60 protein-coding genes, 2 pseudogenes, 2 riboswitches and 1 other annotated feature (2 of these 65 only partly in view) are annotated in these 57,671 nt (G+C 27.7%); of the genes and pseudogenes, 44 read left to right on the top strand and 18 right to left on the bottom strand.

The features are described 5' to 3' along the window. From ACTG44_RS08945 to ACTG44_RS08970, 6 genes are all read left to right on the top strand, one after another. Positions 1–348 carry the 3' portion of a response regulator transcription factor gene (locus tag ACTG44_RS08945; RefSeq protein WP_479918643.1) on the top strand. Its footprint begins 324 nt before the window's first position, so the window shows 348 of its 672 coding nt (coding positions 325–672); its start codon lies beyond the left edge, outside the window; it ends in the stop codon at positions 346–348. After that, complete coding sequence (locus tag ACTG44_RS08950) at positions 338–1,570, top strand: sensor histidine kinase (protein WP_021384453.1); 1,233 nt, start codon at positions 338–340, stop codon at positions 1,568–1,570. Before ACTG44_RS08945 ends, ACTG44_RS08950 begins: the two co-directional genes overlap by 11 nt. A 154-nt stretch (positions 1,571–1,724) precedes the next feature. After that, positions 1,725–2,042: a thioredoxin gene (gene trxA, locus ACTG44_RS08955; protein ID WP_021384467.1), complete on the top strand. Its 318-nt coding sequence runs from the start codon at positions 1,725–1,727 to the stop codon at positions 2,040–2,042. 16 nt (positions 2,043–2,058) lie between these two features. Further along, positions 2,059–2,937 (top strand): NAD(P)/FAD-dependent oxidoreductase, encoded by an 879-nt coding sequence (locus ACTG44_RS08960; protein WP_021384469.1) that lies wholly within the window; start codon positions 2,059–2,061, stop codon positions 2,935–2,937. A gap of 274 nt (positions 2,938–3,211) precedes the next feature. Next, positions 3,212–3,580: an ArsR/SmtB family transcription factor gene (locus ACTG44_RS08965; RefSeq protein WP_021384477.1), complete on the top strand. Its 369-nt coding sequence runs from the start codon at positions 3,212–3,214 to the stop codon at positions 3,578–3,580. A 2-nt stretch (positions 3,581–3,582) separates the two neighbouring features. Then, positions 3,583–3,954 carry a NifB/NifX family molybdenum-iron cluster-binding protein gene (locus tag ACTG44_RS08970; RefSeq protein ID WP_021384449.1) on the top strand — a complete coding sequence of 124 codons (372 nt, stop codon included), beginning with the start codon at positions 3,583–3,585 and terminating at the stop codon, positions 3,952–3,954. A gap of 135 nt (positions 3,955–4,089) precedes the next feature. On the opposite strand, the gene ACTG44_RS08975 is transcribed toward ACTG44_RS08970, so the two are convergent. Both ACTG44_RS08975 and ACTG44_RS08980 read right to left on the bottom strand, forming a co-directional pair. Beyond that, the gene (locus tag ACTG44_RS08975; protein WP_021384474.1) at positions 4,090–4,545 is read right to left on the bottom strand and encodes a hypothetical protein; all 456 of its coding nucleotides are present in this window, start codon (positions 4,543–4,545) and stop codon (positions 4,090–4,092) included. Between the two features lie 38 nt (positions 4,546–4,583). Beyond that, entirely contained in the window at positions 4,584–5,849 is a 1,266-nt protein-coding gene (locus tag ACTG44_RS08980; RefSeq protein ID WP_021384458.1) for an ArsB/NhaD family transporter, read from the bottom strand. Positions 5,850–6,317: 468 nt separating this feature from the next. Between ACTG44_RS08980 and ACTG44_RS08985 the strand changes: the two genes are divergently transcribed. Next, positions 6,318–7,769 carry an alanine/glycine:cation symporter family protein gene (locus ACTG44_RS08985; protein WP_021384479.1) on the top strand — a complete coding sequence of 484 codons (1,452 nt, stop codon included), beginning with the start codon at positions 6,318–6,320 and terminating at the stop codon, positions 7,767–7,769. A gap of 196 nt (positions 7,770–7,965) precedes the next feature. On the opposite strand, the gene ACTG44_RS08990 is transcribed toward ACTG44_RS08985, so the two are convergent. Further along, positions 7,966–8,394, bottom strand: a complete 429-nt coding sequence (locus tag ACTG44_RS08990) for a hypothetical protein (RefSeq protein ID WP_021384496.1) — start codon at positions 8,392–8,394, stop codon at positions 7,966–7,968. Positions 8,395–8,673: 279 nt separating this feature from the next. Between ACTG44_RS08990 and ACTG44_RS08995 the strand changes: the two genes are divergently transcribed. Then, on the top strand, positions 8,674–9,303 hold the full coding sequence (locus ACTG44_RS08995) for a hypothetical protein (RefSeq protein ID WP_479921606.1): 630 nt from the start codon (positions 8,674–8,676) through the stop codon (positions 9,301–9,303). 154 nt (positions 9,304–9,457) lie between these two features. Here the strand turns inward: ACTG44_RS08995 and ribH are convergent, their stop codons facing one another. From ribH to ribD, 4 genes are all read right to left on the bottom strand, one after another. Next, on the bottom strand, positions 9,458–9,919 hold the full coding sequence (ribH, locus tag ACTG44_RS09000) for a 6,7-dimethyl-8-ribityllumazine synthase (protein ID WP_021384489.1): 462 nt from the start codon (positions 9,917–9,919) through the stop codon (positions 9,458–9,460). 106 nt (positions 9,920–10,025) lie between these two features. Then, on the bottom strand, positions 10,026–11,219 hold the full coding sequence (locus ACTG44_RS09005; protein WP_021384484.1) for a bifunctional 3,4-dihydroxy-2-butanone-4-phosphate synthase/GTP cyclohydrolase II: 1,194 nt from the start codon (positions 11,217–11,219) through the stop codon (positions 10,026–10,028). A gap of 22 nt (positions 11,220–11,241) precedes the next feature. Continuing rightward, positions 11,242–11,907 (bottom strand): riboflavin synthase, encoded by a 666-nt coding sequence (locus ACTG44_RS09010; RefSeq protein ID WP_479921607.1) that lies wholly within the window; start codon positions 11,905–11,907, stop codon positions 11,242–11,244. Between the two features lie 32 nt (positions 11,908–11,939). Further along, on the bottom strand, positions 11,940–13,052 hold the full coding sequence (gene ribD, locus ACTG44_RS09015) for a bifunctional diaminohydroxyphosphoribosylaminopyrimidine deaminase/5-amino-6-(5-phosphoribosylamino)uracil reductase RibD (protein ID WP_479921608.1): 1,113 nt from the start codon (positions 13,050–13,052) through the stop codon (positions 11,940–11,942). 133 nt (positions 13,053–13,185) lie between these two features. Then, positions 13,186–13,307: riboswitch (FMN riboswitch) on the bottom strand. A 187-nt stretch (positions 13,308–13,494) separates the two neighbouring features. On the opposite strand from ribD, the gene recQ reads away from it, so the two are divergent. The 23 genes and pseudogenes from recQ (at position 13,495) to ACTG44_RS09130 (ending at position 35,902) form a co-directional block, all read left to right on the top strand. Then, a complete protein-coding gene (gene recQ, locus ACTG44_RS09020) occupies positions 13,495–15,978 on the top strand; it encodes a DNA helicase RecQ (RefSeq protein ID WP_479921609.1) in 2,484 nt (827 codons plus the stop codon). Between the two features lie 88 nt (positions 15,979–16,066). Continuing rightward, positions 16,067–16,178: riboswitch (TPP riboswitch) on the top strand. A 140-nt stretch (positions 16,179–16,318) separates the two neighbouring features. Beyond that, positions 16,319–17,620, top strand: coding sequence for a phosphomethylpyrimidine synthase ThiC (gene thiC / locus ACTG44_RS09025; RefSeq protein WP_021384490.1), 1,302 nt, complete (start codon positions 16,319–16,321; stop codon positions 17,618–17,620). A gap of 44 nt (positions 17,621–17,664) precedes the next feature. Further along, positions 17,665–17,859 carry a sulfur carrier protein ThiS gene (thiS, locus tag ACTG44_RS09030; RefSeq protein ID WP_021384492.1) on the top strand — a complete coding sequence of 65 codons (195 nt, stop codon included), beginning with the start codon at positions 17,665–17,667 and terminating at the stop codon, positions 17,857–17,859. Beyond that, on the top strand, positions 17,852–18,655 hold the full coding sequence (gene thiF / locus ACTG44_RS09035; RefSeq protein WP_479921610.1) for a sulfur carrier protein ThiS adenylyltransferase ThiF: 804 nt from the start codon (positions 17,852–17,854) through the stop codon (positions 18,653–18,655). The genes thiS and thiF overlap by 8 nt, the downstream gene beginning before the upstream one ends. 62 nt (positions 18,656–18,717) lie before the next feature. Continuing rightward, positions 18,718–19,488 (top strand): thiazole synthase, encoded by a 771-nt coding sequence (locus tag ACTG44_RS09040; RefSeq protein WP_021384485.1) that lies wholly within the window; start codon positions 18,718–18,720, stop codon positions 19,486–19,488. Positions 19,489–19,504: 16 nt separating this feature from the next. Further along, positions 19,505–20,608, top strand: coding sequence for a 2-iminoacetate synthase ThiH (gene thiH / locus ACTG44_RS09045; RefSeq protein ID WP_479921611.1), 1,104 nt, complete (start codon positions 19,505–19,507; stop codon positions 20,606–20,608). Further along, positions 20,609–21,310 carry a thiamine phosphate synthase gene (locus ACTG44_RS09050; RefSeq protein ID WP_479921612.1) on the top strand — a complete coding sequence of 234 codons (702 nt, stop codon included), beginning with the start codon at positions 20,609–20,611 and terminating at the stop codon, positions 21,308–21,310. It begins immediately after the preceding gene. Between the two features lie 178 nt (positions 21,311–21,488). Continuing rightward, a complete protein-coding gene (locus ACTG44_RS09055) occupies positions 21,489–22,883 on the top strand; it encodes a YfcC family protein (protein WP_021384495.1) in 1,395 nt (464 codons plus the stop codon). A 384-nt stretch (positions 22,884–23,267) separates the two neighbouring features. Next, positions 23,268–24,635, top strand: coding sequence for a GTP pyrophosphokinase (locus tag ACTG44_RS09060; protein ID WP_021384483.1), 1,368 nt, complete (start codon positions 23,268–23,270; stop codon positions 24,633–24,635). A gap of 42 nt (positions 24,636–24,677) precedes the next feature. Beyond that, on the top strand, positions 24,678–25,268 hold the full coding sequence (locus ACTG44_RS09065; RefSeq protein ID WP_021384499.1) for a molybdenum cofactor guanylyltransferase: 591 nt from the start codon (positions 24,678–24,680) through the stop codon (positions 25,266–25,268). Between the two features lie 47 nt (positions 25,269–25,315). Continuing rightward, positions 25,316–25,687: a CoA-binding protein gene (locus tag ACTG44_RS09070; protein ID WP_021384501.1), complete on the top strand. Its 372-nt coding sequence runs from the start codon at positions 25,316–25,318 to the stop codon at positions 25,685–25,687. A gap of 141 nt (positions 25,688–25,828) precedes the next feature. Then, positions 25,829–26,167, top strand: a complete 339-nt coding sequence (locus tag ACTG44_RS09075; RefSeq protein WP_021384482.1) for a heavy metal-binding domain-containing protein — start codon at positions 25,829–25,831, stop codon at positions 26,165–26,167. A 469-nt stretch (positions 26,168–26,636) separates the two neighbouring features. After that, positions 26,637–27,137 carry a MogA/MoaB family molybdenum cofactor biosynthesis protein gene (locus ACTG44_RS09080; RefSeq protein WP_021384481.1) on the top strand — a complete coding sequence of 167 codons (501 nt, stop codon included), beginning with the start codon at positions 26,637–26,639 and terminating at the stop codon, positions 27,135–27,137. A 46-nt stretch (positions 27,138–27,183) separates the two neighbouring features. After that, positions 27,184–28,143, top strand: a complete 960-nt coding sequence (moaA, locus tag ACTG44_RS09085; protein WP_021384487.1) for a GTP 3',8-cyclase MoaA — start codon at positions 27,184–27,186, stop codon at positions 28,141–28,143. Positions 28,144–28,146: 3 nt separating this feature from the next. Continuing rightward, positions 28,147–28,617 carry a cyclic pyranopterin monophosphate synthase MoaC gene (gene moaC / locus ACTG44_RS09090; RefSeq protein WP_479921613.1) on the top strand — a complete coding sequence of 157 codons (471 nt, stop codon included), beginning with the start codon at positions 28,147–28,149 and terminating at the stop codon, positions 28,615–28,617. A 33-nt stretch (positions 28,618–28,650) separates the two neighbouring features. Next, complete coding sequence (locus ACTG44_RS09095) at positions 28,651–29,085, top strand: MOSC domain-containing protein (RefSeq protein ID WP_021384498.1); 435 nt, start codon at positions 28,651–28,653, stop codon at positions 29,083–29,085. Positions 29,086–29,546: 461 nt separating this feature from the next. Beyond that, positions 29,547–29,758: a binding site (T-box leader), on the top strand. Positions 29,759–29,920: 162 nt separating this feature from the next. Further along, positions 29,921–31,210, top strand: coding sequence for a cytosine permease (locus tag ACTG44_RS09100; protein ID WP_479921614.1), 1,290 nt, complete (start codon positions 29,921–29,923; stop codon positions 31,208–31,210). A gap of 53 nt (positions 31,211–31,263) precedes the next feature. Beyond that, positions 31,264–32,343, top strand: coding sequence for a DUF917 domain-containing protein (locus ACTG44_RS09105; RefSeq protein ID WP_021384507.1), 1,080 nt, complete (start codon positions 31,264–31,266; stop codon positions 32,341–32,343). 20 nt (positions 32,344–32,363) lie between these two features. Beyond that, entirely contained in the window at positions 32,364–32,732 is a 369-nt protein-coding gene (locus tag ACTG44_RS09110; protein ID WP_479918653.1) for an ROK family protein, read from the top strand. Positions 32,733–33,313: 581 nt separating this feature from the next. After that, positions 33,314–33,412: pseudogene (locus ACTG44_RS09115) on the top strand (transposase); the annotation flags it as partial. A gap of 75 nt (positions 33,413–33,487) precedes the next feature. Then, positions 33,488–34,597: an IS200/IS605 family element RNA-guided endonuclease TnpB gene (tnpB, locus tag ACTG44_RS09120; RefSeq protein WP_479921615.1), complete on the top strand. Its 1,110-nt coding sequence runs from the start codon at positions 33,488–33,490 to the stop codon at positions 34,595–34,597. Between the two features lie 132 nt (positions 34,598–34,729). Beyond that, positions 34,730–34,861 (top strand): annotated as a pseudogene (locus ACTG44_RS09125) (hydantoinase/oxoprolinase N-terminal domain-containing protein); the annotation flags it as partial. A 60-nt stretch (positions 34,862–34,921) separates the two neighbouring features. After that, positions 34,922–35,902: a hydantoinase/oxoprolinase family protein gene (locus ACTG44_RS09130; protein ID WP_479918785.1), complete on the top strand. Its 981-nt coding sequence runs from the start codon at positions 34,922–34,924 to the stop codon at positions 35,900–35,902. 75 nt (positions 35,903–35,977) lie between these two features. Here ACTG44_RS09130 and ACTG44_RS09135 read toward each other — a convergent pair whose 3' ends face one another. The 4 genes from ACTG44_RS09135 to ACTG44_RS09150 form a co-directional block, all read right to left on the bottom strand. Further along, complete coding sequence (locus tag ACTG44_RS09135) at positions 35,978–36,262, bottom strand: hypothetical protein (RefSeq protein ID WP_021384547.1); 285 nt, start codon at positions 36,260–36,262, stop codon at positions 35,978–35,980. 62 nt (positions 36,263–36,324) lie between these two features. Next, entirely contained in the window at positions 36,325–37,089 is a 765-nt protein-coding gene (locus tag ACTG44_RS09140; RefSeq protein WP_479918655.1) for a lysophospholipid acyltransferase family protein, read from the bottom strand. A 271-nt stretch (positions 37,090–37,360) separates the two neighbouring features. Beyond that, positions 37,361–37,633, bottom strand: a complete 273-nt coding sequence (locus ACTG44_RS09145; protein ID WP_021384536.1) for a DUF3795 domain-containing protein — start codon at positions 37,631–37,633, stop codon at positions 37,361–37,363. Between the two features lie 41 nt (positions 37,634–37,674). After that, positions 37,675–38,484 carry a helix-turn-helix domain-containing protein gene (locus ACTG44_RS09150; protein WP_479921616.1) on the bottom strand — a complete coding sequence of 270 codons (810 nt, stop codon included), beginning with the start codon at positions 38,482–38,484 and terminating at the stop codon, positions 37,675–37,677. Between the two features lie 316 nt (positions 38,485–38,800). Here ACTG44_RS09150 and ACTG44_RS09155 point away from each other — a divergent pair, with 316 nt between their 5' ends. After that, on the top strand, positions 38,801–39,082 hold the full coding sequence (locus tag ACTG44_RS09155; RefSeq protein ID WP_004454426.1) for a hypothetical protein: 282 nt from the start codon (positions 38,801–38,803) through the stop codon (positions 39,080–39,082). 517 nt (positions 39,083–39,599) lie between these two features. After that, on the top strand, positions 39,600–40,160 hold the full coding sequence (locus ACTG44_RS09160; RefSeq protein ID WP_479921617.1) for a YdeI/OmpD-associated family protein: 561 nt from the start codon (positions 39,600–39,602) through the stop codon (positions 40,158–40,160). Between the two features lie 212 nt (positions 40,161–40,372). Here the strand turns inward: ACTG44_RS09160 and ACTG44_RS09165 are convergent, their stop codons facing one another. From ACTG44_RS09165 to ACTG44_RS09175, 3 genes are all read right to left on the bottom strand, one after another. After that, the gene (locus ACTG44_RS09165; RefSeq protein WP_479921618.1) at positions 40,373–40,567 is read right to left on the bottom strand and encodes a peptide ABC transporter substrate-binding protein; all 195 of its coding nucleotides are present in this window, start codon (positions 40,565–40,567) and stop codon (positions 40,373–40,375) included. A gap of 274 nt (positions 40,568–40,841) precedes the next feature. Then, positions 40,842–42,461 (bottom strand): Na/Pi cotransporter family protein, encoded by a 1,620-nt coding sequence (locus tag ACTG44_RS09170; protein WP_479918658.1) that lies wholly within the window; start codon positions 42,459–42,461, stop codon positions 40,842–40,844. 308 nt (positions 42,462–42,769) lie between these two features. Beyond that, entirely contained in the window at positions 42,770–43,510 is a 741-nt protein-coding gene (locus tag ACTG44_RS09175; protein WP_479918659.1) for a helix-turn-helix transcriptional regulator, read from the bottom strand. A gap of 148 nt (positions 43,511–43,658) precedes the next feature. On the opposite strand from ACTG44_RS09175, the gene ACTG44_RS09180 reads away from it, so the two are divergent. The 7 genes from ACTG44_RS09180 to ACTG44_RS09210 all read left to right on the top strand — a co-directional run bounded on the left by ACTG44_RS09180 (position 43,659) and on the right by ACTG44_RS09210 (position 50,100). Next, complete coding sequence (locus tag ACTG44_RS09180) at positions 43,659–44,408, top strand: nucleotide-binding protein (protein WP_021384542.1); 750 nt, start codon at positions 43,659–43,661, stop codon at positions 44,406–44,408. A 42-nt stretch (positions 44,409–44,450) separates the two neighbouring features. Next, positions 44,451–45,341 (top strand): ABC transporter substrate-binding protein, encoded by an 891-nt coding sequence (locus tag ACTG44_RS09185; protein ID WP_479921619.1) that lies wholly within the window; start codon positions 44,451–44,453, stop codon positions 45,339–45,341. 16 nt (positions 45,342–45,357) lie between these two features. Beyond that, complete coding sequence (locus tag ACTG44_RS09190) at positions 45,358–46,338, top strand: FecCD family ABC transporter permease (protein WP_479921620.1); 981 nt, start codon at positions 45,358–45,360, stop codon at positions 46,336–46,338. Next, complete coding sequence (locus tag ACTG44_RS09195; RefSeq protein WP_021384554.1) at positions 46,338–47,132, top strand: ABC transporter ATP-binding protein; 795 nt, start codon at positions 46,338–46,340, stop codon at positions 47,130–47,132. The genes ACTG44_RS09190 and ACTG44_RS09195 overlap by 1 nt, the downstream gene beginning before the upstream one ends. A 96-nt stretch (positions 47,133–47,228) precedes the next feature. Next, the gene (locus ACTG44_RS09200) at positions 47,229–48,506 is read left to right on the top strand and encodes a nitrogenase component 1 (protein WP_479921621.1); all 1,278 of its coding nucleotides are present in this window, start codon (positions 47,229–47,231) and stop codon (positions 48,504–48,506) included. A 1-nt stretch (position 48,507) separates the two neighbouring features. Next, a complete protein-coding gene (locus tag ACTG44_RS09205; protein ID WP_479918662.1) occupies positions 48,508–49,713 on the top strand; it encodes a nitrogenase component 1 in 1,206 nt (401 codons plus the stop codon). 195 nt (positions 49,714–49,908) lie between these two features. Further along, the gene (locus ACTG44_RS09210; RefSeq protein ID WP_021384545.1) at positions 49,909–50,100 is read left to right on the top strand and encodes a hypothetical protein; all 192 of its coding nucleotides are present in this window, start codon (positions 49,909–49,911) and stop codon (positions 50,098–50,100) included. A gap of 87 nt (positions 50,101–50,187) precedes the next feature. Here ACTG44_RS09210 and ACTG44_RS09215 read toward each other — a convergent pair whose 3' ends face one another. Then, positions 50,188–51,000: an Mrp/NBP35 family ATP-binding protein gene (locus tag ACTG44_RS09215; protein WP_021384552.1), complete on the bottom strand. Its 813-nt coding sequence runs from the start codon at positions 50,998–51,000 to the stop codon at positions 50,188–50,190. Between the two features lie 421 nt (positions 51,001–51,421). Here ACTG44_RS09215 and ACTG44_RS09220 point away from each other — a divergent pair, with 421 nt between their 5' ends. The 4 genes from ACTG44_RS09220 to ACTG44_RS09235 all read left to right on the top strand — a co-directional run bounded on the left by ACTG44_RS09220 (position 51,422) and on the right by ACTG44_RS09235 (position 54,985). Beyond that, positions 51,422–52,573: a GNAT family N-acetyltransferase gene (locus tag ACTG44_RS09220; RefSeq protein WP_021384570.1), complete on the top strand. Its 1,152-nt coding sequence runs from the start codon at positions 51,422–51,424 to the stop codon at positions 52,571–52,573. 139 nt (positions 52,574–52,712) lie between these two features. Further along, the gene (locus ACTG44_RS09225) at positions 52,713–53,351 is read left to right on the top strand and encodes a cobalamin B12-binding domain-containing protein (protein ID WP_021384517.1); all 639 of its coding nucleotides are present in this window, start codon (positions 52,713–52,715) and stop codon (positions 53,349–53,351) included. Between the two features lies 1 nt (position 53,352). Next, positions 53,353–54,375 (top strand): uroporphyrinogen decarboxylase family protein, encoded by a 1,023-nt coding sequence (locus ACTG44_RS09230; protein WP_479921622.1) that lies wholly within the window; start codon positions 53,353–53,355, stop codon positions 54,373–54,375. Beyond that, complete coding sequence (locus ACTG44_RS09235) at positions 54,365–54,985, top strand: vitamin B12 dependent methionine synthase activation domain protein (protein WP_021384540.1); 621 nt, start codon at positions 54,365–54,367, stop codon at positions 54,983–54,985. The genes ACTG44_RS09230 and ACTG44_RS09235 overlap by 11 nt, the downstream gene beginning before the upstream one ends. 310 nt (positions 54,986–55,295) lie before the next feature. Here ACTG44_RS09235 and ACTG44_RS09240 read toward each other — a convergent pair whose 3' ends face one another. The 3 genes from ACTG44_RS09240 to ACTG44_RS09250 form a co-directional block, all read right to left on the bottom strand. Then, a complete protein-coding gene (locus ACTG44_RS09240; protein ID WP_479921623.1) occupies positions 55,296–55,958 on the bottom strand; it encodes a nitroreductase family protein in 663 nt (220 codons plus the stop codon). A 34-nt stretch (positions 55,959–55,992) separates the two neighbouring features. Further along, the gene (locus tag ACTG44_RS09245; RefSeq protein WP_021384511.1) at positions 55,993–56,574 is read right to left on the bottom strand and encodes a TetR/AcrR family transcriptional regulator; all 582 of its coding nucleotides are present in this window, start codon (positions 56,572–56,574) and stop codon (positions 55,993–55,995) included. 433 nt (positions 56,575–57,007) lie between these two features. Beyond that, positions 57,008–57,671: the 3' portion of a YjjG family noncanonical pyrimidine nucleotidase gene (locus tag ACTG44_RS09250; RefSeq protein ID WP_479918664.1), read on the bottom strand. The gene runs 23 nt beyond the window's last position; only the last 664 of its 687 coding nucleotides appear in the window; its start codon lies beyond the right edge, outside the window; it ends in the stop codon at positions 57,008–57,010.

The raw sequence follows: 57,671 nt of genomic DNA on the forward strand, positions 1-57,671 counted from the left end.
GCAAGAGTGTATGCTATATTAAGAACTAATGGAAAGATAAAAGAAAGAAATGGAATAGAATTTAAATCTTTATATTTGGATACATTAGAAAAAAGAGTGTATATTGAAAAAGAAGAAATAAAGTTACAAAATAAACAGTTTAACTTGCTTGAATATTTTGTATTAAATAAGGGTTCAATTTTACTAAAAGAACAGATTTATGATAGAATATGGGGAATTGATTCAGATGCAACCATTGAAATAGTTGAAGTATATGTAAGTAACCTAAGGAAAAAACTCAGTAAATATGGATATGACAAATATATTAAAACTAAACGTAAGGTAGGATATATATTCGATGATAAATAAGAATGTATTTACTAGTACTAAAAATCACCTAATAAAAATGTATATTGTTGTAGTAGGTAGCTTTTTAATAATATTTTCTATATTTATATACTCATATTTTAGAGGATTGACATATAGTGGAATTGATAGTGAAATAAATGATGAGCTTGAATATATAGTTTCTCAATTTAAAAGAACTTCATTTTTGAATCCCATAAGACTTAAAGACCCAAAAGATATGGTCTATGTATATGAAGATGGTAGAATAAGTTACTATACTCAGAATGAATATTTTGATGAGTTACTTCCAGATAGAAGATTAGATAAGAAAAATTCATTTTTTAAATATACAGAAAATGGATATACCTTTAGAGAATTAAATGTAGATGTAGGTAGATATCAAATACAAATAATTAGAAATATCGACTCTGAGATGAATTCTCTAAAGCAACTTACATCTGTTCTTATAATTGGAATACTGATTTCTGTAATAATTACTTACTTTGTTGCGGTGTATCTTACTAGAAAAGCTTTAATTCCAATAGAAACTGCGTGGAGAAACCAAGCTAAGTTTATACAAGATGCTTCCCATGAATTAAGAACACCAATAACAATAGTTTCATCAAAGTTAGAAAGTATGTTAAAATCCCCAGAAAGTACAGTAAATGACGAAGTTGAAACAATAGCTACGGCAATGAAAGAGACTAGAAGACTTAAAAAAATGATAACTGATTTATTGTCTCTTACTAAAGAAGATTCCATTGTTAAAGTCAACTTAGAGGAAGTAGATTTGGAAAGATTACTGGAGGAAATATCAGAAGATTATATTGATATTGCTGAGTTTCAGGAAAAAAGATTTATATTTAATTCTAAACTTAAGAATAAGATTATAATAACAGATAAAACTAAATTGAGACAGCTTATATTAATTTTTATTGATAATGCTTTTAAATACACAAAACAGGGTGATGATATAGTCTTAGAATTAAAGGAAGATATAGAAGATGAGGTAACTTTACTTATAAGTGATACTGGTATAGGTATAAAAAAAGAAGAAATACCTCTTATATTTGATAGATTTTTTAGAAGTGAAAATGTAAGAAATAAAAATTTGGAAGGCTCTGGAATAGGTCTTTCAATAGCTCGTATGATTAGTTTAAATTTGTCTATTGACATAAATGTAACTTCAGAGATAGGTTTTGGAACTACATTTGAATTATCAATACCACAAAAGTTAAAATAATAAAAATATAAAAACCTGTTTTTAGAAATAAAGAATGGGTATACTAATTAGTATAAAATAAAATATAAAAAGACCCTATAAAAGTAAAATTATATTTATGAAATTCATAGTATAATTGTATAGGGATAATTAAAGTTTATAGGAGGATTTAAAAATGGCTAAAGTTATAAATACATCTGAATTTAGAAGTAGTGTTGAAGGTAGTAAAGGAGTAGTTGTAGTGGATTTCTTTGCAACTTGGTGTGGACCTTGTAACATGTTAGGGCCTGTATTTGCAGAATTAGGTGAAGAAATGAAAAATGAAGCTAGATTTGTAAAAGTTGATATAGATGAGAGTTTAGAAATAGCTCAACAATTTAGTGTATCTACAGTACCAACTATGATTATATTCAAAGATGGAGAACCAGTAGAAACACTAATTGGATTTATGCCAAAGAACAAAATTGAAATGAAAGTAAAATCATATTTATAAAAAATGGGTGAATATTATGAGATATGATATAGCTATAATAGGCAGTGGTCCTGCCGGATTGTCTGCTGCTATAAATGCGAAAATAAGAAATAAAACAATTATCATGTTTGGTAGTGATAATTTAAGTAATAAGCTTGTTAAAGCTCCTTCGATAGATAATTATTTAGGTTTTTATGATATAAGTGGAGATGAATTAAAAGACAAGTTTAAATCACATATAGATAGTATGGATATTTCAATTGAAAATAAAAGAATAAATAATATTTATGCTATGGGAGAATACTTTGCAATAATGTCTGGAAATGATATGTATGAAGCTACTACTGTAATTCTTGCCACTGGTGTGGAATACACTAGACCAATTAAAGGTGAAGAAGAGTTTCTAGGAAGAGGAGTAGGGTATTGTGCTACATGTGATGCACCACTTTATAGAAATAAAAAGGTGGCAGTTATAGGATATAATGAAGAATCTAAAGAAGAAGCAAATTTTTTAAGTGAATTAACTTCAAAAACTTATTTTATACCTATGTACAAAAAAGAGAATCTTATGAGAGGCTCAGATAACTTAGATGACTCTATTGAAGTTATACACGATAGACCAGTACAGATAGATGGAGATAAACTTGTAAACAAAATATCTTTTAAAGAAAACCACATTGAAGTTGATGGAGTATTTGTTATAAAAGATAGTACAGCTCCAAGTGCATTGATTCCTGGAATAGAAATTGATGGTATCCATATTAAAGTTGACAATAATATGAATACTAGTATAGATGGATGCTTTGCTGCTGGAGATTGTGTTGGGAAACCATATTCTTATATAAAAGCAGCTGGGCAAGGTCAAATAGCAGCTTTAAACGCTGTTTACTATTTAGATAAATTAAAGAGAATTTAATATTTATATTGAGTAACTTTTTAAACATATTTATAAAAACTGTCTTAAAATAATTTTGTTATTTTAAGACAGTTTTTTATTTATAAATGATTCTTATTTAAATTATTTTAAAATATATTTTTAAGTATCTTCAGTATAAAAATTTTCAAAGTTGTAATAGAAAATATTTAAATTATTTATAATATATTCCAAAATTTTAAAATAATGGTTGAAAAAACTAATTAAGAGTACTATAATTTAATTAAGTAATTACTTAATCAAAAAAGAGGTACTTATGGAAAACTTGGTTAAAATATTTAAAGCATTGAGTGATGAAACTAGACTTAACATACTTATATTAGTATCTAAGAGAAATATATGTCAAAAAGGAATTTCTAAATATCTAGGAATTTCAGATTCTGCTGTTTCGCAACATATAAAAATATTAAAAGATGTTGGTATAATAACAGGATATAAAGAAGGGTACTATGTTTTATATCATATTAATAAAGAATCATTTAATATATGTGTAGATTTTATAAAATCTATGTTAAGCAATTCTAGTGAAAGCTTTATAGATGTATTTGATGTAAATACAATACATTTAGGATGCAGTAAAGAATGTAAGTCCATTAAAAAATGTTGTAAGAGAAGGGAGAAATAGTAATGAAAGTATGTATACCAGTAGAAGAGAATAAAGGATTGGATAGTAAACCATATGGTCATTTTGGTTCTGCTCCAATTTTTGTTGTGTGTGATTTAGAAAGTGGAGAAGTTAAATCTTTAGATAATGGAGATTTAGACCATGAGCATGGAAAGTGTCAACCACTAAAAGCATTATCAGGTACAGCTGTAGATGCAGTAGTAGTTGGGGGAATAGGACAAGGTGCTATAGTTAAATTAAATGGCATGGGAATCAAAGTTTATAGAGCAGAAGCCGATACTATAAGTGCTAATTTAGATTTACTTAAAAATGGAAAATTAGTAGAATTTCCATCAAATCATACTTGTTCACATGATGGATGTGGACATCATTAAAAACAAAATAGCTGATGAAGCCACAGGCTTCATCAGCTATTTTATTTTTTTAATAAATAAAGTTTTGTATTTTCAATACTCAAATTTAAGCTTTTATGATTTTTAGTAGAGTCTAAAATTTATAGGTATACTAACTTAGATTTTTTTTGTATGTTGTTCTATATAGTTAATATCATTTAGTATGTCATTAAGTTCTTTATTGAGTGTTTTTAAATCATCACCATCTACATTGTAGTTTAAAAATAGTTCCTCTACATTATCAATGATAGAATTAACTTTTCTAGTAACTTCAACAAAGGTTTTAAAGTTACTACTATTCTTAGCATTTAAAAATTTGTTTAAATCCTTTGATATAAATGATACTATTTCATATTCATCATTAAACAGACCTCTACCAATAGGATATGGTTCAATTCTTTGTAAAAAATATTGATCTTTAGCATTAATATTATAAGTATAAGATATTTCCCAATTGTCTCCTAAATCAAACTTGATAAAATACAATGTACTACTTACTTTTGATATTTTTGTTGCTCCAAGTTGCCTTAAAAGAACTTCAATTGAATCTCCTTGAACAGTATTAATATTCATATATACACATCCCCTTTAGTATTATTATACTATATTTTTTAAAATTTTATAATTAAATAAACAGTAGATATAATAATAGATATAATCATAAGTGGAAAACCTATCTTGAAATACTCTTTAAAAGATATAGGATGCCCATGTTTATTACCTATACCTGCTAATACAACATTAGCAGATGCTCCTATTAGTGTACCATTTCCTCCAAGACAAGCTCCAAGTGAAGTCGCCCACCATAATGGCATGACATCAATACCTTCAGCTTGCATAGTCAAAATAAGTGGAATTAATGTTGCAACAAATGGAATATTATCTAAGAAAGAAGAAACTATTGCTGACAACCATAATATTAATAACATTGTAAATACAAGATGTCCTTCTGTAAGTCCAATCAACGCTTGAGCTAATTTGTTTATTATGCCAACTTCTACTAATCCACCAACTACTACAAATAATCCCATAAAGAATAAAATTGTAGACCATTCAATACCTGCCATAATTTCATCTACATCTTGTTTTCCTATAAGAAGCATTATAGATGCTCCTGCTAGTGCAACGACAGAAGAGTCTATGTGGATTGTACTGTGAAACATAAAACCAAAAAGTATAAATGCTATTAATATAAGACTTTTTATAAGTAAGGGTTTATCTTTGACAGATTTTTTTTCATCGAGTTTTAATATCGCATTCTTAGCTTTTTCATCTACAGTAAGTTCTTTGCCATAAATAAATTTGAAGCATACTATAGTTATAGCAAGTATTACTATAACAGCAGGACCTAGATTTATTACAAAATCCATAAAACTAAGATTAGCGGCACTACCAATCATAATATTTGGAGGGTCTCCTATAAGAGTAGATGTTCCTCCTATATTGGAAGCTAAAATTTGTGTTATTAAAAATGGAACTGGATTAAGTCCCAATATTTGTGTAATAACTATAGTCATTGGACCAATAAGTAAGACAGTGGTAACATTATCTAATACAGCAGATAAAATAGCTGTTATAATAGCAAAACAAATCATTATCTTCCACGGGTCACCTTTAGCTTTCTTTGCAGTCCAGATAGCTATGTATTCAAATAGTCCTGAATTTTTGACGACAGCGACAAACAGCATCATACCAACTAATACACCAATAGTGTTGAAATCTATATGGCTCAATCCCTCATCAAGTGTAAGTATATTGAATATTATCATTAATAGTGCACCACCGACAGCTGCTACAGAGCGGTTTACTTTTTCTGTAATAATAGCTGCCATAACTATTAAAAATATACATATAGCTATTATTTGTTGAAATTCCATAATATAAGTACCTCCATTTGTATTATTTTGTGTCTAATGCTAGTACTATATATAGTATTACTTTTTTATTGTTTTTTCAATGGATGTCTAAAAGTATATTATTTAACAAAGTTTTTGGAAAAGTGACAGAATTTAAAGAAAATTTTTGCTATTTAAATAAATTTTAAAATAATCTCACTACTAATAATATTAAACGACAAACAAAAAAATATACCTTTAAAAATAGAATTTATTGTATCTAATAGTAATTATAAAATATTAAATATATCTATATTATAAAAGTAATAAAAAAAACTTGATTTTGAATATAAAACTGCAATATATTAAAAAAATTATTCATTTCAAACCTTGTAATTTGATTTTATAAATATTATAATTAAATTAATGAATTTTTAACAAGGAATTATTCATTTTTTTGATTTTAAGATTTATTAAGAAAACAAAATTAAATAGGGGGTAATTAATATAATGGATTTTTTAAATGGTATTTTAACAGGCATTAATAATGCAGTAGTATTTGTGAACAATTACTTATGGTCGTATATCTTAATTATAATGTTGGTTGTAATTGGTATTTACTTTACTATTAAAACAAATTTTGTACAATTCAGATATTTTATAGAAATGTTTAGACTTCTGGGTGATGGTACAGCAAATAAAAATGCAAAAAAGGAAGGAAAAATATCTTCATTCCAAGCCTTTTGCATAAGTACATCTTCAAGAGTTGGGACTGGAAATATAGCTGGAATAGCAATTGCGGTAGTAGCAGGTGGTCCTGGTGCTGTATTTTGGATGTGGCTTATAGCATTAATTGGTTCTGCTTCAAGTTTTGTCGAGAGTACATTAGCTCAGATTTACAAAGTTAAAAATGGTCAAGCTTTTAGAGGTGGACCAGCATATTATATGGAGCAAGGTCTAAATAAGAAATGGATGGGTGTTTTATTTTCAATACTTATAACTATATGTTATGGTTTTGTATTCAACGCAGTTCAAGCAAATACTGTTTCACTTGCATTTAATAATGCATTTGGAGTAAGTAAAATGGCTATGGGAATAGGTCTTGGGATTTTAACTGCAATAGTTATTTTTGGTGGAGTACATAGAGTTGCAAAAGTTTCTGAGATAATAGTTCCTGTATTTGCAGGATTGTATATATTGGTTGCTTTAGCTATAGTTGGAATGAATATAACAGAGATACCAAGAATTATAACACTAATAGTAGAAAGTGCGTTTGATTTTAAAGGAATGGCAATTGGTACATTTATGGGAGTTGTAATGACTGGAGTGAAGAGAGGTTTATTCTCTAATGAAGCAGGTATGGGTAGTGCTCCTAATGCTGCTGCAACAGCACATGTAACTCATCCCGTAAAACAAGGTCTAATTCAATCTTTAGGTGTTTTTACTGATACTATAATCATATGTAGTTGTACAGCATTCATGGTATTATTGTATTCAGATTACGCTAGTAGTGGAGCAACTGGAATTGAGTTGGCTCAGGAAGCTTTAACTCATCATATAGGGCCAATAGGGAACATATTTATAGCAGTTTGTATATTCTTATTTGCATTTAGTTCTATAGTAGGTAATTATTATTATGGTGAGTCAAATATGGAATTTATGAGTGGAAGTAAGACTAAACTTAATATATTTAGAGTTTTCGTTGTAGGTATGGTTTTATTTGGTTCTCTTACTCAAGTAGATGTAGTTTGGAACCTAGCAGACTTATTTATGGCATTGATGGCTATAATAAACTTAATCGCAATATCGCTTTTAGGAAAGTATGCATTCATTGCTTTAAAAGACTATACAAGACAAAAAAAATCTGGAATAAAAGACCCTGTATTTATTGCAGATGAAATAGAAGGATTAGAAAATGTATCAGAGTGGCATAGTGAATTGCCAGAGGAACATTTAGGATAAAAAATTGTGAAACTATTTTGAGAGTTTAGAGTTTATATAATTTATATGAATATAATATTTAATTAGTTTATATTACTGGAATTTTTAATTCCAGTAATATTTTTTTATTATATAACTCAGGTGTTATTAAAAGTTTCTTTTAAAAATAGTTTATTTATTATAAAGTTTATCCTGAAATTTATTTTTTCTAAAATTACTATATAATTAAATCTTGTAAACCATCTTCAAAGCTTTCTAAGTAATTACAAAACATTCTAAACTCTTCTATAGTTTTGATTTCTTGTAAATTTCTTAAATCTATCATTATATTACTATATTTATGCAACATAAAACTCATATCATATATTTCACATTTAACAAATCCATCTTGATAACTGTATTTATAAGGTTCATATTTTGAAAAATTTGACTCAAAGTATTTTATTTTAGCATAGCACAATTTGTGTATGTTGAACAAAAGTGCCAGTACAGATTCTTTAACTGCAAACTTGTGTGTGAAGTATTTTATAGTATGGTATTTATCATGTTTAAACTCCCAAATTAAATTCTCATTTAAAGTAAGAGAATATTTTTTTATAAGGTTACGTTTATCTAGTGTTAAATCTTCTATTGAATATGTTTTCATAATTTATTCTCCTCATAAATATTTAATAAGTACTTATTAAATCATAGTATTTTATTGTTGCTTACTCTTAATTATATTGTATGGTAAATTAAAAAAATAATAAAATAGATAATTAGTATACTATTAATATGTGTTATAAATAAAAACAATAGCTTTAATAGTAATATATATATCTTTGTGATATTTTATATTTAGAGTCGTATTTATAATTATTTTAAGATTTTTAAAGTAACCTTGATTATTAATTTATATTTTAGAGGTTTTGAGGGGGGATGCAAATTGTTCAGTAAGAAGGAATATATTGTTGTAGTATGCCGTGATTGTTTTGTATTTTATAATAAAGATAAGGGCTTAAAAGAGAGTGTATCATTTTCAATACAACCTATTCCAAATGTGCCTTTTTATCATTATCTATTTGAAGGAGAAACTGAAAAGTTTATTAGAGATATACAAACAAAAGTTTCTATTAAGAAATCAGCCTTGTACATATTAATTCCAGATGATGCATTAGGTATAGACATAAAAGTATTACAAGAATTTTTTATTCAGTTAGGATGTAGAAAAATAATTTTTTCTAAACAAAATATCCTTTTAAGTAATTGTGTGGAAGATTATATTTCAATATCATTTACAAGTAGAGTAGTTGCTATTTCGTATGTAAAAAGTGGAGGAGCTGAATCAATAGATTTTTTTGCTTACAATGAGTTTGATGTTAAGAATATATCTTATATTATTAAAAATTTACATAATGATTGTGTATATTCTGATTTAAAAATATATGTGAATAGTATAGGAATTTCTAATAATTATGAAGATATTGGTAAGATTGTTCAGGTAGATGATATTGTAAATAATTTTAAAAAATTATATATTGAAAAAACACATAAAGATAGAATTGTTAGTATCTAAAATTATACGGCTTTATATACTTTAATAGGTAAGAGCTTGGATATATATTATATTTGAAATTATTGAGTACCAAAAGAACAAAGATATTTTGTCCTTTTGGTATTCAGTATTTTATATTATTTATACAGGTTTAACATTTAATTAATGACACTATTTAATCTAGAGATTTAAATAAATTTACCATTTCCAATGCACTCATAGCGCAATCATAGCCTTTATTTCCAGCTTTTGTACCTGCTCTTTCAATAGCCTGTTCAATATTTTCTGTAGTCACGATTCCAAATATAACAGGTAATTCATTATCTAAAGATACTTTTGCTATCCCTTTAGAGACTTCGCTACATACATAATCATAATGAGATGTAGCTCCTCTTATAACACATCCTAAACAAATTATAGCATCATACTTACCACTTTTAGACATTTTTTGAGCAACAAGAGGAATTTCAAAAGCTCCAGGTACCCAAGCTATTTCTATATTTTCTGGAGAAACATCGTGTCTTAAGAGGCAATCTTCAGCACCTGATAAAAGTTTTGATGTTATAAATTCATTAAAACGAGAATTTATTATTCCTATTTTTAAGTCTTTTCCAATAAGTTTTCCTTCATATATCATTTTTTATTTCCTCCAATTTTATTTATGTTATAGATTTATATTTATAAATATTTTTAATATTAATTGCAAATAATTACTTAGTAGAAAAACATCTTTATATAACTATCTATATAATATCCAACAGATGTCCCATTTTATCTTTTTTAGTTTTTAGATATAACTTGTTAAAGTCATTAATTTCTTCATTAATAGGGACTCTATTTTCTATTTTTATTCCATATTTCTCTAACTGATTTATTTTATCAGGATTATTACTTAAAAGACTTATGCTTTTTATATTTAAATTTTTTAATATTTGAGCAGCCATATAGAAATCTCTCATATCTTCTTCAAATCCAAGCATTAGATTTGCTTCCACAGTATCATAACCTTCTTCTTGGAGTTTATAAGCTTTAATTTTATTTAAAAGACCAATACCTCTACCTTCTTGTTTCATATAAATTAAAACACCATTTCCATTTTCTACAATTTTCTTCATAGAAGATTCTAATTGCAATCCACAATCACATTTTAAAGAGTGGAACACATCACCTGTTAAACATTCGGAATGAAGTCTAACTAGAGTATTTTCTTCCTTTATATCTCCATAAGTAAGTGCAATATGTTCTTCGTCTGAATAAGTATCTTTATATCCTATGATTTCAAAATTACCGTATTTTGTTGGAAGGAAAGCACTAGACACCTTTTCTATAGTAGTTTCATTTAATTTACGATATTCTATAAGGTCTTTTATAGTTATAATTTTCAAATTGTGTTTTTCTTTGAAAATCATTAAATCATCAACTCTTGCCATTGTACCATCATCTTTCATTATTTCACAAATAAGACCAATTTCTTTAAAACCTGCAAGTCTAGCTAGGTCTACAGAAGCTTCTGTATGCCCATCTCTGACAAGAACTCCACCAGTTTTTGCAATTAAAGGAAAAATGTGACCAGGAGTTTTGAAATCTTTACTTGTAGAATTCTCATCACAGAATAATTTTACAGTTTCAGCTCTCTCATATGCAGATATACCAGTTAGAGTATCTGCACCATCTATAGTAACAGTAAAGGCTGTCTGAAATGTGTCTGTATTTTCTCTAACCATAAGAGGTATATTTAAACTTTTAAATTTTTTTTCAGTAGCAGGTAGACAAATTAAACCTCTACCATATGTAGCCATAAAATTTATTGATTCAGGGGTAGCCATCTCAGCTGCCATTAGTAAATCTCCTTCATTTTCTCTACCTTCATCATCAACAACGATTACCATTTTCCCATTTTTTATATCCTTAATAGCTTCTTCAATAGTATTAAACATGTAATTCACTCCTTTATTATTTTTAAAAACCATTTTTAAATAAAAAATCTTTATCTATATTTGATTTATAGTTAATACTATTGGAATTTAATTCCTTGTAGTTATTAACCATAAAACTATTAACATACTTTCCAATTACATCACTTTCTAAATTAACAAAGTCTCCAATATTTTTTGTTAAGAGAGTAGTGTTCAATTTAGTATGAGGTATAATAGAAACTTTAAATATTTCATCATCTAAATATGATATAGTTAAGCTTACACCATCAATGGCAACAGAACCTTTAAGTATCATTGATGATAAAAGTTTTTTAACTGGTCGTATGGTTACTAAAACTGCATTTTCATCTTTTTCAAACTTACAAATAGTACCTTTACAATCAACGTGGCCTGTTACTATATGACCTCCAAATCTCGAGGAAAGGGTCATAGCTCTTTCAAGGTTTACTTTGTCATTTGTATTTAAGGAACCTAAATTTGTAGAACGAATTGTCTCCATCATAACATCTGCTGTAAACTCATTTTTTCCTAGGTTTGAAACAGTTAGACAAACCCCATTTACAGCGATACTATCTCCAAGGTTTGTACCATCTAATATTTTGTTTGATAGTATGGTTACTTGTCCGCTTTTGCCATTGGCAGTAATTCTTTTAAGTATTCCAACTTCTTCTACTATGCCAGTAAACATTATGACCTCCTTTATACATATATTCATAAAATTTAATTTAAAACATCAGATTCTATCAAAATATCTCCATCTATTAAAGTTACATTATTGATTACTAATCGTGTTGAATCTGATAGATGATTTACTCCTTTTCCAGAAACGAATGTAGGTGCGTCTTTACCACCTATAATTTTAGGGGATAAAAATAATTTGACTTTATCAACTAATTTATTTCTAAATAGACTATCATTAAGTGTAGAGCCTCCCTCAACTAGGACAGAATCAATGTTTAATTCTCCTAATTTATACATTACAAATTCCAAATCTACTAAGTTATTTTTCTGAGGAGAAATTATGACTTCAACATTATTTTCTCTTAATATTGATAATTTTTTACTGTCTTTACAACATGTGAAAACTATAGTTTTACTAGTTTTATCCTCAACCAAATTACTATTAATTGGCAATTTTAGGTTTGTATCTATTACTATTCTTGTAGGGTGAGATATTTCATCTTGATTAAGTCTACAAGTTAGTAAGGGATTATCATTTAAAACTGTGTTTATGCCAACCATTATACTATGATACTTATTTCTGTATTTATGAGTTAGGTACCTTGATGACTCATTAGATATCCATTTTGATTCTAGTGATTTTGTAGCAATTTTACCATCTAGACTTACTGCTGATTTTACAATACAAAGGGGTCTTTTATTTTTTATGTAATAAAAAAATATTTCGTTTAATTCTCTTGCTTCTTCTTCTAATATTCCTACAGTAACATCAATGTTGTTATCTTTTAATTTTTTTACTCCATTACCACAAACAAGCGGGTTTGGGTCTAGTGTAGATATGACAACTCTTTTAATCTTATTTTGAATAATTTTATCAACACAAGGAGGTGTTTTTCCATAATGAGAACATGGTTCTAAATTTACATAAAGAGTAGAGTCTTTTAGGCTTTGTTTAGTATCGTTTATAGCATTTACTTCAGCATGATTAGAGCCAAATTTCTCATGATATCCTTTGCCTATTATCTCACTATCTTTAACAATTACACATCCAACTAGTGGGTTTGGATTTGTAAAACCTTCTCCTTTTTTAGCCAATTCAATAGCTTTTTTCATATAATAAATGTCTTTTTCTTTTTGATTTACAAAATTCAAAATATGTACACCTCCTGTTTAATTAGATAATTTTTAAACAAAAAACCCTGAGAATTAACTCAGGGTTTAGAATAATCTACAATAAATGTTTAATAAGAGTACAACAAAATTGCTCTACAAAAAAACTCATTAAACATATCTTCTTCCATCCAGACTTTACTGTCGGCTTTGGAATTTAACCAAATCAACCAAATTTTACCTTGGCTCGCGGGCTGTACCGCCGATTGGGAATTTCACCCTACCCCGAAGATTAAGTATTAAATTTATATTTAGAATGTATCATAAATTATTTTACTTTGCAAACTATTTTTTTCAAAAAATATGTTAATATATAATATAGAATGTCTATAAACTTTGGAATAATGCGATTGTGAATATAAAAATAAAAATTTGAACATAATCAGGAAAGAAGTCTAATTAATTTAAATTAGGAGAGAAATATATGAATAAAAAACCTTTAGAAATATTATCAAAATACTATGGATATACAAGTTTTAGAAAAGGTCAGGAAGCTATAATAAATTCTATTTTGAGCGAAAAAGATGTACTAGCTATAATGCCAACTGGAGGTGGTAAATCCATCTGTTATCAACTTCCAGCGTTGATATTAGATGGAATGACAATAGTAATTTCTCCACTTATATCTCTTATGAAAGACCAAGTGGATGCTTTAAAGGCTATGGGAATTAACGCAGCTTTTATAAATAGTTCATTAAGTAACAAAGAATTCAATGAAATATTAAATAACATTAGAAAAAATAATTATAAAATACTCTATATAGCTCCAGAGAGATTAGATGCACAGGAATTTCTTGAACTAATAAATAATAACAACATAAGTCAAATCGCAATAGATGAAGCGCATTGTGTATCTCAATGGGGACATGATTTTAGGTTGAGCTATAGAAGGATTTCCGATTTTATAAAGAATTTGCCTAAAAGACCTATAATTACAGCATTTACAGCAACAGCTTCAGAAGAGGTACGAGCTGATATAATAAATTTATTGTGCTTAGAAAATCCAGACTGTTATATAACAGGTTTTGATAGAGATAACTTATCAATAAATATAGTAAAATCATCTAGTAAAAATAAATATATTTTAGATTATATTAAAAATCATAAGAATGAGTCTGGAATTATATACGTTGCAACTAGAAAGGAAGTTGAAAATATACATAATGGATTATCTAAGAGAAATATATCTGTGTCAAAATATCATGCAGGTTTATCTAAAAATGAAAGAAGTAAAAATCAAGAAGACTTTATAAACGATGATGTAGATATAATGATAGCAACGAACGCCTTTGGAATGGGTATTGACAAACCTAATATAAGATGGGTTATACACTACAACATGCCCCAAAGTATAGAAAACTATTATCAAGAAATAGGTAGAGCTGGTAGAGATGGAGAAAAAAGTGAATGTGTGCTTTTATTTTCTCCAGGAGATGTACATATACAAAAATATTTAATCGATATTGGAGTTGAGAATCCTGAAAGAAAATTGTTTCAACATAAGAAGCTTCAATATATGATTGACTTGGTTTACAGTAATTCATGTTATAGAAGGACAATATTGAATTACTTTGGAGAAAATTATATAGAAGATTGTAATAATTGTAGTAACTGTTTAGTAGAAGGTGAAATAGTAGATAAGACTATAGATGCTCAAAAAGTCATTTCATGTGTAGCTAGAATGAAAAGAAGTTATGGCGTTACTACTATTGTAGATGTACTTAGAGGTTCTAAAAATAAAAAGATTTTACAACTTGGACTAAACACCTTATCTACATATAATATTATGAGAGATTATTCAAGTGAAGATTTAAAGAACTTTATAAATACATTGGTTTCTCATGGTTTCTTGGATTTGGTTGAGACTTTAGGTAATGGAAATAGAGGAAGTTTTCCAACAATAAGATTGAATGATATGTCTATGAAAGTTTTAAAAGGTCAAGTGAAAGTAGAATTTAAAGAAATTGTGATTACAAAATCATTAGAGGTAGAAGATGAGTTATATAGTGTATTAAGAGAGCTTAGACACTCAATTGCAAGTGAAGAAAGAATAGCTCCATATATGGTATTTGGAGATGGGACACTTAGGGCTATGTCTAGTAGTTATCCAGTTAATAAAGAAGAAATGTTAGATATATCTGGAGTAGGGGAAATTAAGTATCAAAAATATGGTAGAGACTTTGAAACAGCAATTAAAGAATATGTCGAAAAAAATAATATAACTAAACAATATAAAGAAAAAAATGTCGATTTAGAGAGTGTTAATAGTGAATTCTTTGAGGTTAATTCAGATAATGCTCTATATGAAAAACTATTAAGCATTAGAGAAGAATATGCAACAAAAGAAAAATTACCTCCATATATGGTTTTATCCAATAAGGCTTTGAAAGAAATAAGTGGAAGATATCCGCTTGATGAAGAGCAACTGAAAGATATTTCAGGTATAGGTGGGGTAAAAATTGAAAAGTATGGAGCTAGTATTTTAGATGAAGTCAAACAATATGTAAAAGAAAATGATATTAATGTTATTTGGGATAAAAAGGGTAAAAGGAAGCTAATACTAGATGGAGAAAGTAGAAAAAATAATGAAATAGCATTAGATTTATTAAATCAAGGAAAGGATATACAAAGTATTAGTCAAGAAATAGAGGTTTCATTATCAACCATCATTGGATATGTACATGATTATGTAAAGGATGGAAATAGCATAACATTTGAATTAGAATTAGAAAATTTCTATGATGAAGATGAAAAGAAAATGATTTTAGAAGTTTGTGAAAAAGTAGGATATGATAATTTAAATAACATAAAAAGAAAACTTCCAGATTCAATAAAGTATGAAAACATAAGAGCTGTGATGCTTGATTCTTATCTTAAAAATTTAAAAAATAATATTATGCCAGAGTAATTTTTAACATATCCAAAAATAAAATTTGTATTATTGTGTTGAACTAATATTTTTGCTGTGTTATACTGAATTTGTAAAAATAATGAAAAATTAGAGCTAGGGGCGCTAGAATTGGCTAGCTGAGAGATAAAGCCGTAACTTACAAACCCTAATAACCTGATCAAGATAATGCTTGCGAAGGGAAGCTTTTAATATAATTTTGTTACATAAATAGACAAATTATTTAATTTTAGGGAAAATTTGTCTAAGTGTATATATGATTATAAGAGTGCTTTCCAAACAAGGAAAAGCACTTTTTTTATTTTCAAAAACTATAACTTTAATCTTGGAGGATTGTAATATGAATTATACAACACAAATGGATGCTGCTAGAAAAGGCATAATAACTAAAGAAATGGAAATCGTTTCTCAAAAAGAGCAAGTAGATGTGAATGAATTAAGAGAATTAATAGCAAATGGACAAGTTGTTATACCTGCTAATAAAAATCATAAATCTTTAAGTGCAGAAGGTGTAGGTAAAAATTTAAGAACAAAAATAAATGTAAATCTAGGAATTTCAAGAGATTGTAAGGATATAGAAAAAGAACTTGAAAAAGTTAGAGTAGCAATAGACATGAAAGCTGAAGCTATAATGGATTTGAGTAACTATGGTAAAACTAGAGAATTTAGAGAAAAAGTGGTTGAAATGTCACCTGCAATGATAGGTTCAGTACCTATGTACGATGCAGTGGGATATTTAGAGAAAGAATTAAAAGATATAACAGAAGAAGAGTTTTTAAATGTAATAAAACAGCATGCGATTGATGGAGTTGACTTTATTACTATACATGCAGGTCTTACAAGAAATGTTTGCCAAAAGATAAAAAATCATGAAAGATTAACTCATATAGTATCTCGTGGTGGTTCTCTGTTATTTGCATGGATGGAATTGAATAATAAGGAAAATCCTATTTACACTAATTTTGATAAAATATTGGATATATGCGAGGAATACGATGTTACATTGAGTTTAGGAGATGCTTGTAGACCTGGTTGTATAAAAGATTCTACTGATGGTGTTCAAATTCAAGAACTTGTAGTATTAGGTGAACTTACTAAGAGAGCATGGGAAAGAAATGTACAAGTAATGATAGAAGGACCTGGTCACATGGCTATTGATGAGATAGAAGCAAATGTAGTATTAGAAAAGAGATTGTGTCATGGAGCACCTTTTTATGTTCTTGGACCATTAGTTACAGATATAGCACCAGGTTATGACCATATAACAAGTGCAATAGGAGGAGCTTTAGCATGTGCTAAAGGAGTAGACTTTTTATGTTATGTAACTCCAGCAGAACACTTGAGATTACCTAATTTAGATGACATGAAAGAAGGCATAATAGCTGCAAAAATAGCTGCTCATGCAGGAGATATAGCTAAAAATGTTAAAGGTGCTCGTGAATGGGATAATAAGATGAGTAAGGCTAGAGCTGATTTAGACTGGTGTGAGATGTTTAGACTTGCAATAGATCCTGAAAAAGCCAAGAGATATAGAGATGAATCAACTCCTACTCATGAAGATAGCTGTACTATGTGTGGAAAAATGTGTTCAATGAGAACGGTTAAGAAAATATTAAACAATGAGGAGCTTAATTTAATATAATTTATGACTAGAATAAAATAAATTTAAAAAGAGGAGGTGATTTAGTGAAGGTTAATGGGAAGGACATTGAATTTAAAGAAAAATTAACTATAGTAGATTTATTAAATAAATATAATTTAAAAAATGATAGAGTTGTAGTCGAGGTAAATCTAGAAATAATTGAAGAATCTAACTACAGTACATATGTATTAAAAGATGAAGATATTATAGAACTTATTAGCTTTATTGGAGGTGGTTAAAATAAAAATATTTGTAAATGAATTATTAACAGATGTTGAAGAAAATACAACTGCCTACAAAGTTAGAGATAGTTACAATCATAAATGTGACGTATTAGTGTTAAATGGATATCCAATTAAAACAGATATTCCCCTTTGTGAGAACGATAAATTAACACTTATACAAAAGGGAGTCAAGCCATCATTTGATGAGTTGGAAAGCTTGTTGATTGCTAGACATACTCCTAATACACATAATAAGTTAAAAAAAGGGAAGGTTGCTATATTGGGGTTAGGGGGACTTGGTTCCAATATAGCTATCTCTTTATCAAGAATTGGAGTGGGGGAACTTTTACTTATAGACTATGATGTTGTAGAACCGTCTAATTTAAATAGACAGCAGTATTTTATTGATGATATTGGAAAACTAAAAACTGATGCTATGATAGAAAATATAAAAAAAATAAATCCTTTTATTAAATTAAGTAAACGAGATATTTTTTTAAACAAACATAATATGGATGCTATTAAAGATTCGGATTTGATAATTGAAGCATTTGATGATGCTTCATGTAAGGCACAGGTTTGTAACTATGTATTAATCAATTTAAAAGATAAATATCTAATAGCATCATCAGGTATGGCAGGATACTATGATTCAAATATAATAACTACTAAGAAGATAAAAGACAAGTTTTATATATGTGGGGATTTTGTAAACGAAGCTAAAATTGGTGAAGGTCTTATGGCTCCAAGAGTCGCTATCTGTGCAAACCACATGGCAAACTTGGCAACACAAATACTTATAGATATGTAAATACTAAAAATAAACATAAAAAAGATTGAATATTAAAAAAATTGCACATGGAGGGAAATAATATGGATAAATTGGTACTTGGTGGACATGAATTCAGTAGCAGATTATTGGTTGGAACAGGTAAATATGGTTCAAATAATATATTGCCTGAGGTAATAAAAGAAAGTGGAAGTGAAATAATAACGATGGCACTTAGAAGAGTAGATTTAGATAACAAACAAGAAAATATATTGACATATATTCCAAAAGAAATGACAATACTTCCAAATACATCAGGAGCTACTAATGCAGAGGAAGCAGTAAGAATAGCTAGAATATCTAGAAAAATGGGATGTGGAGATTTTATAAAAATAGAAGTAATATCGGATACTAGATATTTACTTCCTGATAATGAAGAAACTATAAAAGCTACAAAAATACTTGCTGACGAAGGTTTTATAGTTCTTCCATATATGACACCAGACCTTTATGCTGGAAGAAGACTTATAGAAGCAAATGCAGCAGCAGTTATGCCTCTTGGAGCTCCAATTGGTTCAAATAGAGGTCTTCAAATGAAAGAAATGATAAGAATAATGATAGATGAATTAGACATACCAATAATAGTCGATGCGGGTATTGGGAAACCATCTCAAGCTATGGAAGCTATGGAAATGGGAGCTGATGCTGTACTCGTTAACACTGCAATAGCTTCAGCAGGAAATCCTGTGCAGATGGCTAGAGCATTCAAACTGGCTGTAGAAGGTGGAAGAGAAGCATATCTCGCAAAAACAGGAAGTGTATCAGAATTTGCAAACGCATCTTCTCCTTTAACAGGTTTTTTAGGCAATTTATAGAAAGTGGTGATTGGTGATGAGTTTTTATGATGTAATAGAAAAATATAGAGATTTTGATTTTGATGGATATTTAAATAATGTTATAGATAATGATGTTTTAAGAAGTTTATCAAAGGACAAGCTTGAAGATTTTGATATATTAAATTTGCTTTCTAAAACTGCTGTAAAACATTTAGAAGCCATGGCACAGAAAGCACATAAATTAAGCGTTCAATATTTTGGAAAAACAGTATGTTTATATACGCCAATGTATATAGCAAATTATTGTGTCAATCAATGTGTTTACTGTAGCTATAATATAAAAAGTGGAATAAAAAGAAAAAAATTAACAATGGATGAAATTAGACAAGAGGGAAATGTAATTTCAAAAGAGGGTTTTAAACATTTGCTTGTTTTGACTGGAGAAAGTAGTTTTCATTCAAGTGTAGAGTATATAGGTGAAGCTATAGAAATATTAAGAGAGAAATTTCCATCTATAGGTATAGAAGTCTATCCAATGGAAGTAGAAGAATATAAGTATATTGTAGATAAAGGTGTTGAAGGTTTAACAGTATATCAAGAAACTTATGATGAGGAAATATACAAGAAAGTTCACATAAAAGGGCCAAAATCAAATTATAAATTCAGATTAGATGCTCCTGAAAGAGGGGCAAAAGCAGGGATGAGGACTTTATCAATAGGTGCACTTTTAGGGCTAAATGATTTTAGAAAAGAAACCTTTTTTACAATATTGCATGGGAAATATTTAAAAACAAAATATCCTCATATTGAGCTTTCATATTCAACACCAAGAATGAGACCTTTTAAAGGATGTTTTGAAGAATTAGTAGATATAAGTGATACTGATTTAGTTCAAGCTATGGTATGTATGAGATTATTTGACCCTCATGCAGCAATAAATATATCAACTAGAGAAAATTTAGAAATGAGAAGTCATATAATACCTCTAGGAGTAACTAAATTGAGTGCAGGTGTCTCTACTGATGTAGGAGGACATTCTCAAGATGAACATGATACTGCCCAATTTAAAATAAATGATGAAAGCACTGTTGCAGATGTAGAGAAGATGTTAAACTCAATTGGATATCAACATGTATTTAAAGATTGGGAAAGATTTTAGATGTATTTAATAACAAACAGAAAATTAGTATATAGTGAAGAAAGATACTTAGATGTTATTAAAGAATCTATATTGAGTGGTATAAAAAACATTATAATAAGAGAAAAAGACTTAGAATATGAAGAATTAAATAAACTATATATGAAAATAAAAACCAAAATCAATTGTGTAGATTTGAAAGAACAAATATTAAATGAAAACTTGAAGATTAGTACAAATCAGAAAGAAAGTATTAATAAACTTAAGGTTAACTTTATAATAAATAGTAATATTGAATTTTTTGAAAAAACAGATTGCCAAGGGATTCATCTTCCTTTTAAAGGATTCTTGGACTTAATTGAAAATAATTACAGTTTTAATAAAAATAAAATACTAGGATTATCTTTACATAAAATAGATGAAGTAGAATATTTAGAAAAATTGATAAGAAATAAAAATATAAAAATAGATTACATAACTTTATCACATATATATGAAACTAAATGTAAAGAAGAACTACATCCAAAGGGAATTGAGTTTTTAAAGGAAGCTAAGAAGATTACTGATATTAAGATAGTTGCACTAGGAGGAATTTTACCATCTAATGTCAAAGAAACATTAAAATACTGTGATGATTTTGCTGTAATGTCAACTATAATGAAATCTAAAGATATTAAAAAAACAATCTCAAATTATAATGAAAAAATTGAATTACTAAAATAGTATATTGAATCGTTAATTTAAAGAAAAATAAAAAAGCTATCTTTTAAAATTTAAAAGATAGCTTTTTTATTTTATATCTTTGCTAATAAAAAATTGTAAAAAGGGAAAACTTTAGTCAGAGAGATTAAACAATATCCTAAAAATATTTAAAATTTAGTAAAGTATGGAGGACATTATAATGACTGACAGTAAAAAGAAACGATTTATTATACCACACACTTTTACAATAATATTTTTACTAATAGTCTTAATGGCAATATTGACTTGGATAGTACCAAGTGGTGAATTTAGTAGAGAAGATGTAGAAGGTAGAATGGTAGTTGTACCAGGGACTTATCAAAGTGTAGAAAGTAATCCTCAAGGATTTGCAGATGTTTTTAAAGCACCAATAGAAGGTTTTATTGATTCAGCAGAGGTTGTAGGATTTGTCTTAATAGTTGGAGGTGCTTTTGGTATTGTAAATAGAACTGGAGCTATAGAAGCAGGAATAGCATCAGTTATATCTAAGTTTAAAGGAAAAGAACTTCTTATAATTCCAATATCAATGATTTTATTTGGACTTGGAGGTACTACGTTTGGGATGGCAGAAGAAACATTACCATTTTATATGATATTTGTTCCGCTTATGACGTCCTTAGGATATGATTCTCTAACCGCCATAGCAATTGTATTTATAGGAGCAGCAGCAGGAGCCGCAGCTTCAACAATAAACCCATTCTCGGTTGGTATTGCACAGGCACTAGCACAACTTGCACCAGGTTCAGGAGTAGCATATAGAGTAGTTATTTTTATAGCTTATATATTAATAAGTATAGCATTTGTTATGTATTATGCTAAGAAAGTTAAAGAAAATCCTGAAAGTTCAATAGTGTATGAAATAGATAAAAATAACAAGTCAATACTTAATCAAACTTCAACAGAAATAAAAGAATTTACTTTTAAAGAAGTATCTGTTCTTGCTATATTTGGAATAGGTATGGCGATAATGATTTGGGGTGTTTTAAGTCAAGGATGGTACATTCCAGAGATATCAATGTGTTTTGCTGCTATAGGTGTACTTTCTGGTTTGGTTGGTAGATTATCTCAAATTGAAATTTCAGAAAGTTTTATAGATGGAGCAAAAGATTTAGCATCAGCTGCTCTTGCCATAGCCTTAGCTCGTGGAATCGTAATAATTGCTCAAAATGGATTTATAATAGATACTATATTAAATTCCGCAGCAGCTTTTTTAGGCGGACTTCCAAAAGTTATATTTGTATATTTATCTTTCTTCTTGGAAGCTGCATTGGCATTTTTAATTCCATCATCTTCAGGTCTTGCTTCACTTACAGTACCTGTACTCGCTCCTCTTGGTGATTTAGTTAATATATCAGCTCAGGTAATAGTAACCGCTTATCAATTTGGGGTAGGTCTTACAAACTTTATAACTCCAACTTCAGGGGTATTGATGGGAGCACTTGCAGTAGCTCATATTCCTTTTTCAAAATGGGTTAGATTTATAATGCCTATATTGTTGATTTTAACAGCTGTATCTCTAGTTTTCTTAACAATAGGTATATATATAGGATTTTAATTAAAGATAGTTTAATTTAATATATTTAGAAATTATATAAAAAACCAAAAATATGATTTTCAATAAATTGCCACTAAATTACTTAGTGGCAATTTATTTTTTATATAATAAATGACAAAATATCCTAACAAATCTATATTTTCTCCTCAAATCTCTTAAATTGTATACATTTAATCTACTTACTCTTGTTTTCTATGTCAAATTAGCTAAATAAAATTAAATTAAAAGTCAAAAAACTAAATAAATTAATTCTAATTTGAAATATATATGAAGGTTTTTGGAGAATACTTACTTATAGTAGTAAAAAATGTTAAAATAAGAGTGTAATCAAATATAAAGAACTGAAATAGCTAACAGTTATTAAATATAGGAGTGTAAAAATTTATGGGATTAAAAGAATTTGATTTTATTGAAGAGTCTATTGATATGTTGAGGACAATGTCTCCAACGTTAGAAACTATATCAGATGAAATAGAAGAGTATTTTGAAAATATCTTGGATGAAAAGAATCAAGAATATATAAATGTAACCTCTAGAATAAAATCAGAATCAAGTTTAAGGGAAAAGATAATTAGAAATAGATATTTAAAAAAATATGGAGAAGCAAGTAACCTTATTCACAATGTCTCTGACTTAATAGGTTTAAGAATTGAGTGCAGATTTATTGAGGATGAAAATAAGATATATAGACTTTTAAGGAGATATTTTAACAAAACAGATGATAAAATAAACTACTATAATAAAGAAAATAAGAATATTAAATTAAAGTTATCTGAGAGACAACCTAATAAACAAAAAAATGGATTCGAAATATATAAAATAGATGGAGTTTTTGCATATTTAGATAGAGAAGTAAAATTTGAGCTTCAAATTAAATCTCTTGTAAATGTGTTTTGGAGTGAAATTGAACATAAAATAATTTATAAAAATAACACATATTTACTTGCTGACAAATTTATAAAGGATATGATGGACTCTATAAAGAATAATCTTACTATGATTGATAATCAGCTTTTAAGTATTTACAAAAACTTTCATTCAGGAAAGTCTTTTAATATGAAAGTAAGTAAAAAGGAAATTGAAAAATTATTTGCAAAATTAGTATACGATGCTTTTTCTGAAAAGATGAACAAAAGTATAGGTTTCGTTGTAGATTTTAAAAAGCCATGCGAGACTATATTAAGTTATTCTTTTAATAAACAAGATATAAGTGATGAAGTTTTAGGTAATTTTATGCTTGATGAGTTTGCGAGATTAAATGAAATTGTAAATAAGGATATAGATTTTAATGAGCAAATAGAGTTTGAAAGAGAACCAACATTTGATGATAAATTTTGTAAAGACCTAGGGAATCACTTTAGAAGTAGATTAAATACGGAATTCCCATGGAATCTATTTTTTAGAATATTGTTTGAAATAGAGCCATGTAACAATACAGAAGACTTTGAAAATTTTGTAGAGTTTATAAAAGAAAATGTACTACTAGAAGAAAATAGAGAACAACTTTTATGTCAATTTGAAGAAAATAGTCAATTTATAATTGAAGATATGTATGAATGTATATTCAATAGCATAAGTGAGATTGATAGTGTTGAAATTTTGTATAATTATAATCTTGAAAAAATAAATTTCACATCAAGTGAAATTATAAATTGTATATGTAGAGAATATGAATGCTATGGTGAATATTTAGAAGAAAAAGAAAAGCTTATGAACGCATTTAGAGAAAAAATTATTCAAATTTTTGAGTAATCAATCAATGTTGAAATGGCGCTAATGCGCCATTTTTCAAATATGTATAAATTTATTAAAAGTATTTTAAAGGAGGCGATTTGTATAGAGAAAACAGGTGTAATTTTGGCAGGGGGAAAAAATTCTAGAATGGGAAGAAATAAAGCTTTTCTAGAATTACATGAAAAGCCTTTTATTGAAATTGCAATAGAAGTATTTAAAAATTTTGATGAAGTAATAATAATATCTAATAATGAAGAATTATATTCTAAATATAATATTAAAGTTTATAGTGATATAATAAAAAATATTGGCCCAATTGGGGGAATATATACTGCTCTTGAATATGCAAAGTATGATATAGTTATAGTTGCTTGTGATATGCCATATCTAAATAATGAAATAGTTGAAAGAATAGCTAATGAAATGGATGATAAAAGTGTGATTTCAGTGACAAATGGAAAGTTACAACCATTGTGTTCTGGGTATAAAAAGAGTATAATAAATAAGGTATCTTTATGTATAGAGGGAAATGATTTAAAGCTCAGAAGCCTTATAGACAAAATAGATAAAAGCTATATATACTTTGATGATGAAGATTTATTTTTAAATGTAAATACTGTTAATGAGTATAAAAAATTAACTGGAGTTTAATTAGCTATAGTTATAAAATAGAGTAGGATTTATATGGAGGAGAGTTTATGAATTTACTTAAATGCGATTCTTGGGCAGTAATATTAAATAATAGCGATGAAGGAAGTAAAGCATATAAAATACTAGATGAACTTAAAAAGAATATGTACAAAGTTGTTGCTATAGATGAAGAAAAAAAACCTATTGAAGGTATAGATGTATATGAGTGTTTAAAAGATGTGCCACACAATATTGATGTTGTGGCTATTATTGACAAACAACCTAAGATGGATGTAATTTTAGAAGAAGTAGAACTTTTAGATATACAAAACATTTGGTTTGAAAAAGGAAGTTTTAGTGAAATGATGATTAAAAAGATTAAAGATTTAAAATTGAATGTAGAATATAATTTAAATTTATATGATGAGTTAACTAAATAATAAAAGATATAACTAGTTAGCCAAACACATTATTTTATAGTATAGATTAACTAATGAAACATTAAGTTACAATATTTGTTAAAAAAGTTATAAGTTACATGATATAATATATTAAATAGGATATAAAGGAGTTGATATATTATGTTAATAGTGACTACAGAAAAAGTTGAAGGCAAAAAAATATCAGAAGTTCTAGGACTAGTTAGAGGCAGTACAATAAGAGCAAAACATGTTGGAAAAGATATAGGAGCAAGCTTTAAAAATCTTGTTGGAGGAGAACTTACAGGATATAATGAAATGCTTACTGAAGCAAGACAAATTGCTATAGGTAGAATGGTTGAAGATGCAGAAGCTAAAGGTGCAAATGCAATAATAGCATTTAGACTATCTTCAGCTTCAGTTATGCAAGGTGCAGCAGAAATGCTTGCTTATGGAACAGCAGTTATTTTAGAAGATGGTAATAATGCATTTGAAAAATAAAATATAAATAGTTAAAAAAGAGGCATCTTTTAAAAATTTTATGGATGCCTTTTTTTGTTTGAAAAAACTGATATAAGAAAGAATTTTAATTGTTATGATAATAAAATGGGATGATATTATATAAATAAATAAAATTATATTATATAATATATGGTATAGACTTAAAAACTTTTATTAGTAGAGAAAAATATGGATAATGTTATAATAGTTATAGAAATTGAACGTAATTGTACATTTGCTATATAGATTATATATATACTAGTTTTATATTTTGAATAATTATAAATCAATATCTTTTATTTTGCGAACGTTGGAATAATAAAAAATGTATGTACTAATAGGTTATATGATAAAAAAAGTAGATATAATTGTTATATTGCTGAGAAAAATGGAAATAAAATAGAGTAAGTTTTATTAACTGAGTTTTTATTTATAAGGATTTAATCAATGTATAAAGGGGTGAAATTATATGTTTAATGTTGCAATTATAACACTTAGTGATAAAGGATACGAAGGAAAAAGAGAAGATATAACAGGGAAAAAATTAACTGAGTTTGTTGAAAATACAGGAGATTATAAAGTCATTGAATATGTATTGATAAAAGATGACAAGGAAATGTTAAAAGAAAATATTATAAAACTTTGTGATAGTAATAAAATAGATTTAATTCTTACTAATGGAGGTACTGGTTTTTCAAAAAGAGACATAACTCCAGAAGCTACTAAAGAGGTATTAGAAAAAGAGATACCAGGTTTGAGCGAATATATGAGAATGAAATCTACAGAAATTACTAAAAAAGCTATACTAAGTAGGGGTGTAAGTGGAATAAGAAATAATTCTATAATAATAAATTTACCTGGGAGTCCTAAAGGTGCAGTTGAAAATCTAAGTTTTATAATTGATGTTCTAGACCATGGTATAGAAATCTTAAGAGGAGAAGCTACAGAATGTGCCACTAAAAATAAATAGTATATAATTTAGATAGATAAAAAATAGACAAAGAGGTAGATAGAGTATGATTGATAAGTATGGGAGAAAAATAGACTACCTTCGTATTTCACTTACAGATAAGTGTAATTTAAGGTGTGTCTATTGTATGCCACCAGATGTAAAATTTGATAAAAATTATATAAATGAAAATCTAAGTTTTGAAGATTATAAATTTATTATAAAGGCTATGTCAGAACAAGGAATAACCAAGGTTAGGTTTACTGGAGGAGAGCCTCTTTTATATCCTAAATTGAATGAGCTTATAAAGTTTACAAAAGAAGAATGTGGAATAAATAATATAGGAATGACAACTAATGCTATTGGGCTTTCTGATAGAATATTTGAGCTTGAAAAATGTGGTTTAAATAAAGTTAATATAAGTTTAGATTCTTTGAAGGAATATAAGTATAAATCTGTAACAAGAGGCGGAAATTTAAAAGATGTCTTAAAATCGATTGAATCTTGTTTAAATTTAGGCATAAAAGTAAAACTAAACTGTGTTGCTATAAGTGGATTTAATGATGATGAACTTAAAGATTTTATGTTTTTAACTGTTAAATCACCAATTGATGTAAGATTTATAGAGCTTATGCCATTAGGTGAAGCCAATAGAGTTTATAAAAAGGGTTATTTTAATGTAAAAGAAATGGTTGAAAAAATATATGGATTATATAAAGTTAAAAATGAAGAGAAAAGTACAGCAGAATATTATATGTTTAAAGGAGCTAAAGGAAGAATAGGAATTATAACTCCATTAAGTTGTTCATTTTGCAACACATGTAATCGCATTAGACTTACTTCTAGTGGTGCAATAAAATTGTGTCTACATTCAAAAGAAGAAATAGATATAAAGCCATTTTTACATAAACCGTTGTTATTCAGGGAATCTATGAAAGATATAATAAAACAGAAACCAGAAAAACATCATTTAATAGAAAATAAATGTAGTGATACAAATAGACGTATGTATGAAATTGGAGGATAAGTAATGTTAACACACATAAATGAAAAGGGATATGCCAAGATGGTGGATATAAGTGAAAAAAATGATACTAAAAGAATCGCCATGGCAACGGCTACCATTACTCTTAGTAAGGAAGCTTTAGAAAAAGTAAAAAATGGTCAGATAAAAAAAGGAGATGTGTTGTCTGTGGCTCAAGTTGCAGGTATAATGGGAGCTAAAAATACATCTTCAAATATACCAATGTGTCATCAGATTAAATTAGTTGGATGTGATTTGGAATTTGATATAGATGATTCTATGTCTGCTATTAAGATATATGCAACTTGTAAATCTCTTGGAAAGACTGGAGTAGAAATGGAAGCCTTAAGTGCATGTTCTTTAGCAGCACTTACAATTTATGATATGTGTAAAGCAGTTGATAAAAAAATGGTTATAAGTAATATACATCTTGTGGAGAAGTCTGGTGGAAAATCAGGAGACTTTAAATTTGAGTAATTAATATTATATGGGTGAAAATTTGGAGGAAATATGGCTAAGGTAGTGTCAATAAATATAAGTGAGAAAAAGGGTGTAATTAAGGTTCCTGTACAATGTGCAGAATTAAAAATAAATCATGGGATAGTTGGAGATGCACATGCTGGGAACTGGCATCGTCAGATAAGCTTACTTGGAAAAGAAAGTATAGATAAAATGAAAATGAAAGGTTTTGACCAATTAAAATATGGAGATTTTGCTGAGAATATAACTACAGAAGGGATAGAAGTATTTTCATTACCAGTTGGTACAAAACTTAGAATTGGTAATTGTGAAGTTGAAGTAACCCAAATTGGCAAAAAATGTCATAATGGGTGTGAAATTAAGAAATTAACTGGAGACTGTGTAATGCCACGAGAAGGAATTTTTGTACAGGTTCTAAAAGAAGGAATTATAAATGTGAATGATTCAATAGATGTAATTCAATAAAATTACTATTAAAATATAGTTATATGTATAATAGATATTTAAATTAAAACATTATTAATATGTAAGTATGTATTTTAAAATATAACGACTAATTTTTATAAAAATTAGTCGTTATATTTTATTTCTAAATTAAAATAGTAGTTGTATTAAGCTATGAATGTAAAATCATAGCTTTTTATTTTTTAATTTTTGGGATATATTTTTTATCTATACTCTTAGAATTATAATCTATCTAAAAATTAATTATTTTGTGCTGTATTGCTTATATTGTAAATTTATAGATAATAAAGTATAAATAATATAAATTTTGATGAAATTTTAAAAAATACATTATATAAATATAGTAATAATATAAAAATTTACATATAAAACTAAAAAATACAAGTAATTTACTTTTTGAGTTGACAAAATATTGCATATATATTATGATATAAATCATAAATTAACTATAAATAAATATTATAGATTCGTAGAAGAAGAAAGTAGCATAAAGGAATTTTACAGAGAATTAGATTTGGCTGAGAACTAATATTGGAATTTATGTGAAAAGGACTTTGGAGGATACTGTTATAATTCTGTTATAATAGTGGTTTAATTCGCCTTAAGAAAATGAGTGAGTAAAATTAATTTTTACTAATAAGAGTGGTAACACGGATTTATATTCGTCTCTTGGATTTTTCCAAGAGGCGTTTTTTATTATAAAATTATTTCAGAAAATTTAAAACTATATATTAAATGAAAAATATAAATATATGATAGTTAATAAATTTATAAATTAGAAAATTGTAAAATATACTAGACTCAGTGACTTTACGATTTAAATGGAGGGATGAAAATGGAAGAAGAAAAAATTAACTATGCTCTGGAACAGGTTCCAGAGAATCAAAAACGTGGTTGGGTGGCCATGTTTTCAGTTTTAGTAGCAATAGGTGTGGATTTATCATCTGTTATTTTAGGGGCTGAATTGGCACAGAGTATGCCAATGAAACAAGCAATATTATCAGTAATTGTTGGTTCATTTTTTTCTGCAATTTTGTATACTACATGCTCTTTAGTTGGTTCATCTACAAGCCTATCTACATCTATGATAACAAAGTATGTGTTTGGAGAAGCTGGAGCAAAAATATTTTCTCTAGTTATAGGGGTTTCTTTATTAGGGTGGTTTGGAGTTCAAGTAGGTTTCTTTGCCCAAAATGCACAAATAATAATAGAAGATATATTTAATCTAGATATTAGTATGCAAATTCTAAGCCTCATAGGCGGTCTCTTGATGATGAGTACAGCTATTTATGGATATAAGGCAATGGAAAAATTAAGTGTGTATTCAGTACCTTTCTTATTAATTCTTATGATGTTAACTATATTTTTGGCTTTTAGAGCAAATGGAATTCCAGTTGATGATAATATGAAATCTACTATGACATTTGCAGGAGGAGTTTCTCTATCAATGAGTATAATAATAGTTGGTGCAATAGTATCTCCTGATATAAGTCGTTGGGCTAAAAGTAGAAGAGATTGTGCACTTTCAAGTTTCTTGGGAATACAATTTGGAAATGCCTTTATGATAGTAGTTTCAATAATACTAGTAAAATGTATGGGAACTTCAGATATTATGAGAATTTTTATTACATTGGGAATTGCTATACCAGGTATAATTGTTCTTACCTTAGCTCAATGGACTACAAACACAAGTAATGTTTATTCAGCATCACTAAGTATAGCACTTGTACTTAAAAAAGCACCTGAGAAAGTATTAACTATAGTTCTTGGTATTGTAGCAACATTATTAGCTGTATTTGGAATATATGAAGGTTTTATAGGATTTTTAAATTTACTTGGAATTGTAATTGCACCTGTTGGTGGTGTATATACAGCAGAATATTACATAGTAAAACAAGAGCTTAAAGGTTTTGATAAGGGTGTACTATATAAACCAATAGTTAAACGTTCAATAGCATCTTGGGTAATTGGGATACTGATAACTTACCTTTCAACATATGGATTTATAACTCTTACTACTATAGCTCCTTTAGATGGATTTATAGCAGGGTTTGTAGTACAATCTATTATTGGAAAAGTGCTTTGTTCAGCAAAAAATAAGCAAAATACAGATAAAGCAGTATAATGAAATTTGTTTATAAAGTATAAAATAAATTTGAAATATGAGGAGAAAGTAACATGAGATTTTTAACAGAAGAAAGTGTAGATAAAATAGCAGTTGGTGCAGCAGTACTTGGAACTGGAGGTGGAGGTGACCCATATGTAGGTAAATTGGTTGCAAAACAGGCAATTAAAAAATATGGTCCTGTAAAAGTAATAAGTTTAGATGAACTTGATGATGATGCTCTAGTAGTTCCAGTATCTGGTATGGGTTCTCCTGTAATTACAATAGAAAAATTACTTTCTGAGGTGGAATTAACTACACCTTTAGAAATAATGGAGAAGTTAATAAACAGAAAAGTAGATGTTATAATTCCTATAGAAATAGGTGGAATAAACTCACTTATGCCAATAGCAGTTGCTGCAAAAAAAGGACTACCTATTTTGGATGCTGATTCTATGGGGAGAGCTTTTCCTGAAGCTCAAATGGTAACTTTTTATCTTGAAGGGTATGAGGCATCACCTGCTGTAATGTCTGATGAAAAAGGAAATTCTGCTATTCTTTATCCTGTGGATGGAATTTGGTCAGAAAGACTAGCTAGAACTCTAACTGTGGAAATGGGAGGAAGTTCTTCTATTAGTGACTATAATTTAAGTGGAGCTCAAGTTAAAAAAGCTGCTATAGGTAATACACTTACAATAGCTGAAACTATAGGTGGATTTTTGCTTGAAAATAAATCTGATTCAAAAGGTGCTGTTGAGAATATATTAAAAGAATTAAAAGGATATAAATTGTTTGAAGGAAAGGTAATTGATATTAAGAGAGAATTGAAAGGTGGATTTACTAGAGGACACGCCTTTTTTGCCGGAATTAATGAATATGATGGAGAGTATTCTATATTATTTCAAAATGAGAATTTAATTGCAAAAAAAGGTGATACACCACTTTGTATTACGCCAGATTTAATAGCAGTGTTAGATTTAGAAACTGGATTTCCAATAACTACAGAAAGAATAAAATACGGTTCTCGTGTTATGGTAGTAGCTTTTCCTTGTAATGAAAAATGGAGAACAGAAAAAGGAATTGAGACAGTTGGACCTGGATACTTTGGATATGATGTGGAATATAAAACAGTAGAAGAATTACAAGGAAAATAAAATTTTAGGAGGAAATTTTGATGTATCGTGTAGGAATTGACGTTGGAGGAACAAATACAGATGCTTGTATACTGGATGGGGAATTAAAAGTAATTCATTCAGTTAAAGTAGCAACTACAAAAGATGTTGAAACTGGTGTTTATAATGCCTTAAAAAAAGTTATAGATGAAAGTGAAATTGACCATTCTTTAATAAAGTATGCTATGCTTGGTACAACTCATTGTACAAATGCTATTGTAGAAAGAAAAAGATTAAATAATGTAGCAATGATAAGAATAGGAAAGCCAGCAACCACTGCTATTCTCCCTTTTATAGATTGGCCAGAAGATTTAAGAGAAAAAATAGAATTAGATTCAATACTGGTATCTGGTGGATATGAATTTGATTAAAAAATAGCTACGCACACTTGCGACTTTAGTCATGAGTTAGTAGCTAAAATAGTCAGCATATAGGGAAACTTATATGTAGAGATAGGATAGAACCTATCCAATACTACTTGAATTGCTGGAAACCCCTAAAGCTAACCAAACTAAAACATAAGGATGAAATAAACCTAAGTGTGAAAGTTACGAAAGTAGAAAAAATTGGTTAGATGGTATAAGGTTAAACCCTAAGTACTTTAAAATGGGCAATCAGCAGGTAAGCTCCGAATAGGAGAAACTTCAACGACTATTCCTCTTGAGGGAAGTACACTACAAGCTATTGGTAGTGGAAGTGGGTAGACCTTAACGGATAATGCCGAAGGATAAGATATAGTCTGTGCTTGCATGAAAGTGTAAGAAGTTCATAAGAGAACTGCATAGGAAGTAGCGAACTTATGTGAACGACAACCTCAAAAATGATAAAAGTTAAGACTTACGGTTCTTACATATGCTATTTAAAAATAAATATAAAAACCTTTAAAATACTTGTTTAAAAAAATTGCACTTGTTAATATTAGGATGGTGATGAAAAATTGAAGTGACTCAGATATGTATATTTAGTACAATACCATATAACATGGTGTGTAAAATATAGACATCCAGTATTAACAAATGAAATTGAAGAAGATTTAATTAATATATTTAGTTGTTACTGTATCAGAAAATACAAAGGAGCAGATAAGAAAATATATTAATTAATCAGAAAAAACAAGTAAAGTGAGGTGATAGTAGTGGAAAAGGCATATAAGTTTAGAATGTATCCAAATAAAAAGCAACAAGAGTTAATTAACAAAACTTTTGGATGTTGTAGATTTGTATATAATAAGTATCTTGCTAAAAAAATAGAAGTTTATGAAAACAATAAAGAAACTTTTACTTATAAACAGTGCAGTTCTGATTTGACCAATTTAAAAAAAGAATTAGAGTGGCTTAAAGAACCTGACAAATTTTCACTACAAAATACCTTAAAAGATTTAGAAAACGCATATAAAAAATTCTTTAAAGAAAATGCAGGATTTCCTAAATTTAAATCAAAGAAAACTAATAGGTTTTCATATAAAACTAACTTTACAAATGGAAATATTATGTACTGTAGTCAATATATAAAATTACCTAAAATTGGTATGGTTAAAGTGAGAGATAAACAAGTACCTCAAGGGAGAATACTTAATGCTACTATATCCAAAGAACCAAGTGGTAAATATTATGTATCATTATGTTGTACTGATATAGAGATTGAAGCATTTGAAAATACTAATAATCAGATAGGTTTAGATTTAGGAATTAAAGAATTTTGTATCTCAAGTTGTGGACAATTTATAGAAAATCCTAAGTATCTTCAAAAGTCATTAAACAAACTTGCTAAATTACAAAGAGAATTATCAAGAAAAACAATTGGTAGTTTAAATAGAAATAAAGCAAGGTTAAAAGTTGCAAGACTTCAAGAACATATAGCTAATCGTCGAGAGGATTTTTTACAAAAACTATCTACTAAATTAATACGAGAGAATGATATTATTTGCATAGAAGATTTACAAGTAAAGAATATGACTAGAAATCATAAACTATCTCGCTCTATTTTTGATGTATCATGGTCAGAATTTGTTCGTCAATTAGAATACAAGGCTAATTGGTATGGTAGACAAATTGTAAAGGTAGGTAAATTCTTTGCAAGTTCACAAATATGCAATAAATGTGGGTACAAAAACGAGGAAATTAAGGATTTAAATATAAGAGAATGGATTTGTCCTTGTTGTAATGTAACTCACAATAGAGATATAAATGCAAGTATAAATATACTAAAAGAAGGGTTAAGACTAATAAGAGTTTAAAATAAATAACGTATGTAAGAACCGTAGGAACTACGGGGATAGCCTGTGGAGAATTGGTAAGACATATTTTAGTATGCAAAATTCTATGAAGCAGGAACCCTGTGACTTTAGTCATAGGAGGTTCAGGGTAGAAAGATAAATGAACTTTGCAAAGAAGAAGTTGTAGAATTTTGTAATAAAATAAAAGACAGAGTGGAAAGTGTTGCAATAAGTGGAGTATTTGCTCCAGTAAATAAACAACAAGAAGAGGAAGTTGCAAAGTGGGTTAGAGAAATTTTAGGTGATATTCCTATATCTTTATCAAATGAAATAGGTAATATAGGTATACTAGAAAGAGAAAATGGAGCCATTTTAAATTCTGCATTATCTCAAGTAGGTAAAGCAGTATCTTTAGGATTTGAAAAAGCGCTTAAAGATTTAGGTATAGATGCACAAATTTATTTTAGTCAAAATGATGGAACATTAATGAATTTAGAGTATACAATGAAATATCCAATTTTTACAATTGGATGTGGAATAACAAATTCTATCAGAGGAGCTTCTTTCTTGTCAGAAGTAAAAAATGCAATAGTACTTGATGTTGGAGGTACTACAAGTGACCTAGGTGTACTATACAATGGATTCCCTAGAGAATCATCAATTCCTGTTACAATTGGAGGAGTACATACAAACTTTAGAATGCCAGATGTTTTAACTATTGGTCTTGCTGGTGGGACATGTGTAAAAGGTGAAAAAGATAATATAAAGATAGGTCCTGAAAGTGTTGGATATAAAATAACTGAAGATGCAATAATATTTGGTGGAGATACTTTAACTTTATCAGATGTTGTGACAAAGTTAGATATGGCATTTGAAGATAGAAAAACTAATGTTGAACATTTAGATAAAGAGTATTGTGATGAGGTATATAAAAAGGTAATTTTAAAACTAGAGGATGCTGTAGACCAAATGAAAACTAGCCAAGGTGATGTTGAGTTAGTTTTAACAGGTGGAGGGAGTATAATTGTTCCTGAAAAATTAAAAGGCATAAGTAATGTTATAAGACCTCCTCATTATACTGCTGCAAATGCTATTGGTGCAGCATTAGGACAAATAAGTGGAGATGTAGAAAAAGTATATAGTTTAGATAAAATGTCTAGAGAAGATGCTATAGAAGATGCAAAACAAGAGGCAGTAAATAAAGCTCTAAAGGCTGGTGCTAAAAAAGATACTATAGAAGTATTAAACATAGAAGATGTTCCACTTGCATACCTTCCTGGAAATGCACTTCTTATAAAAGTAAAAGTTGTTGGTGATTTAATTTAAAGAAGAATTTAATTATTTTTAAAATTATTTTAAATATAAAAAAATCGGTGCTTAATTTGTACCGATTTTTGTTTTTTAGTAAAGAACTCGTTTTTTTGCTTCTGCTATAGCTCTAGCAGCACTTTTTGCTTGTATTCTTTTTTCTTCTTCTTTTTTGAACGCATTTATTGTTTCATTTAAATTTTTATCATGTTCATTTTTTTCTTTATCTTCATTTTCTCTATATACTAATACATAATTTATTATTGATTCATTTATTATCTGGGATATACTCTTATTCTCATTAATTCCTATCCTTTTAACTTCTTTGAGTAATGTTTCATCAATATGAACCGTTGTTTGCTTTGTGTTTTTTGCCATGTTAATCACCTCTTAAAAAGAATTTTAACATTAAAATTTTTTTTAGTCAATAAATTTTAATATTAAAATTCTTTAAAGGTTTTATTTGATTTTCTAAAATTTTCTATTGCATTTATCATGTTATTTTTTATATTTTCACCTAATATAGAAGACTTTAGTCTAGGGTTTTTAATATGGTCATAAATTGGCTCTAAAAATTCGACTTCAACTGGAAGAGAATTAATTTTACCAATAGGTTGATACCCTTCATAAGTATCTTTTGAATTTTTTATTACTAGTGGAACAATAGGGCATTTTGCTTTATATGCTATTTTTAAAGCTCCACTTCTAAAATCCGATACTAGTGAATTTGGTTCTTTAATCCATGTTAAATCTCCTTCTGGAAATACTGCCATACTTTGACCTTTAAGTATATTTTGAGAGGCTTCAGTAATACTTTTTATTCCTTCTCGATTGTTTTTTCTGTTTACATATACACATCTTAGTAATTTTGCCCATTCTTTAAATATAGGTATATTTCTCCAAACTGGTTCGTCTGCAATTACACATCCAATTGGTCTTTCTACACTTGCTGCTAATATGAAGCTATCGAGCATACTAGAATGATTTACAACAAATAGAAGTGGTTCTTTTGGTAGTGTATCTTTTCCAATTATGTTAAGGTCTATATTTACTATATCTAAAGATTTTCTAGCTTGTTTTTGCATAAATTCAAATTTTTCTTTTAAGCTAAATTTATCAGGATTTTTTTTAATTTTAATGAGTCTAGGTATAGAAGATGTAAAGCCTATAAGTTGATATGTAGCAAATTTTAAGTAATTATTCATAAAATTATCTCCTTAAAATAAAATTATTTATTACTGTAAAGATTTTAACATAAAATAAAATTTAAGTCTATTTTAATTCCATTATATAATCTATATTTAAAATAGATAGATATTAAAATTTTATACTTTTAATTTTATAAATTAGATTTTATCAATAAATTACTATTCTATTAAATTGACTTAATAACCTTTAAATTCAATTATAAAAACTGTTGCAGATTACCAACAACAGTTTAAAAAGAGCTACTTTATAATATAGAAATGATATATATTAACTCATAAGGCTAGCAATAGCCCATTCTTTACACTGAGCAATTCTTTTTCCATCATCACCTTGTTCTTTGTCATATGCAAATTGATTAAGCATCTCACATGGAAATGTATCACATTGACCACAATGTGTAAGATTTTTATTTTCACAACATGATTTTACAGGACATTCTTCACCCCAAAAAGGCTTGTCAATGCATGTACATCCTTTGCAATTGACCTTTTCTTTATACTCACATTCATAACACAAAATTCCACATCTTGATTCTATCATTCTGACTCACTCCTTAAATATAAATTTTATATGATTGTACATCAAAATTTATACTTTTCATTGTAAAAATCGGACAAATTTTTTATATAGGTTGTTGGATTAACTCCACAGATAGATTTAAAATCATTTATAAAATGGGATTGGTCGTAATAACCAATCTCTTGTGCTAAAGTTGTAAATGGTATTCTATTATTTTTCACTTCTTGTAATACAATATTTATACGAAGTAGTCTTAGATATGATTTAACACTCATACCAAGAGAATTATTAAAAATTCTGTTTAAATGACGTTCACTATAACAACTTATTTGAGAAATATTTTTAACTGACATAATAGAGTCCTGTTTTCTTGCATTTTCAAGTATTGGGATAGTCACATCTACTATATCTGATTTGAATAAATATGATAAAAATAGCATATCTAATTCTTCTATTAATTCTTTTATAGTACTTGTTTTTTCAAAAATAGAATTAATCTCTGAGCTAAATAATGTATTAAAATCTTCAAGTTTAATTTTTAAATCTGTGGATTCTCTTTGAGAAAGACCTGTCAAATAATACATTCCACCTGGACGAAACTCAACAAATACCCTGAAGAGTACACTTTCTATATCATTTTTTACAACAATAGTTTTTGTTGTAGCTCCCCAAAATTCACTCTCCATACATTTCTTATCAAATTTAAATATCATACATCCACTAGCATCAGGTATTAATGTAAGATTTTCTTTAATATTTATATCTGGAATAGATATTGTATAGTGTGCTATATATGGTCTTAACAATTTATTTGGCAAAATATATGTATACTGTTTGCAAGTATTTAAAATATTGTTGATTATTTCATTCATAAGTATTTCCTCCTAATATATCAAAAACAAATATGCTAATTTATTTTGATATATATAATAAACAAATTCTGATTTAACTAAAATATTTCAATAAGGTACTCTTGTTAAATTCGGATACAATAATTGTAAAATAAAATTTCAAAATATACAATTACTATAAATTATAGATACTCAACAAATATAGATATTAAAGAAGAACAGATATAAATTAGAATCAGAAAATAATAGTGTTACTTTCATAATAAATACATATAAAGATATTTTTAAGAATAAAATTTATTATTAAATAAAAAATAAAGGAGAGTGGTTTAATAGCATGGCATCAAAACAAATACCAAGAAATAATTTAGAAAAGTTTTTGAGAATAAGAGTTTTATCACATACAGGCGACAAAATACATATAAAATTACCTGTGAATTTTGCAAAGAGAATGATTGAGAATAATGCTTTAGACTTATTTAATGGGAAAGATGATGTAGTTGATGGTAAAAAGGTTACTGAAATATTAGTCAAGGCATTTGACTATGACTTAACTGGAGAAGTAGTTCATTTGGAGAGAAAAAATGGAGATATTATTAAGGTTTCAATTGTACAATAGAACTAATTTATATGAATTTTATTTTGAAAAAATATAACTAATTGAGAATCAGTAAGAAAGTGTAGCTTATTGTTAGCATATAATACACATTTATAATTTATAGATGTGTATTTTTTATATGTAAAGTTTAAATGTCCATATTATAAAACTGTTACAATTTTGAAAATAGATGTAAATATATGTTGTATAGTATAATATTTATTTAGAAAAATTCATTTATCAATACAGAAATTTTAATTCAATGTTAGTTCTATTTGAAGGAATAGATAGATTGTTTGATAAAAATATCAGGAAATATTAAAAATAGATTTGGAAGCAGTTAATGCTTTTAAATTAGTATGGAATTATCATTAATCAATAAGAAAAAGGGTAATAGATAGAACTAATATATTCTATTTTACTTCATGATATTGAATTTTCTTGTAAGTTAGATTGCATAACGATATAATACTTTTATGAATTAGAATTTGTTTAAATACATTTTGATAAATGAGATAAACAAAGGGGGAGAAGAATTGTGAGTAAAATAATGGAATTTGATAGTAAAGAGAATTTCAGAAAATGGCTATATGATAATTGCCTGTCAAGCACAGGAATTTGGATTTTATTTGGAAAAGCAGGTGGACCAAAAACAATAAAGGCAGATGAAGCACTTGAGGAAGCTCTTTGTTTTGGATGGATAGATGGACAGATGAAAAGCATTGATGATAAAACTTATAAAAAGTATTTTTCTCTACGTAGAGAGAAAAGCAAGTGGTCAGAGAAAAATAAGGTATTAGCTAAATCTCTTGAAGAACAAGGGTTTATGACTGATTATGGAAGAAAGAAAATTGAGGAAGCTCAAAAAAATGGTCAATGGGAGGCTATAAACTCTATAGTAGTTACAGAAGAGCAGATATCCTCTTTATCGACTTTACTAAAAGAGTATGAGCCTGCTTATACCAATTTTTGTGCTATGTCCTTGTCAATAAAGAAAATCTATACACGAGCATACTTTGATGCAAAGACAGATGCTGGACGTGAAAGGCGAATATTATGGATGGTTGAAAGACTTAATAAAAATCTAAAACCTATGTAAATGTTACACTTATATTATTTTAGAAGGTATAATTTTAAAATGAGAAACATTTGATGTATCTATATTATAATTGAATGAGTTATCAAAAATTACAAGAATATATTATGATAATTTATTTTTGACAACAACCTTCAGTTTGTTTGGGCTGTTAATCCAAGAGGTTAACTGCTTTTTTGTGCAAAAAGGACACCTTATTGGTGCCCATAATCAAATTATATTCTTTTAAATTGAATTTTTTCATTTAAACATAAAGCTTCAAATCTGTATGCATCTGTCATCTCATAAAAACCAAAAAATATAAAACCATCACGAGAAGTAAATTCATATTGTATATCTTCACTTTTCAATATCTTTTCTACCTCGTCTGTTTTTTCGCTATATATAATTCCTACCATATAATTTATCATTGTAGAGCCCCTCCTATTAAATATGAAAATATCCAAATATATAATAACACATTTAGATAATGTAATAATATTAAAAAATAAAATAAACTTATTAAATTAGGATATTAAATTTTTAGCAAAATATTTATAAATAATCTAGATAATAATTGTTTTATAACAAAAGGATAATATAAGAATTTTAATCTTGTATAAAAAATAAGAAGCTATAAATAATATAAGTATCATTTATAGCTTCTTATTTTTTATTGATTATGATTACATATAAAAGTAATCACTATATTTTTTGTTTAAGTTTTAATACTTGTTTTACGATATTTGTTGAGTGGTCAGAAATTCTTTCTAAATTAGTAAGTAAATCAAGATAAAGCACACCAGCATCAATTGTACAATTTCCATTATTTAATCTAATCATGTGTGAATTTCTAAAAGTTTTTTCTAAGTAATTTACTTCATTTTCGACTTCTAAAACTTTATTTGCTAACTCAAAATCTTTAACATCTAAAACTATTAAAGCATCTTTGAAGTTAGTCATAGTCTTATTGTATATTTCATAGATTTCTTTTATTGCACTATCAGAGAAATTAACATTCATTTCTTTAACACTCATAGCTAATTCAGCTATATTTTCTGCGTGGTCAGATACTCTTTCAATGTCATTTACAGTGTTAAAAAGTAAATCTGTTCTAAAACGTTCATCGTCTCTAAGAGGTTCTTTAGAAAGTTTTAGTAGATAGTTCAGTATATCTTTCTGTAATTTATTGACAACTTTTTCTGATTCAAAAGTTTTATTAATATCATCACTACTCTTATTTAAGAATCCTGCAATTGCATGTTCTAAAGAATTTGTAGCTTTATGTCCCATTCTTACAACTTCTTGTACAGTATTACCAAGTGCTATAGATGGAGTACTAAACATTCTTTCATCTAAGTACTTAGTATTATTTACTACTTCTGATTCAGTTTCTCTAATAGGTATAAGTTTACTTGCTAATTTAACTATGTATTTAGAAAATGGTAATAATATTATAACATTTGTAAGGTTAAATAAAGTATGTGCATTTGCTATTTGTCTAGCCGTATCAGTTGGGTCAAAATGAGTAACTATAGCTGATATAGGTTTATTTAAAACAAGCATAAATATGATTGTACCAATTACATTAAAACTTAGATGCATTACAGCTGCACGTCTAGCATTTCTGCTTGCACCAACACTTGATAAAAGTGAAGTAACACAAGTACCGATATTATCTCCATAAAGGATAGGTAAAGCAGCTGATAGAGGTAGTATACCTTGAGAAGCTAAGGCTATTAACATACCCATAGATGCACTTGAACTTTGTATAATACCAGTTATAGCAAATCCTGCTAATATACCCAATACAGGGTTTTTACTAAAATATAAAAGTACATCAGTAAATGCTTTGTACTCAGCAAGTGGAGCCACTGCATCTTTCATAAATTCCATTCCTGTAAACAATATACCAAAGCCAATAAGTATTTCAGATAAATGTTTTGTTTTTTGATTTGATGTAAATAAATAGAATACAATACCTACACCAAGAGCAATTGGTGCTATTCCTTCAAGATTAAATGAAACTAATTGGGCAGTAACTGTCGTACCGATATTTGCTCCCATTATTACACCAATAGCTTGACTTAGATTCATTATTCCTGCATTTACAAATCCTACAACCATAACAGTAGTAGCACTTGAACTTTGTATAATACCTGTAACAACTGTACCTACCAGTACACCCATAACAACATTACTTGTTAAGAGTTCAATAATTTTCTTTAATTTGTCTCCTGCCGATTTTTGTAGACCTTCTCCCATTAAACTCATTCCATAAAGAAAAAGTCCAAGCCCACCGATAAGACTAATTGCTATATTCACGATATTTCCTCCCTTAAGAAATTAATAAATTTTTTATCTGAATTATAAACTTTATTAACTAAAATTTATTGTTTCCTTAATATAGAATAACAAATTTTGTCAATAAAAATATTAATGTTTTGTTAAGTATACGTTAAGAGAATGTTAAATATTTAAGTTGTTGTTAATTTAAGAAAATTTGCTATATATAGCAATTTAAAGACTTGGACTAATATTTAGGTCATTTTATGTATAGTTGATTTAACAAAGAATTAACTCTATTTGTAAAAAGCATGTAAAAAATATCATCCTTTTTAGAATGATATTTTTTAATTATAAATATTCTTATATTCAATTGGTGTAAGATTATTAAACTTTTTAAAAACCATGCTATAGTAGTTTTGACTATTGAATCCAACGAGTACAGCAACATCCAAAATAGATAAATCTTTTTTTAGTAGGTATTTTTTACTTTTTTCAACTCTAACTTTATTGAGGAAATTAGTAAAAGTATATCCGCTTTCTTTTTTAAATAGAGAGCAAAAATAACTTTTATTAAGTTGTAGGTCATTACATATATCGGTTACTGTTATATCTTCTGAGTAGTTTTTATGAATATAATCTATAGTTTTCTTTACATAAAAGCTAAGAGCTGGTTTATGTTTCATTTTATCATGACATATTTCTGATAAAAGATTGGATATATAATCTAAACATGATAAAGGTTTAAATGGAATGTCTACAAACTCTATATCATCATTGATACAAGACTTAAAAGGACCTACAATAAAATAACCACTAGAGACATCAAACTTATGTATGGGCATAACTAAAATATGTATGTCATCACAAAAACTTAGCATTATATAGGAAAGATTTTTATTAGATATAAAATCTGTACTATTTATGTTCTTAAATATATTTAAACTTGAAAAATATATTTCTAAAGTAGAGTTATATCCAATACTGCAAATGTCTTTTAAATCCTTACTAACTGCTTTTGTTGGAATATTACAGCAGTCAAAAAAATCGTTAATGATAAGTTCCATATCATCTTTAAAATCTTTCAAAAAATCACCTCTTTTAAATTTATACAAATATTTTTATAAAAAAACAAATATAGTTAAGAATTAAAAACATATATCAATTAAAATAGTTATTGCGAATGATAATTAATTTCGTTAAATAATATTATGATGTAAGAGAGGTAGAAAGTCAATGAAAAAAATAGCTATTTATGGGAAAGGAGGAATTGGAAAATCAACAACAACTTCCAATTTATCAGCATCACTTTCTCATTTAGGATATAAGGTAATGCAAATAGGATGTGACCCAAAATCTGATTCAACAAAAAATTTGATGAAAGGAAAATTTATACCAACAGTACTTGATGTAATGAAAGAAAAAAAGGAAGAGCTAAAGCTTGAAGACATAGTGTTTGAAGGATATGGAGGAGTATTATGCATTGAGGCTGGAGGGCCGACTCCAGGTGTAGGATGTGCAGGAAGAGGTATAATAGCAGCTTTTGAAAAATTAGAAGAATTAAAAGCATTTGAAATATATAATCCAGATGTAGTAATTTATGATGTTCTAGGAGATGTTGTTTGTGGAGGTTTCTCAATGCCAATAAGAAATGGATTTGCAAAGGAAGTGTACATAGTAACTTCTGGAGAAATGATGTCAATGTACGCTGCAAGTAATATATCTTTAGCTGTAGAACAATTTAAAAACAGAGGATATGCCTCTTTAAAAGGTCTTATATTAAATGCCAAGAACGTTGAAAATGAAAGGAAATTAGTTGAAAAATTGGCAGATGAAATAAAAAGTGAAGTTTTTCATTACATACCAAGAAATAAAATTGTACAGCAGTCTGAAAATAATGGACGAACTGTTATAGAAGAAGATAAATACAATGAAATGTCAGAAGTATATATAAATCTTGCAAATAAAATTATGCAAAATAATTAAAAAATATATGTCTAAAATAAAGTTTATTGTGGAGGGAATTTTATGAAATTAAAAAAGTTATGCTCAGTATTTTTACTTAGCTCATTAATATTAACAGGGTGCTCAAAACCATCAGATAGTGAATCTAAGGAGACAAATAATAATGTAAATGTAGCTTCAGCTACAGTGGCAGCGACACAAGTCCTAGATAAATTGGATGCTACATTGGTAGGAATACCAACAACCAAATCTGATTTACCTGAAAAATATAAAAATTTGCCAGAAGTAGGACAGGCTATGAATCCAGATTTAGAAATTGTAGCATCTCTAAAACCAGATGTATTTGTAGTTGATAGTATGTTTAAAGAAAATGTTGAAAAAAGCATGAAGGAATATAACTTAGATACCTTTTATTTTGAGACTGGTACATATACAAAATTTCTTAAAAGTATAGAAAGTTTAGGAGAAAAAATAAATAAACAGAGTGAAGCAAAAAAACTTATTGATGAATTAGAAGGAGTAGAACAATCTGTAGTAGAAAAATCAAAAAAACAAGCAAAAAAACCAAAGGTAGCAATATTATTTGGTGGTGGAAACAATTTTATGTTAGCTACAAAAAGCTCATATCTTGGAGATTTAATAAAAACAGTAGGTGCTGAAAATATAGCTGATAATTTAACAGATAATGTAGAGTCAGGTTATATACAGTTTAGTTTAGAACAAATTTTAAAAGAAAATCCAGATTATATACTTAGATTTGCACATGGAAATATTGAAGAGACTAAGAAAGCATTTGATGACTCTTTTGAAAAAAATCCTGCATGGGCAACATTAGACGCAGTAAAAAATGGGAAAGTTATAGATTTAGATTCAAGTATATTTAATGTATCTGCAAATATATATGTTAAAGATTCAATAAATAAATTAGGAGATATCTTGTATGGAGATAAATAAATTTTAGGTGAATAATATGGATAATAAAAAAATTTTATTAATAATTACAGGCATGATAACTGTAATTGTTTTGCTAATTCTTTTTTCTACTATAGGCAGTGTAAACTTAAGTCTTAAAGAGATATTTGATGCACTAATAAATGAAAATAATCCAATGGTTACTACAATTGTATATAAGATGAGATTACCTAGAAATATATTAGCAGCATTAGTTGGAGCGAATTTAGCTGTTTCTGGTCTGTTGTTACAAGCTGTTATGAAAAACCCATTAGCAGACCCTGGAATAACAGGTATATCAACAGGAGCAAGTGTAGCTGCTATTATAATATTGCTTCTATTTCCACAATACACAAGTATGTTACCAATAGTTGCTTTTATAGGAGGTCTTATATCTTGTGCAGTTGTATATTTAATGGCATATAAAAATGGTCTTAGACCAGAGAGAATTATACTAGCTGGTGTAGCAGTAAACACTATATTAGGTGGTGTGATATCATATTTATCAACTATGTATAGCGAAAGAATCCAAAGTGCAATGTTATGGTTAAATGGGAGTTTGGCAACAAAAACATGGTTAGATGTAAATATGTTGATATGGTATTCTATTGCAGGTCTTATAGGGGCGGTTTTCCTTATCAGAAGTGCAAATGTACTACAATTAGGAGATGATGCAGCTACAAATCTAGGTTTTAATGTAAATAGAAGTAGATTTGTAATATCATTAGTAGCAATATTTCTAGCTGGAGTTTCCACTTCTATAGTAGGTGTTATTAGTTTTGTAGGTCTAATAGTGCCACATATAACACGTATGTTACTTGGTAGTGACCATAAATATACAATCCCATTTAGTATAATCTTAGGAAGTATAGTTTTATTAATTGCAGACACATTAGCAAGAACAATAGGAGGCTCAATAGAGATTCCAGTGGGTGTTATTATGTCCATAATAGGAGGTCCATTCTTCTTATACTTATTAAGAAAGAGAGGCAGTTATTAATGTTTAATATAAAAGATATTACAATAGGATATGAAGATAAAATTGTCATAGACAACCTGAGTGTAAGCATAAAAAAAAGCGAAGTAGTCTCTATATTAGGACCAAATGGTTCAGGAAAGTCTACACTTCTTAAATCATTGTCTAGAATATTGAAAATCAAACAAGGTGACATATATATTGGTAAAAAAAATATGAAAGTCATGAGTAATAAAGAAATTTCAAGACAAGTTGCATTATTAGCTCAACATAATGTCTCTTTAAAAGATATAAAGGTAAAAGACTTAATATACTATGGGAGAATACCACATAAAGGTTTTTTTGAAGGTAAAAATAAGAACGATGATGAGATAGTGACTTGGGCGATGAGAAATACAGGTCTTGAAACATATAAAGATAAATTGGTGAGTAATCTATCTGGAGGTGAAAGGCAAAGGGTATGGTTAGCGATGGCTCTTTGTCAAAAGCCAGATATACTTTTATTAGATGAACCAACAACATATTTAGATATATCTCATCAATTAGAACTTATGGAACTTATAAAAGATATAAATAAAAAATTTAAAATGACTATAATTATGGTTTTACATGATATAAATCAAGCAAGTAAATATAGTGATAGACTTATTATTATGAATAAAGGTTCTATAGTAGCAGATGGTCATCCTAACAAGGTAATAAGTGAAAAAATAATAAAAGATGTCTATAAAGTGAAATGTGATATAGATGTAGACCCAATTAGTAAAAAGCCTAGGATTCATCCAATAATGCTATGTAGAAGAACTAGCAGTATATGAAAGTTTAATAATTGATAATTAAAGAAAAAAAGTTACTGTCCATGTAGTTTTATAATCTTAAAATTACATGGGTAGTAAGATTAGAAAGGAAAAAATATGTATACTTTAGATATATTAAATAGATTAAAAGATATAGATTGTGATAAAGATATAAAGTCTTTATCATATGCTGTATTCCCAGGAACACATTGTCCATTGTTTGGAGTTGTATTGACTGCATCATATATAAAGAATATGGCCCTTGTAATAGTAGGAACTAATGAATGTACTTACTATAGTAAAAATTTTGCATATCATAGACAATTTGGCAGAGATAGTGTTTATTCAGTAGTATTAAAAGATAAAGATATAGTTTTTGGAGCAGAAAAAAAAGTAGTAGAGGCTGTAAAGTATATTTCAGAAACTGAAAAATTTGATGCAATAATGATAGTAACTACATGTGTACCAGAATTAATAGGCGAAGATTATAATGCTTTGTCTAGTGAATTAGAAGATATTATTGGAATACCTGTCTTAACGGTTAATACAGAGCATTATACTTGTAATTCCCATATACTTGGTATGACTAGAGCTTTAAAAAGTTTATCATCAGTTATGGAACGTTATAAAAATAAAGAAGGAGTTAATATTTTAGGTCATAGACAAGAGAATGTAGAAGATACAGAACTTGTAAAATTGCTTGTAAAAGAAGATGTAAAAATAAATTGTGTAATCCCATCTAAGTGTACTATAAAAGACATTAAAAGTGCATCTAGTGCTAAGTTAAACATAGTGACAGACATGATAGCTTTGGATTTAGCAGAAGATATGAAAAATAAGTTTGGGATAGAATACATATATTTTGATAAAAACATGAAAGAATCAATTATAATAGAAAACTATAATAAGCTTTGTAAAATTTTAGATATAGATGTACAAGATGAGTTATCAAAGCAAAGACAGACATACAATTCATTATTGAGTGAATGTAGGTTTTTATTAGAGGGTAAAAAATTAATTTATGGAAATACACCAATGATGGCATTTGAAACAGTTGATTTTTTAACTGAGTTAGGATTGGTTCCAGAATTTATTCAAGTGAGAGAGCTTTATGAACAAGATAGTTTATTTAAAGATAACATAATAAAAAAAGGATATAATCCATATGTAAGTAGAATTGCAAATATAGCGCCACTTAGAAATTTATATGAAACTATAAATGCAGATATTTATATAGGGCATGAAAACCCAATGTTATTAAGAGAGAAAGGGCTTATACAAATAACATTAGATGAACATGCACAAAAAATAGGTTTTGAGCTTCCTATAGGAATAATGGAAACTTTAATAAAACTATTCGATGTAAAAAAATCGGCAAGAAAGGAAGTGATTTAATATGGAAATATATAAATATTTTCCAAATCCTTCTGATAGAATGGGAATAATATTTACAGTATCATCAATAAATGAAGCTTGTGTCATAGAATTTGGACCATCAGGCACAACTCATTATGCTGTAGAAGCAATTGGAAGTCTCAATGGCGAAGATAAGGCTAAAATCTATTCAACTCATATGAGTGAAAGTGATGTTACTTTTGGAAACTATGATAGATTAGAGAAAGCTATAATTGAAATAGATAATAATATCAGACCCAAGTATATTTTTGTAATGGCTTCATCGGTATCTTCAATTATAGGTACAGATATAATCGGGATATGTAACATTTTAAGTGAGTCTGTAAGTTGTAAATTAATTCCAATTACAACAGGTGGTTTAAGAGATGATTATAACCAAGGCGTAGAAGAGCTTCTATATATATTAGCAAAAGAAGTTGTTAAAGATAGTAATGAAAAATTTGATAGTTTTAATATAATTGGATGTACTATAGACCAATTTAATTTTTTATCAGATTGTGAAGAAATTAAAAGGATGATGAAGACGTTTTTTAAAAAAGAAGTAAATGCAACTTTTACATCATATACATCAATAGATGAGATAGAAAATGCGTCCAAATCAAGCTTAAATATAGTTCTTAGAAAAGAAGGTATAAAAGCAGCTGATTTTATGAAAGATAAGTACAATATACCATATGTGTATAAGAAACCTTATGGAATAAAAAATACTGAAGAGTTTATAAATGAAATACAAAAAGTAACTAAATGGGATTTAGATAAAAATGCTTATGAAGATGAAGTTTCTAGTATAAAGAAATATTTATTTAATATAAAAAGAAAGTTTTATTTTTATGAAGAAAGTAAAAAATGTGCTGTATTTGGAGATTATGATACTGCTTTGGGTTTCAGAGACTTGTTAGAGGAATTAGGTCTTGAAGTTGATAGAGTTAACATCTTACATAATGCAGATTGTAATGATAAATCTGTCTATATTGGAAACGATGAACTGGATAGAAGTAAATATTTAAAGGAGAGTGACTTATTAGTATTACTTGCAGATGGTGCTAGTATAGATATGAAACACAATTCAAAACTGGATATACAAATAAGTAATCCAAATCTAAAAAGTGTAAATATATATCCATATACTCCATTTGTAGGTCTAAGGGGAATTCTTTATATAATCGAAAAAATACTAAATATATAGCTCTAAATACATAGAAAATATGCAAAATTGTTTATTGTGGATATAGTTATTAAAAATGAATACATGTTTTATTAAAATAACTTATGAGTTGTGTTAGAAACCCTAAGATATTGGATATAATATAATAAATAGGTAAATTTTGTAATTAAAAGTATATAGAATTTATCTTAATTATAGGGGAAGTGGGGATATGTTATGGAAAGATTAAAGGAACTCATAGAGAGAAAATTTTTAAAGGATGTAGAACTTTTAGAATTAGAAGACATAGAAAATGTAATAGAATGTAAAATGACACAACCATATAACGCTCATTATAATGAATACTTAGTGAAAGTAAAAAATGGAGATATAGTAGAAGAGTATTTTGTGTACTTAAAACATAGATAAATATAAAAGAGGTATGTCTTTATTGTACTGTTTAAAAATAAAGACAAGCCTCTTTTATCGTAAATATAAAAACTATAAAGTTTTTATTTATTTAATTTTTTCAACAACATTAGTTAATATTGAGTCTAAATCATTGCTAATTTCTGTAACTCCATTATGAGTGATATCTATAATTTCTTTAGTCATAGGAAGTTCTCCTAAAAGTTCTAAATCCAAATCATTTAAAAATGTTTCAGTAGATTCTCCATCAAATAATTTTATTTTTTTAGAACAATCAGGGCACTGGATATAACTCATGTTTTCAATAACTCCAAGAACATTTATGTTCATTTTTTTAGCCATATTAACAGCTTTTGATACAATCATAGACACTAAGTCTTGAGGTACTGAAACCATAACTATTCCACTTATAGGTATAGATTGCATAACTGTTAATGCAACATCTCCAGTACCAGGAGGCATATCTATTAATAAATAGTCTAACTCCTCCCAAAGAACATCAGTATAAAATTGTTTTACAACACCTCCAAGTAAAGGTCCTCTCCATACAACAGGTTCATTTTCATCATCTATCATAAGGTTTATAGACATTACTTTTATGTTATTTGAGTTTTCTACAGGATAAATATAAGAGCCATCAGAATAAGCTTTTACATTTTTTACACCCATAAGTCTAGGAATACTTGGTCCAGTTATATCTGAATCTAATATACCAACCTTATATCCCATTTTGTTTAGTTTATTAGCAAGTAAAGCAGTTACAGTTGATTTTCCAACCCCACCTTTCCCACTCATAACACCAATTATTTTTCCAAATTTATTGTTAGGGTTATTTTCAATAGAACAATTTGATTGACTATTACAATTTCCCTTTGATGGACATGAATTACAATCTGCCATATCTATTACCTCCAAGCTTTAATATTTATTAGATTATTTGCAACCTACATATACTATTTTAGTACAATTGAACCATAAAGTCATTATTTAAAAGCAACTTAGAGTATTTTCTATTTATTGATTTATAATTTATAATAAAAAAAGAAGGTAATAAAAAAATTATAACCTTCTCGAAAAAGTGATTATTTCAATTGACCTATAGACATTAATCATATAAATATATATAAAATATTTCAACATATTTTGCATAACTGGTCATTTTATAGGTGTAACTGGGAATTAGATGTATATTTTATAAAAATTTGCTAAAAAAACAATTAAAAATTGCAAAGAAAAAAGATATAATTAGAAATGTAGTAATAAATGTTTTATTATAGATAATAGAGCTTAAGTATTTTAAATAATATTTGGAGGAGTATAGATGGAATTAAGACCAAGAAGTGCAAAACTAGAAGAATTCGATAAAGTAATAGAATTAATAAACTATGTATTTAGGGTATCAAGAAATCATAAGCCAACTATGATGGAGGAATTTCCTATCCTGTTAAATAAAAATAATGTAGAAAATATGATTGTAATATCAGAAGATAATAAAATAGTTTCAGATGTAAACTATCTAATTCAAGATGTATCTATTCAAGGAAATAATTTGAAGGTTGCAGCCATTGGTGGAGTGTGTACTCATCCAGATTATGAAAAAAAGGGATATTCATCTAAGATATTGGATAAAGTAGAAGAAAAAATGTTTTATGATGGTGTAGATGTTGTAATCATTTCAGGAACAAGAACTTTATACAGTAGAAGAAATTGTAGTTTGGTAAAAAGTTTCTATAAATATACAATAAAACCTGAGAATGTGAAAATACCATATGAAATAGTCGAATTTGATGAAACTAATTTTGAAAAAGATGATGATTTAAATAAAATGGTTGCACTATATAATCAAAATAGCACTAGATTCATAAGAACAAAAGATGAGTTCAAAAAATTATTACATGCGGCAACTATTGCTTGGGGACCAATTGATTACAAGAAGGTATTTATAAAAGAAAATAATAATGTTATAGGATATTTAATAATAAGAACAATAAAAAAAGAAAATTCTATTGTAGGAGAAGTGGCTGAGATAGGTTTAAACTCTGTAAACGTTGAAAATGTATTGAAATATGTTACAAATAAATTTGGTTTAGAATACTTAGATTATAAAGTACACGTGAGAAATCTTAAAGACCAATTACAAGGTAGTGAAATAAAAACTTTAGATTATCAACAAGGAACGATGAAAATAATAAATTTTGTAAAATTGTGTGATAACCTAAGAAGTTATTTTAATCAATATGTAGATTCTGAGATATTAAAATATATGGAATTTAAACAACTTGAAAATAAATATATTATTAAATATAAAGAAGAAGAACTTGTAATAGAAAGTTTGGATAAACTTAATAAACTGTTTTTTGAAAAAAACGAAGAGCAATACAATGAGTTTAAACATTTAAAAAATATACATGAATTTGCAACAAAGGTATTTCCTTTAGATTTTCCATGGACTGCAAATTTAAATTATCAATAATTGTGTGCTTTTCGACTGTATTCAATGAAAATGGATTATGTCTAAAGAGAGTTCTTATTAAATAACATAAATTAGTGTATGTTAAAAAAGTGTTAAAAAAAGAAATTTTGTGAGATATTAGAAGGGATGAAATTATTATATGGACATACTTGATGATATAGCAGAATGTATATTAAATATGGGTGTAGACAATATAGAAAATCTAGTTAAAATTGCAATAGATAAAAACATTAATGTAGAAGATATTTATGAATATGGCTTAAATAAAGGTATGATAGGAGCTTTAGATAAATTTGAGAACAAAGAATACTATCTTTCAGAAGTTATAGTATGTACAGATGCATTAAATAAAGGAATTAATCTTTTGAAAGGAACTGGAAAAGTAAAGAAAAAATCAAAGGGAGTAATTCTGATGTCTGTAGTAGAAGGAGATACCCATGAGATAGGAAAAAACATTGTAAAAGTAATGGTAGAAGCTACTGGATACAAGGTTATTGATTTAGGTGTAAATAGAAAAAGTGAAGATATAATAGAGGAAGCTATAAAAAACAATGTGGATATAATAGGCTTATCTTCAATGATGACAACTACCATGGAGAACATGAAGTCAGTCATAAATGAGCTTAATAGGATTAAGATGGATAAAAAACCTAAAGTAATAATTGGTGGAGGTCCTGTAAGTATGGAGTTTGCAGAAGAAATCGGAGCAGATGGATATAGCTCAAATGCTCCAAAAGCAGTCAAATTAATAAACAAACTTATAGGAGGTGAAGTTTAAGATGTTTTCAGACATGACTTTACTTCAATATATAAACAGTGAAGATAGAGGTTTTTTTCTTCCTGATATGGGGACAAATGGATTATTTCTAATAAATAAAAAGGCCTATGAAGTATATGATAGTGTAGATATACAACTAGAATTAGCAAAGACTATGGACAAGTATTTTGAATCAGATTTTATATATTCATTCTGTGATGGTATTACATTTTGTGAGACTTTAGGTCTAGAGACACTAAGACCAGATTATGATTTTCCAAGTGTATTAACACATACTATAACTGATAGGGAAAAATTAAGAAAGCTAGAAGTTCCAGACCCTTATACGAGTGGACGTATGACACTTAATATAGAAAGTTTGTCACTTATATCAAAAAGTATAAAAAAACCATTATATGAGGCTATACAAGGTCCGTTTACACTTGCAGGTCAATTAGCTGGAGCTACACAACTTTTGAGATGTATAATAACTGATAAAAAATTTGTGGAAGAGTTATTGGAATTTACAACTGAATTGGTAAGAAGATATGCTGTGGCTGCAAATAAAGCAGGAGCCAAATATATTTCAATAGCAGAACCAACATCAGTGACCTTAAGCAAAGATAGATTTGATGAGTATATAGTAAAAAATTTAAATAAAATCTATGATGAACTTGATTGTTGGAAAGGTATGCATATATGTGGAGATACTAGAGAATTATTAGACAATATGTTAAATTGTAATATAGATGCAGTGAGTTTAGACCAAATTTTAGACTATGAAGAAATTGCTCCAATGATTCCTAGAGATATAGTATTGATTGGTAACTTAGACCCAATAAAACTTCTTGGACGCTCTAATCCAGATAAAATTAGGAGAGAGACACTAAAGTTGTTAAAGAAGATGAGAGGTTATGACAATTTCTTATGTAACTTTGGATGTAACTGTTTAAATACCACTCCAGTAGAAAATTTACAAGCAGCTATAAAGGCAGGAAGAATTAGTTATAAAGAATTAGATAGGATTGATATTAATGAATTATAATAATAATGAAAATAAATCTTTTTTAGAATATCTAAATTTAGAAGATATTTTTATAGATAAAAATATTGTGTTAAAGTTTTTAGGGTATGGAAATAGGAAAGCTCCAGATACGATTAGTGAAATTGTTGAGAGAGAAATAAAAAATATAAATGATAATTTAGATATTAAGATATATATAAGTGAAGTTGACATTAATAGAATGCCTAAAAAGTGTAAAAAAGCATTTGCTATACTGTACACAATAGGAGATAAGATTGACATCAAGATGAATGACTATATGAAAAATTGCAATATGATGGCAGGGTTAGCCTTGGATAAAATAGGTGTAGTATGCTTAGATTGTATTAATGAAAAAATAAAAAGATACTTAAAAAAAGAATATAGTAATCTCAATATATCATATGAGATATATCCAGGAGATAAAGATTTTGAGGTTGAGAAACAAAGAGATATTTATAACTATATAAAAAATAAATATAATAATGTAGAAATAGAAATCAATAATTATCATCAACTATCACCTATAAAGAGTGTTGCAATGCTTATTTTAATGGGAGATGAAGAAAATCTCGAATCAAGATGTAGTAAATGTCCTCAAAAATGCTTTTAGATATCTTCAAGATTGAAACTTGTTTTATGTATGAATAGCAATGATTTTTTTAGTTACATTTGTAAGCTGAAAAACATAGCAAAAATACATTGCATCATATCAGTACTGAAACGTAAAAATTGAATAAAGTATATAGATTACAAAATGCCATAAAAAAGATATTCAAAAAAGATGTTCCATAGTCGATTTTTAGCCGTTCAGAAGTGGATGGCTATTTTTATACCTCAGATACTAAAAAAGAGCTATTTTATATGTTATCAAATGTAAACAGCTCTTTTTGTAAGCCTTTACTAAATAAATATAAGATTTATTACCATTTTTCTAAAGTGATATCAGCTCCCAATTCAAAATGATATTTAATGATTCCTAGGTCTATATTGCTATACTTACTTTCCTTTACTTCGAATCTAGGTTTTTCGCTTTCTAATGTTATCATAAAATTCTGTTTATTCATTGCAGTAGGTGCAAGTAATACGGCTTCCATACCTTTTTCAAACCAAGCAGGCATATCCGTACTAACATTACACACTTGAGACATAGGTTTAGATTTATGTGCTGTACCTTGTGTAACTCCATATCCAATTGCCAGTACACATACCAATGTTTGATTATCTTTAATAATAGCCTTACACTTTCTTTTTTTATATGTTACTGCAACCCAGCACGTATTTAATCCCAGTTGTTGTGCTTTTAAAGCGATACGTTCACCATAATAACCTAGTTTTTCATCAAGCTTATCTCCAGTTGGTCCCACTAGTGCAATGTAATTTTTAACATTGCGAAAGCCTCCATAGTGTGCCATCAGACCTTTGAATACATTTTCATCATCTGTAATGAGTTGTATATCTAAAGAACCTTCCTTATTGCAGAGAGCGATTTCTTCTGTCAATGTTTGAATCTTATTATTTTCTATTTTTTTATCCTGATAGTTTCTAACAGAATGGCGGTTTATCATAGCCTCATAAATAGTCATTTTATTTTTTCCTTTCCAATTTAGAGTATTCATTCTAAAATAAATCTATTTTTGTTTCTAGAAGTGTTTCAGTCAATGCTCCCCAATCGCCTTCATAGTGAAAGCCTTTCATGTTGGCCATAGCAGCAAGTCCATGTGCTGTTGCCCACATGACGATTAAATTATTATGAATATTTTCTTTTGGTACTTGGATATGCTCCATACATTGTGTTGCTATTTCTTTAAAAATAAGAAAAGGTTGAAAATCTCCTTCAAATGAATCTTCTGTCAATCGTATGTTATAATCATCATTATCATAGATAAAAGTGAAATAGTGTGGATTTTCTGCAAAGAAGTTCACATATGATTTTCCTAAGCTTAGAGATAGATAATCTTTAGAAGTATTCAGATTTTCAGTTAATGCTTCACAAAACTTTTTCGTAACATAATTCTTCATTTCTGACAGTAGCTGTTCTGCTGTAGTAAAATGATTATAACAGGCAGTAGGTGATACACCTACTCTTTTTGCCAGCTTTCGCAACGAAAAATTTCCCTTGCCTTCTTCATGAATGAGAGCTAACCCACCTTCAATCAATTCTGTATGCAGGTTGCCGTGATGGTATGGTTTCTTTTTCAATATGAGCCTCCTTATTAAATATTAACACATGTTAACATATTTATAGCATAGCACCTATATTAACATGTGTCAATATTGAGATGAAGATTTATTAAGTCACCTAAAATTGTAAATTGACTTATCATATTGTTATTATTTTTTTATCTAGTCATATGTATTTTTGAATAAATAATACACAAGTAATTAAAAACAGAGAACTAAGGATGCTTTAGATAGAGTATTTAATCATGTAGGTAGAGGGTTTTGAACATTTTAAAATGTTATTTATAGTTAAAGAAGAATAAGAATATAAGTTGATATAGAAAATGTCAGTAGAGCCTATAAACACAGGATATACTGACATTTTCTAACTTGTGAAATATAATCAAAGTTTATATAACAAAAAATTATTACAAAATAATAATATTCTACTTAATATGTAGTGATTTACAGACTAAATAATTTCTTTCAATTCAAGCAGACTACTTATTTCATAAGTTGGTGCATAGCTAGTATTATTTATACTGTTATTGGAATTTAGCCAACAAGTATCTATTCCTGAATTTATTCCTCCTAAAATATCCGATGTCAAACTATCACCAATCATTAACACAGAAGATTTATCATCACAATCAAATTTTTTAAGAGCATATTTAAATATTTCAGGATTTGGTTTTGATATTTTTAATTCTTCAGACACAACAATTCCATCAATATATTCTTTTATTTCTGAGTTCTTAAGTCTTCTGTTTTGAACTTCAGATATTCCATTTGTTATTATAATTATTGTGTACTTTTTCTTGAGATATGATAACATATCGACTGCACCTGGAATTAAGAATGTACATTCACCTAAAAAACTTAAGTACATTTTACTAAGAATTTTAGGGTCAGTATCTAATTTCATTTCATCTGCAAAAAGTTTAAATCGAAGTAATTTAAGTTCATCTAAAGTTACAATATTTTTTTCAAGGTCAAGCCAAAGTTTATCACTTATATTTCTATATATTTTTATGCATTTCTCATAATCAAGTCTCAAACCAAACTTAGATAGAAGCCTTTTAAAAGCATGTGATTCACTCTTCTTAAAATCAAATAAAGTATCATCTGCATCAAAA

It is taken from the genome of Clostridioides sp. LIBA-2809, assembly GCF_056688965.1.

Excerpts from the sequence above, each read along its gene's own strand:
- ACTG44_RS09240 (WP_479921623.1), bottom strand. The coding sequence starts at position 55,958 with ATGACTATTTATGAGGCTATGATAAACCGCCATTCTGTTAGAAACTAT.
- ACTG44_RS09205 (WP_479918662.1), top strand. The coding sequence starts at position 48,508 with ATGGAAATATATAAATATTTTCCAAATCCTTCTGATAGAATGGGAATA.
- ACTG44_RS09110 (WP_479918653.1), top strand. The coding sequence starts at position 32,364 with ATGTATCGTGTAGGAATTGACGTTGGAGGAACAAATACAGATGCTTGT.
- ACTG44_RS09165 (WP_479921618.1), bottom strand. The coding sequence starts at position 40,567 with ATGATAAATTATATGGTAGGAATTATATATAGCGAAAAAACAGACGAG.
- ACTG44_RS09195 (WP_021384554.1), top strand. The coding sequence starts at position 46,338 with ATGTTTAATATAAAAGATATTACAATAGGATATGAAGATAAAATTGTC.
- recQ (WP_479921609.1), top strand. The coding sequence starts at position 13,495 with ATGAATAAAAAACCTTTAGAAATATTATCAAAATACTATGGATATACA.
- ACTG44_RS09185 (WP_479921619.1), top strand. The coding sequence starts at position 44,451 with ATGAAATTAAAAAAGTTATGCTCAGTATTTTTACTTAGCTCATTAATA.
- ACTG44_RS09100 (WP_479921614.1), top strand. The coding sequence starts at position 29,921 with ATGGAAGAAGAAAAAATTAACTATGCTCTGGAACAGGTTCCAGAGAAT.
- ACTG44_RS09150 (WP_479921616.1), bottom strand. The coding sequence starts at position 38,484 with ATGAATGAAATAATCAACAATATTTTAAATACTTGCAAACAGTATACA.
- ACTG44_RS09225 (WP_021384517.1), top strand. The coding sequence starts at position 52,713 with ATGGACATACTTGATGATATAGCAGAATGTATATTAAATATGGGTGTA.
- ACTG44_RS08965 (WP_021384477.1), top strand. The coding sequence starts at position 3,212 with ATGGAAAACTTGGTTAAAATATTTAAAGCATTGAGTGATGAAACTAGA.
- ACTG44_RS08985 (WP_021384479.1), top strand. The coding sequence starts at position 6,318 with ATGGATTTTTTAAATGGTATTTTAACAGGCATTAATAATGCAGTAGTA.
- ACTG44_RS09105 (WP_021384507.1), top strand. The coding sequence starts at position 31,264 with ATGAGATTTTTAACAGAAGAAAGTGTAGATAAAATAGCAGTTGGTGCA.
- ACTG44_RS08990 (WP_021384496.1), bottom strand. The coding sequence starts at position 8,394 with ATGAAAACATATTCAATAGAAGATTTAACACTAGATAAACGTAACCTT.
- ACTG44_RS09215 (WP_021384552.1), bottom strand. The coding sequence starts at position 51,000 with ATGGCAGATTGTAATTCATGTCCATCAAAGGGAAATTGTAATAGTCAA.
- ACTG44_RS09070 (WP_021384501.1), top strand. The coding sequence starts at position 25,316 with ATGAATTTACTTAAATGCGATTCTTGGGCAGTAATATTAAATAATAGC.
- ACTG44_RS09075 (WP_021384482.1), top strand. The coding sequence starts at position 25,829 with ATGTTAATAGTGACTACAGAAAAAGTTGAAGGCAAAAAAATATCAGAA.
- ACTG44_RS08975 (WP_021384474.1), bottom strand. The coding sequence starts at position 4,545 with ATGAATATTAATACTGTTCAAGGAGATTCAATTGAAGTTCTTTTAAGG.
- ACTG44_RS08970 (WP_021384449.1), top strand. The coding sequence starts at position 3,583 with ATGAAAGTATGTATACCAGTAGAAGAGAATAAAGGATTGGATAGTAAA.
- ACTG44_RS09135 (WP_021384547.1), bottom strand. The coding sequence starts at position 36,262 with ATGGCAAAAAACACAAAGCAAACAACGGTTCATATTGATGAAACATTA.
- ACTG44_RS09145 (WP_021384536.1), bottom strand. The coding sequence starts at position 37,633 with ATGATAGAATCAAGATGTGGAATTTTGTGTTATGAATGTGAGTATAAA.
- ACTG44_RS09040 (WP_021384485.1), top strand. The coding sequence starts at position 18,718 with ATGGATAAATTGGTACTTGGTGGACATGAATTCAGTAGCAGATTATTG.
- ACTG44_RS08960 (WP_021384469.1), top strand. The coding sequence starts at position 2,059 with ATGAGATATGATATAGCTATAATAGGCAGTGGTCCTGCCGGATTGTCT.
- ACTG44_RS09180 (WP_021384542.1), top strand. The coding sequence starts at position 43,659 with ATGAAAAAAATAGCTATTTATGGGAAAGGAGGAATTGGAAAATCAACA.
- ACTG44_RS09010 (WP_479921607.1), bottom strand. The coding sequence starts at position 11,907 with ATGTTTACTGGCATAGTAGAAGAAGTTGGAATACTTAAAAGAATTACT.
- ACTG44_RS09230 (WP_479921622.1), top strand. The coding sequence starts at position 53,353 with ATGTTTTCAGACATGACTTTACTTCAATATATAAACAGTGAAGATAGA.
- ribH (WP_021384489.1), bottom strand. The coding sequence starts at position 9,919 with ATGATATATGAAGGAAAACTTATTGGAAAAGACTTAAAAATAGGAATA.
- ACTG44_RS09060 (WP_021384483.1), top strand. The coding sequence starts at position 23,268 with ATGGGATTAAAAGAATTTGATTTTATTGAAGAGTCTATTGATATGTTG.
- thiC (WP_021384490.1), top strand. The coding sequence starts at position 16,319 with ATGAATTATACAACACAAATGGATGCTGCTAGAAAAGGCATAATAACT.
- ACTG44_RS08980 (WP_021384458.1), bottom strand. The coding sequence starts at position 5,849 with ATGGAATTTCAACAAATAATAGCTATATGTATATTTTTAATAGTTATG.
- ACTG44_RS09210 (WP_021384545.1), top strand. The coding sequence starts at position 49,909 with ATGGAAAGATTAAAGGAACTCATAGAGAGAAAATTTTTAAAGGATGTA.
- ACTG44_RS08950 (WP_021384453.1), top strand. The coding sequence starts at position 338 with ATGATAAATAAGAATGTATTTACTAGTACTAAAAATCACCTAATAAAA.
- moaC (WP_479921613.1), top strand. The coding sequence starts at position 28,147 with ATGTTAACACACATAAATGAAAAGGGATATGCCAAGATGGTGGATATA.
- ACTG44_RS09140 (WP_479918655.1), bottom strand. The coding sequence starts at position 37,089 with ATGAATAATTACTTAAAATTTGCTACATATCAACTTATAGGCTTTACA.
- ACTG44_RS09220 (WP_021384570.1), top strand. The coding sequence starts at position 51,422 with ATGGAATTAAGACCAAGAAGTGCAAAACTAGAAGAATTCGATAAAGTA.
- thiH (WP_479921611.1), top strand. The coding sequence starts at position 19,505 with ATGAGTTTTTATGATGTAATAGAAAAATATAGAGATTTTGATTTTGAT.
- ACTG44_RS09155 (WP_004454426.1), top strand. The coding sequence starts at position 38,801 with ATGGCATCAAAACAAATACCAAGAAATAATTTAGAAAAGTTTTTGAGA.
- ACTG44_RS09235 (WP_021384540.1), top strand. The coding sequence starts at position 54,365 with ATGAATTATAATAATAATGAAAATAAATCTTTTTTAGAATATCTAAAT.
- trxA (WP_021384467.1), top strand. The coding sequence starts at position 1,725 with ATGGCTAAAGTTATAAATACATCTGAATTTAGAAGTAGTGTTGAAGGT.
- ACTG44_RS09055 (WP_021384495.1), top strand. The coding sequence starts at position 21,489 with ATGACTGACAGTAAAAAGAAACGATTTATTATACCACACACTTTTACA.
- ACTG44_RS09095 (WP_021384498.1), top strand. The coding sequence starts at position 28,651 with ATGGCTAAGGTAGTGTCAATAAATATAAGTGAGAAAAAGGGTGTAATT.
- ACTG44_RS09200 (WP_479921621.1), top strand. The coding sequence starts at position 47,229 with ATGTATACTTTAGATATATTAAATAGATTAAAAGATATAGATTGTGAT.
- ACTG44_RS09080 (WP_021384481.1), top strand. The coding sequence starts at position 26,637 with ATGTTTAATGTTGCAATTATAACACTTAGTGATAAAGGATACGAAGGA.
- moaA (WP_021384487.1), top strand. The coding sequence starts at position 27,184 with ATGATTGATAAGTATGGGAGAAAAATAGACTACCTTCGTATTTCACTT.
- ACTG44_RS09005 (WP_021384484.1), bottom strand. The coding sequence starts at position 11,219 with ATGTTTAATACTATTGAAGAAGCTATTAAGGATATAAAAAATGGGAAA.
- ACTG44_RS09065 (WP_021384499.1), top strand. The coding sequence starts at position 24,678 with ATGTATAAATTTATTAAAAGTATTTTAAAGGAGGCGATTTGTATAGAG.
- ACTG44_RS09190 (WP_479921620.1), top strand. The coding sequence starts at position 45,358 with ATGGATAATAAAAAAATTTTATTAATAATTACAGGCATGATAACTGTA.
- ACTG44_RS09050 (WP_479921612.1), top strand. The coding sequence starts at position 20,609 with ATGTATTTAATAACAAACAGAAAATTAGTATATAGTGAAGAAAGATAC.